This window comes from Bifidobacterium canis, from assembly GCF_009727065.1.
Taxonomy (GTDB): Bacteria; Actinomycetota; Actinomycetes; order Actinomycetales; family Bifidobacteriaceae; genus Bifidobacterium; species Bifidobacterium canis.
This window is the reverse complement of the sequence record NZ_WNLP01000011.1, coordinates 1-57,671: the sequence shown is the minus strand read 5'-3', so window position 1 is coordinate 57,671 and position 57,671 is coordinate 1. Positions and strand designations below refer to the sequence as shown.

General features: G+C 56.3%; 54 protein-coding genes and 1 pseudogene (1 of these 55 running past the window's edge). 16 read left to right on the top strand and 39 right to left on the bottom strand.

The window, feature by feature from the left end; all coding sequences use genetic code 11:
- The 8 genes from GSD1FS_RS08840 to GSD1FS_RS08805 form a co-directional block, all read left to right on the top strand.
- Positions 1-28: the final stretch of an ATP-binding protein gene (locus tag GSD1FS_RS08840; RefSeq protein ID WP_155589274.1), read on the top strand. The gene continues 1,415 nt to the left of window position 1, outside the view; the window shows 28 of its 1,443 coding nt (coding positions 1,416-1,443); its start codon lies beyond the left edge, outside the window; its stop codon occupies positions 26-28.
- Positions 29-112: 84 nt separating this feature from the next.
- Complete coding sequence (locus GSD1FS_RS10210; RefSeq protein WP_155589273.1) at positions 113-1,720, top strand: Z1 domain-containing protein; 1,608 nt, start codon at positions 113-115, stop codon at positions 1,718-1,720.
- Complete coding sequence (locus GSD1FS_RS10205) at positions 1,717-2,511, top strand: Z1 domain-containing protein (protein WP_196425076.1); 795 nt, start codon at positions 1,717-1,719, stop codon at positions 2,509-2,511. The genes GSD1FS_RS10210 and GSD1FS_RS10205 overlap by 4 nt, the downstream gene beginning before the upstream one ends.
- 131 nt (positions 2,512-2,642) lie before the next feature.
- Positions 2,643-2,843 (top strand): hypothetical protein, encoded by a 201-nt coding sequence (locus tag GSD1FS_RS08825; RefSeq protein WP_155589271.1) that lies wholly within the window; start codon positions 2,643-2,645, stop codon positions 2,841-2,843.
- The gene (locus GSD1FS_RS10200; protein ID WP_155589270.1) at positions 2,843-3,445 is read left to right on the top strand and encodes a PD-(D/E)XK motif protein; all 603 of its coding nucleotides are present in this window, start codon (positions 2,843-2,845) and stop codon (positions 3,443-3,445) included. The genes GSD1FS_RS08825 and GSD1FS_RS10200 overlap by 1 nt, the downstream gene beginning before the upstream one ends.
- Positions 3,446-3,563: 118 nt before the next feature.
- Positions 3,564-3,839 (top strand): PD-(D/E)XK motif protein, encoded by a 276-nt coding sequence (locus GSD1FS_RS10195; RefSeq protein WP_343030268.1) that lies wholly within the window; start codon positions 3,564-3,566, stop codon positions 3,837-3,839.
- Complete coding sequence (locus GSD1FS_RS08810) at positions 3,839-4,423, top strand: hypothetical protein (protein WP_155589268.1); 585 nt, start codon at positions 3,839-3,841, stop codon at positions 4,421-4,423. The genes GSD1FS_RS10195 and GSD1FS_RS08810 overlap by 1 nt, the downstream gene beginning before the upstream one ends.
- 94 nt (positions 4,424-4,517) lie before the next feature.
- Positions 4,518-5,276 (top strand): AIPR family protein, encoded by a 759-nt coding sequence (locus GSD1FS_RS08805; protein ID WP_155589267.1) that lies wholly within the window; start codon positions 4,518-4,520, stop codon positions 5,274-5,276.
- Between the two features lie 898 nt (positions 5,277-6,174).
- Here GSD1FS_RS08805 and GSD1FS_RS08800 read toward each other — a convergent pair.
- From GSD1FS_RS08800 to GSD1FS_RS10190, 3 genes and pseudogenes are all read right to left on the bottom strand, one after another.
- The gene (locus GSD1FS_RS08800; RefSeq protein ID WP_155589266.1) at positions 6,175-7,656 is read right to left on the bottom strand and encodes an MvaI/BcnI family restriction endonuclease; all 1,482 of its coding nucleotides are present in this window, start codon (positions 7,654-7,656) and stop codon (positions 6,175-6,177) included.
- Positions 7,625-8,709, bottom strand: a pseudogene (gene dcm / locus GSD1FS_RS08795) (DNA (cytosine-5-)-methyltransferase). Before dcm ends, GSD1FS_RS08800 begins: the two are co-directional and overlap by 32 nt.
- Positions 8,625-8,990, bottom strand: a complete 366-nt coding sequence (locus GSD1FS_RS10190) for a helix-turn-helix domain-containing protein (RefSeq protein WP_281349851.1) — start codon at positions 8,988-8,990, stop codon at positions 8,625-8,627. The pseudogene dcm and the gene GSD1FS_RS10190 overlap by 85 nt, the downstream one beginning before the upstream one ends.
- A 111-nt stretch (positions 8,991-9,101) precedes the next feature.
- Between GSD1FS_RS10190 and GSD1FS_RS08790 the strand changes: the two genes are divergently transcribed.
- Positions 9,102-9,620, top strand: a complete 519-nt coding sequence (locus GSD1FS_RS08790; protein WP_155589265.1) for a hypothetical protein — start codon at positions 9,102-9,104, stop codon at positions 9,618-9,620.
- A gap of 107 nt (positions 9,621-9,727) precedes the next feature.
- On the opposite strand, the gene GSD1FS_RS08785 is transcribed toward GSD1FS_RS08790, so the two are convergent.
- Positions 9,728-10,186: a (deoxy)nucleoside triphosphate pyrophosphohydrolase gene (locus GSD1FS_RS08785; protein ID WP_155589264.1), complete on the bottom strand. Its 459-nt coding sequence runs from the start codon at positions 10,184-10,186 to the stop codon at positions 9,728-9,730.
- A 124-nt stretch (positions 10,187-10,310) separates the two neighbouring features.
- On the opposite strand from GSD1FS_RS08785, the gene GSD1FS_RS08780 reads away from it, so the two are divergent.
- Together GSD1FS_RS08780 and GSD1FS_RS08775 are read left to right on the top strand one after the other, a co-directional pair.
- Positions 10,311-10,712: a hypothetical protein gene (locus GSD1FS_RS08780; RefSeq protein ID WP_246166177.1), complete on the top strand. Its 402-nt coding sequence runs from the start codon at positions 10,311-10,313 to the stop codon at positions 10,710-10,712.
- A 288-nt stretch (positions 10,713-11,000) separates the two neighbouring features.
- On the top strand, positions 11,001-11,534 hold the full coding sequence (locus GSD1FS_RS08775) for a ClbS/DfsB family four-helix bundle protein (RefSeq protein WP_155589263.1): 534 nt from the start codon (positions 11,001-11,003) through the stop codon (positions 11,532-11,534).
- A 24-nt stretch (positions 11,535-11,558) separates the two neighbouring features.
- Here GSD1FS_RS08775 and recQ read toward each other — a convergent pair whose 3' ends face one another.
- The 8 genes from recQ to GSD1FS_RS08735 form a co-directional block, all read right to left on the bottom strand.
- Positions 11,559-13,517 (bottom strand): DNA helicase RecQ, encoded by a 1,959-nt coding sequence (gene recQ / locus GSD1FS_RS08770; RefSeq protein ID WP_155589262.1) that lies wholly within the window; start codon positions 13,515-13,517, stop codon positions 11,559-11,561.
- Between the two features lie 150 nt (positions 13,518-13,667).
- Positions 13,668-14,849, bottom strand: a complete 1,182-nt coding sequence (locus tag GSD1FS_RS08765) for a cystathionine gamma-synthase (RefSeq protein ID WP_155589261.1) — start codon at positions 14,847-14,849, stop codon at positions 13,668-13,670.
- A gap of 93 nt (positions 14,850-14,942) precedes the next feature.
- Complete coding sequence (locus GSD1FS_RS08760) at positions 14,943-15,962, bottom strand: pyridoxal-phosphate dependent enzyme (RefSeq protein WP_155589260.1); 1,020 nt, start codon at positions 15,960-15,962, stop codon at positions 14,943-14,945.
- 408 nt (positions 15,963-16,370) lie between these two features.
- Complete coding sequence (locus GSD1FS_RS08755; RefSeq protein WP_155589259.1) at positions 16,371-17,171, bottom strand: ABC transporter ATP-binding protein; 801 nt, start codon at positions 17,169-17,171, stop codon at positions 16,371-16,373.
- Positions 17,158-17,976 carry an ABC transporter ATP-binding protein gene (locus tag GSD1FS_RS08750; protein ID WP_155589258.1) on the bottom strand — a complete coding sequence of 273 codons (819 nt, stop codon included), beginning with the start codon at positions 17,974-17,976 and terminating at the stop codon, positions 17,158-17,160. Before GSD1FS_RS08750 ends, GSD1FS_RS08755 begins: the two co-directional genes overlap by 14 nt.
- Positions 17,977-18,804 carry an ABC transporter permease gene (locus GSD1FS_RS08745; RefSeq protein WP_155589281.1) on the bottom strand — a complete coding sequence of 276 codons (828 nt, stop codon included), beginning with the start codon at positions 18,802-18,804 and terminating at the stop codon, positions 17,977-17,979.
- Between the two features lie 127 nt (positions 18,805-18,931).
- Positions 18,932-19,894 carry an ABC transporter permease gene (locus GSD1FS_RS08740; RefSeq protein ID WP_155589257.1) on the bottom strand — a complete coding sequence of 321 codons (963 nt, stop codon included), beginning with the start codon at positions 19,892-19,894 and terminating at the stop codon, positions 18,932-18,934.
- Between the two features lie 18 nt (positions 19,895-19,912).
- On the bottom strand, positions 19,913-21,568 hold the full coding sequence (locus GSD1FS_RS08735) for an ABC transporter substrate-binding protein (protein WP_155589256.1): 1,656 nt from the start codon (positions 21,566-21,568) through the stop codon (positions 19,913-19,915).
- Between the two features lie 297 nt (positions 21,569-21,865).
- Here GSD1FS_RS08735 and GSD1FS_RS08730 point away from each other — a divergent pair, with 297 nt between their 5' ends.
- Positions 21,866-22,624, top strand: a complete 759-nt coding sequence (locus GSD1FS_RS08730) for a type III pantothenate kinase (protein ID WP_155589255.1) — start codon at positions 21,866-21,868, stop codon at positions 22,622-22,624.
- 45 nt (positions 22,625-22,669) lie between these two features.
- On the opposite strand, the gene GSD1FS_RS08725 is transcribed toward GSD1FS_RS08730, so the two are convergent.
- Positions 22,670-23,290, bottom strand: a complete 621-nt coding sequence (locus GSD1FS_RS08725) for a pseudouridine synthase (protein ID WP_425481787.1) — start codon at positions 23,288-23,290, stop codon at positions 22,670-22,672.
- A 163-nt stretch (positions 23,291-23,453) separates the two neighbouring features.
- A complete protein-coding gene (gene glmS, locus GSD1FS_RS08720) occupies positions 23,454-25,346 on the bottom strand; it encodes a glutamine--fructose-6-phosphate transaminase (isomerizing) (protein WP_155589254.1) in 1,893 nt (630 codons plus the stop codon).
- A gap of 316 nt (positions 25,347-25,662) precedes the next feature.
- Here glmS and GSD1FS_RS08715 point away from each other — a divergent pair, with 316 nt between their 5' ends.
- Positions 25,663-26,358: a response regulator transcription factor gene (locus GSD1FS_RS08715; protein WP_155589253.1), complete on the top strand. Its 696-nt coding sequence runs from the start codon at positions 25,663-25,665 to the stop codon at positions 26,356-26,358.
- Between the two features lie 332 nt (positions 26,359-26,690).
- On the opposite strand, the gene GSD1FS_RS08710 is transcribed toward GSD1FS_RS08715, so the two are convergent.
- The 10 genes from GSD1FS_RS08710 to GSD1FS_RS10185 form a co-directional block, all read right to left on the bottom strand.
- Positions 26,691-27,488 carry an amino acid ABC transporter ATP-binding protein gene (locus GSD1FS_RS08710; RefSeq protein ID WP_155589252.1) on the bottom strand — a complete coding sequence of 266 codons (798 nt, stop codon included), beginning with the start codon at positions 27,486-27,488 and terminating at the stop codon, positions 26,691-26,693.
- A gap of 18 nt (positions 27,489-27,506) precedes the next feature.
- Positions 27,507-28,493: an amino acid ABC transporter permease gene (locus GSD1FS_RS08705; protein ID WP_155589251.1), complete on the bottom strand. Its 987-nt coding sequence runs from the start codon at positions 28,491-28,493 to the stop codon at positions 27,507-27,509.
- A 130-nt stretch (positions 28,494-28,623) separates the two neighbouring features.
- Positions 28,624-29,559: an ABC transporter substrate-binding protein gene (locus GSD1FS_RS08700; RefSeq protein WP_155589250.1), complete on the bottom strand. Its 936-nt coding sequence runs from the start codon at positions 29,557-29,559 to the stop codon at positions 28,624-28,626.
- 276 nt (positions 29,560-29,835) lie between these two features.
- Entirely contained in the window at positions 29,836-30,756 is a 921-nt protein-coding gene (locus GSD1FS_RS08695) for an ABC transporter substrate-binding protein (protein WP_155589249.1), read from the bottom strand.
- 264 nt (positions 30,757-31,020) lie between these two features.
- Complete coding sequence (smpB, locus tag GSD1FS_RS08690) at positions 31,021-31,512, bottom strand: SsrA-binding protein SmpB (protein WP_155589248.1); 492 nt, start codon at positions 31,510-31,512, stop codon at positions 31,021-31,023.
- Positions 31,513-31,646: 134 nt separating this feature from the next.
- The gene (locus tag GSD1FS_RS08685) at positions 31,647-33,050 is read right to left on the bottom strand and encodes a CHAP domain-containing protein (RefSeq protein ID WP_155589247.1); all 1,404 of its coding nucleotides are present in this window, start codon (positions 33,048-33,050) and stop codon (positions 31,647-31,649) included.
- 167 nt (positions 33,051-33,217) lie between these two features.
- Positions 33,218-34,141, bottom strand: coding sequence for a permease-like cell division protein FtsX (gene ftsX / locus GSD1FS_RS08680; protein ID WP_155589246.1), 924 nt, complete (start codon positions 34,139-34,141; stop codon positions 33,218-33,220).
- Positions 34,141-35,502: a cell division ATP-binding protein FtsE gene (gene ftsE, locus GSD1FS_RS08675; protein WP_155589245.1), complete on the bottom strand. Its 1,362-nt coding sequence runs from the start codon at positions 35,500-35,502 to the stop codon at positions 34,141-34,143. Before ftsE ends, ftsX begins: the two co-directional genes overlap by 1 nt.
- Positions 35,503-35,548: 46 nt before the next feature.
- Positions 35,549-36,682, bottom strand: a complete 1,134-nt coding sequence (prfB, locus tag GSD1FS_RS08670; RefSeq protein ID WP_155589244.1) for a peptide chain release factor 2 — start codon at positions 36,680-36,682, stop codon at positions 35,549-35,551.
- A 146-nt stretch (positions 36,683-36,828) separates the two neighbouring features.
- Positions 36,829-36,963, bottom strand: a complete 135-nt coding sequence (locus GSD1FS_RS10185; RefSeq protein ID WP_281349850.1) for a hypothetical protein — start codon at positions 36,961-36,963, stop codon at positions 36,829-36,831.
- Positions 36,964-37,144: 181 nt separating this feature from the next.
- On the opposite strand from GSD1FS_RS10185, the gene dapD reads away from it, so the two are divergent.
- Positions 37,145-38,128 carry a 2,3,4,5-tetrahydropyridine-2,6-dicarboxylate N-succinyltransferase gene (dapD, locus tag GSD1FS_RS08665; RefSeq protein ID WP_155589243.1) on the top strand — a complete coding sequence of 328 codons (984 nt, stop codon included), beginning with the start codon at positions 37,145-37,147 and terminating at the stop codon, positions 38,126-38,128.
- A gap of 136 nt (positions 38,129-38,264) precedes the next feature.
- Positions 38,265-38,744: a 23S rRNA (pseudouridine(1915)-N(3))-methyltransferase RlmH gene (gene rlmH / locus GSD1FS_RS08660; RefSeq protein ID WP_155589242.1), complete on the top strand. Its 480-nt coding sequence runs from the start codon at positions 38,265-38,267 to the stop codon at positions 38,742-38,744.
- 12 nt (positions 38,745-38,756) lie between these two features.
- Here the strand turns inward: rlmH and GSD1FS_RS08655 are convergent, their stop codons facing one another.
- The 3 genes from GSD1FS_RS08655 to GSD1FS_RS08645 form a co-directional block, all read right to left on the bottom strand.
- Complete coding sequence (locus GSD1FS_RS08655) at positions 38,757-40,049, bottom strand: citrate synthase (RefSeq protein WP_155589241.1); 1,293 nt, start codon at positions 40,047-40,049, stop codon at positions 38,757-38,759.
- A gap of 185 nt (positions 40,050-40,234) precedes the next feature.
- A complete protein-coding gene (gene map, locus GSD1FS_RS08650) occupies positions 40,235-41,038 on the bottom strand; it encodes a type I methionyl aminopeptidase (RefSeq protein ID WP_155589240.1) in 804 nt (267 codons plus the stop codon).
- Between the two features lie 185 nt (positions 41,039-41,223).
- Complete coding sequence (locus tag GSD1FS_RS08645) at positions 41,224-41,841, bottom strand: HdeD family acid-resistance protein (protein WP_155589239.1); 618 nt, start codon at positions 41,839-41,841, stop codon at positions 41,224-41,226.
- 270 nt (positions 41,842-42,111) lie between these two features.
- Between GSD1FS_RS08645 and GSD1FS_RS08640 the strand changes: the two genes are divergently transcribed.
- The gene (locus tag GSD1FS_RS08640; protein WP_155589238.1) at positions 42,112-44,193 is read left to right on the top strand and encodes a M13 family metallopeptidase; all 2,082 of its coding nucleotides are present in this window, start codon (positions 42,112-42,114) and stop codon (positions 44,191-44,193) included.
- 220 nt (positions 44,194-44,413) lie between these two features.
- On the opposite strand, the gene GSD1FS_RS08635 is transcribed toward GSD1FS_RS08640, so the two are convergent.
- The 12 genes from GSD1FS_RS08635 to rpmE form a co-directional block, all read right to left on the bottom strand.
- Positions 44,414-45,019, bottom strand: coding sequence for a single-stranded DNA-binding protein (locus tag GSD1FS_RS08635; RefSeq protein WP_155589237.1), 606 nt, complete (start codon positions 45,017-45,019; stop codon positions 44,414-44,416).
- A 574-nt stretch (positions 45,020-45,593) separates the two neighbouring features.
- Positions 45,594-47,405, bottom strand: a complete 1,812-nt coding sequence (locus GSD1FS_RS08630) for a proline--tRNA ligase (RefSeq protein ID WP_155589236.1) — start codon at positions 47,403-47,405, stop codon at positions 45,594-45,596.
- Between the two features lie 370 nt (positions 47,406-47,775).
- The gene (locus tag GSD1FS_RS08625) at positions 47,776-48,204 is read right to left on the bottom strand and encodes a permease (protein WP_155589235.1); all 429 of its coding nucleotides are present in this window, start codon (positions 48,202-48,204) and stop codon (positions 47,776-47,778) included.
- Positions 48,205-48,361: 157 nt separating this feature from the next.
- Positions 48,362-49,792, bottom strand: coding sequence for a PIF1 family DEAD/DEAH box helicase (locus GSD1FS_RS08620; RefSeq protein WP_155589234.1), 1,431 nt, complete (start codon positions 49,790-49,792; stop codon positions 48,362-48,364).
- A 4-nt stretch (positions 49,793-49,796) separates the two neighbouring features.
- Positions 49,797-50,645 carry a Cof-type HAD-IIB family hydrolase gene (locus GSD1FS_RS08615; protein WP_155589233.1) on the bottom strand — a complete coding sequence of 283 codons (849 nt, stop codon included), beginning with the start codon at positions 50,643-50,645 and terminating at the stop codon, positions 49,797-49,799.
- A 56-nt stretch (positions 50,646-50,701) separates the two neighbouring features.
- Positions 50,702-51,355, bottom strand: coding sequence for an oligoribonuclease (gene orn, locus GSD1FS_RS08610; protein WP_155589232.1), 654 nt, complete (start codon positions 51,353-51,355; stop codon positions 50,702-50,704).
- A gap of 321 nt (positions 51,356-51,676) precedes the next feature.
- Entirely contained in the window at positions 51,677-53,218 is a 1,542-nt protein-coding gene (gene guaB, locus GSD1FS_RS08605) for an IMP dehydrogenase (RefSeq protein ID WP_155589231.1), read from the bottom strand.
- 72 nt (positions 53,219-53,290) lie between these two features.
- A complete protein-coding gene (locus tag GSD1FS_RS08600) occupies positions 53,291-54,442 on the bottom strand; it encodes an MraY family glycosyltransferase (RefSeq protein ID WP_155589230.1) in 1,152 nt (383 codons plus the stop codon).
- Positions 54,439-55,113 (bottom strand): L-threonylcarbamoyladenylate synthase, encoded by a 675-nt coding sequence (locus GSD1FS_RS08595; protein ID WP_155589229.1) that lies wholly within the window; start codon positions 55,111-55,113, stop codon positions 54,439-54,441. Before GSD1FS_RS08595 ends, GSD1FS_RS08600 begins: the two co-directional genes overlap by 4 nt.
- An 88-nt stretch (positions 55,114-55,201) precedes the next feature.
- Entirely contained in the window at positions 55,202-56,116 is a 915-nt protein-coding gene (gene prmC / locus GSD1FS_RS08590; protein ID WP_155589228.1) for a peptide chain release factor N(5)-glutamine methyltransferase, read from the bottom strand.
- Between the two features lie 37 nt (positions 56,117-56,153).
- A complete protein-coding gene (prfA, locus tag GSD1FS_RS08585) occupies positions 56,154-57,248 on the bottom strand; it encodes a peptide chain release factor 1 (RefSeq protein ID WP_343030267.1) in 1,095 nt (364 codons plus the stop codon).
- Between the two features lie 177 nt (positions 57,249-57,425).
- Positions 57,426-57,638 carry a 50S ribosomal protein L31 gene (rpmE, locus tag GSD1FS_RS08580; RefSeq protein ID WP_155589227.1) on the bottom strand — a complete coding sequence of 71 codons (213 nt, stop codon included), beginning with the start codon at positions 57,636-57,638 and terminating at the stop codon, positions 57,426-57,428.
- Positions 57,639-57,671 lie beyond the last annotated feature (33 nt).

The following is a 57,671-nucleotide window of genomic DNA, read 5'->3' as shown; positions in this document are numbered from 1 at the left end:
CATACTGAGAGAGGTAGCACATGACTGACGATTCTTTGACGCCAGAGATCAAAGACATTGAACGAAAATCACAAATTTCTGGGATAATAAAGACGATATTCCCGATGAGCTCATGCTCTCGTCCATTGAGCAATTCGCTAAGTTTCAAGGCATCGCTCTTGAACCTAAGCAAATGCAACGTATTTTCCGTGATGTTCGGAAGCAACTGAATATTCAGATTGAAGACGGAGTCATCATACGTAATGAGGAAGTTACCTGGCATGACTGGCTTCCCGAAATGGAAGGAATGCCTACTCCTCAAACCGACGCATACTTCCGATACTTGTTTAATGATCAAAAATCCCAATATTCAGATCTGGATAAAGACACTAACGACATCTTGAATCTGCTATCTGATCCGCGTAAAGAATCAGCACCTATTTCGCGTAAAGGTTTGTTGCTTGGTGATGTGCAGTCAGGGAAAACAAGAACTTACATGGCTTTGATGAACAAAACCATCGACCTAGGCTACAAACTCATCATCGTGCTTACCAGCGATAACGAGAAACTTCGCAAACAGACCCAAGACCGTATTGATACAGATTGCATTGGAGCACAACAAGGTGTGCCGACTGGCATAGGGAAATATCTGGGCGGAGCGATTCGTCCGCATTGTTTAACAAACATCGATGAAGATTTCGTTTCTCCCTCACAGCATGCTTTTTCAAATATCCAACGGCCGAATTGGAAAGGTGTCCCGTTTATTGCTGTTATGAAAAAGAACAGCAGTGTGTTGAGAAAGTTCATCGAATGGCTCGATAATGATGATTTAGCTCGGGATATTCCCGTGCTCGTCATCGATGATGAGAGCGACTATGCATCAGTCAATTCCAGTAAAATTGGAGAAGACCCGACAACGATCAACTCCTTGCTGCGCAAGCTGTGCAGCATCAGCAAAAGAACATCATACGTCGCCGTCACCGCCACTCCTTTCGCTAATATTTTTATTGACGATGAGGAATCTGAGGATCTCTTCCCCGAAGATTTCATTTACGTGCTTCGCACACCAGCTGAATACATTGGGGTTCTAAAAATCTTCGGCAACCGAAACGAAGAAGACGTTTCAGAAAACGATTCACCGGAAGGGCTCCCTTCTAGCACACCTGTTCGCTTGCTGGATCAGAGCAAACTTGAACAATGGCTGCCGTTGGTTCATAAAAAGAATTTCCAGATAGATGCTTGCCACAGTGATGCACCTACCATTCCACACACAACAGAAGATGATGATTCGAGTGATTTACTGGATCCTCAAGTGCGTCATGCCATTAATTGTTTCCTCATAGCATGTGTACTTCGCCCAGATTCAGCGAACAAACGCCAATCCATGCTCATTCATATGTCCCGTTTCCAAGATGTTCAACAACAGATTGCCGATCGAGTGTATGCCTATGTTGGTTCACTGAATAATGCTCTGCGTTTCCATTCACATTCAGATGATCCACGTATTCAGTCGCTTCATAGCTCTTTCGAATCTGAATACAGAAACTATGCAGCAGCACATGATCAAACATGGGATACTGTGCTGCAAAACCTTGAGAGACTCATGCGCAGCAATCGTGTTGTTGTGCGTTTGGAGAATTCAACATCAGATGATTGGAACAAGCTCCACAATGCCGACGAAGAGACAGCCCCTAATGAATGCACCATTATATCGGAGGCAATCAGCTCTCGCGTGGTATGACATTGGATGGATTGATCTGCAGTGTCTTTTACCGGCAGGTCAGCGCTGCCGATACGTTACTCCAGATGGGACGCTGGTTTGGCTATCGCCCAGATTATGTAGAACTTCAACGAGTGTGGCTTCTTCCGCAAACCATCGCAGATTTCAAATATGCTGGTTCAATTATTGAAGACATCAAGCAAACTGCTCGCAGCATGAAAGCCCACCATAGCACTCCTAAACAATTTGGAATCTCAATCCGTAAGAATCCCAACAATGGTGTTCGCATTACGAATCCGACGAAGATGCGTAATGCAGAAGAGGGTATAGACTCTGAATTCGAATTCGATCTTGAAAATAACATCATTGAATCAGTTCGTCTTAGCACTTCCTCCGAGCGAAGCCATACAAACGATAATGCTCTTAAAACACTCGTAAAAGTGCTCTGCACCGATACCGATATTGCTCGCAGCACAGACCCCAAGGGGGACACTGTCGTCTTTGAGGGGGTTCCGTCGCATGCAGTCACTTCATTCCTAAAGTCATACCGTTCTGGTTATAATGACGTCTATTTCGGCCCAACGCTTCTGCGCTACCGCGATAAAGAACCGGTCGAACTCTCCACAACGATGGCTGAGCAATTCGCCATTACACAGGAGCGCGAGCATCCAGATATTACGTGGGATGTGGCTTTCATCAACGGAAAGGGCGATGTGATTGATGAGCCCTTCCACTGGAGAGGGATACAACGTGCCTATAAGGAGGATTCTGGAACAAAACTTATCAGGTCAGCGGCAACAAACTCCGTTTAGGCTCGAAAAGCGATATCGTCAAAGTTGCTCAAGCTGTTACTGGCGAACCCATCAAACGAGAAATCCGAAATGAGCGTGATTTCTATGACACAAAGCTATTCGGCAACCACCCGGTTCTGATGCTTTATCGTGTGACACTCACCAATAAAGCAGAACACAAAACAGCACCAATGGCCAATCCGCATGGCCTATTGGCCGCCAAAATCGTTGTACCATCAGATACTCCTGGCAGTGCAACCGGTAAAGGCAAAGCTAAATACTATCTCAACACTGTTGCATCGAGGCAGCAGTATGAAAAGCTCCGCGAAGAGGATGCAGCGGGAGAAGACTGATGAATAGACTTGATAGTGGGTTCATTCTTTCCACATGGCGTGACCAGATAAAGAACAGCAATCATTCCAATACTGAGCTGGACACTTCGTTAGTGCTCCCGATTGTTCTCGGTTGCACGAATGGGAAGCCCTACATCATGGTGCTTTCTGAAGAGAAGCCCCGTGCAATTGCCAGCATGCGCGCAATAACGATCACTCTCAATGATCGACGTCCATCGGTCATCGGTGAGAATTGGGCTTTGGTTTTCACTTTGGAAGACTGGGCACTTCGACATGTATTCGCCGAACTGTGCTTGACTTTTGCAACGCGAATCCGCGAAGTGGACAACCAAACTGCTGCACTTGATCAGGTATACGATTCTATGAATCAGTGGAAACGACTACTTCAGCCACTCCCCGAGGAACAAACAGATCAGATATTATTAGGAGTTGCTGCAGAACTCACTGCCGCAATCATCATTTCGCATAAGACTAATACTTTGATAGATACTGTGATTGATTGCTGGACAGGGCCATCTGGAGCTCCTCAGGATTTCATCTTCCCAAGTCAAGAATATGCATGGGAAGTAAAGCAATCCACCAGAAATGCAAGACCATCATGATCTCTTCTCCTGAGCAACTTGATGCCAGTACCTACCCCATCAGGTTGGTGACTGTGGAACTTGAGCGTAACACTGAGAGCACGGATGATGGAATCACAGTTAATGAGCTCATGCAAAAATATGCGACCAAGCTGAAGATCCTAATGCCGTGCAGGATAAATTGGAAGACGGTATTTTCAAAGCTGGTCTACGTCTCTACTCGGAAGCTACTCAAAAGGCTCGTTTCATACCACACAATATTTCTGTATATGACGTGCATGACGATTTCCCGCGCATAGAGGCCAGCGTCCTTCCCGATGGTATTGTTTCACTGACTTACAGCATTCAACGCGATGCTATCGAGCCATATAGAATATATGAGGAAGAAGAGCCTTTGAATACTTGGGAGCAATAATGGAATCTCTCGAAGATTATCGTCATGACCTCATCGAGCAAGTGAAGAACTACGGTCAAGAGGAAGAGCTCTTCGATCAAGATGCTTTCTTTGACGTGGCTTGTAACATTCTCCGAGATAATGAAGTGATTGCTGAATTCATGCCTTCCCCTTATCGACATGGTGAGGGAACTAGTCACTTCATGACAGTCGATGGCTATGATTTCTCGTCTTACGATCAGGATGAATCTATTGTCATCATTGGTTGCGACGGAGGATATTCACTACGACAGAATCAAGAGATGCCGACCATTCAAACGAGTGAATACAAAAAGAACCTTACGGGCATGCGTAATTTCGTACTTGCCTCGCTCAAAGGTACTGTTCTCTCCCAGATGGAGGAAAGTTCCGAAGCATACGGCCTTGCTCAGTTTATTCATGAAATAAAGACAACATTCGTCGATTCCGCCTGTACTTCATCACCGATAGAAAGTTTACCGGACGCGATGCCACAGTGCAGCCTGTGCAGGATATTTATTCTCCGACAAAAAGGAGAAGGGAATCAGCATCGAAGCACATCTATGGGATTTAGCACGTTTACGTGATACAGCTGAGATTTCAGGAGGCGGAGAAAACCTCGTTGTTCAGCTGGGAGACGCCGGTATTCCCGCTGTCCAAGCTCCTGTAGTTGATACAAACATGAAAACATACCTGCTGTTCCTAACTGGAGATGTGCTCGCAAAACTTTACAAGGATTACGGTGCCAAACTTATGGAGGCCAATGTCCGTTCATTCCTCTCTATGCGAGGAAAGGTCAATAAAGGCATTCGGAAGACGATTCTTGATAACCCAGATCGTTTCGTCGCCTATAACAATGGATTGACTGCAACCGCATCTTCCATTGAGCTGAACACCCAAGGCAATATTGTTTCCATTGCAGATTTGCAAATCGTCAACGGTGGCCAAACTACGGCTTCCATTTACTACACGGGAAATACAACTCCAGAAGCAGAGCTTCGCAAAGTCATTGTTCCTGTCAAACTTGTTGTCGTCGATTCAGCAGAATCCAAGATGCTGATTCCAGAGATCTCGCGTTTCACCAATAGTCAGAACAAAGTTGCCGAGGCAGATTTCTCTGCGAATAGTGAGTATCAAGTCAAACTTGAACAAGTCTCACGGACGGTACTTACTCCGGTTGAAGCTGGAAAGAGACAGACCCGTTGGTATTACGAGCGAGTACGTGGACAATACGACAGTGAGAAAACCGTCTTCAAGGTGCACTGCGTAAAGCATTTGAAGAAGTCAATCCAACCCGTCAACGCATTAAAATGGTGGATGCCACCAAGTATCTCATGTGTTGGCAAGGCTTCCCTGAGATTGCAAGCCTCGGCGCGCAGAAATGCTTTGCCAAATTCGCCGAAGAAACTAACGACGAAAAATCATTCAACAAGTAGATAAAGAGTACTTCAAGAGACTCGTCTGCAAACGTATCATCTTTGATGCGACCCATAAGAGCATCAAGAAGATGGATTGGTATCGCGGTGCATACCAGATGAATATTGCGGAATATGCAGTCGCAAAGTATTCCTACGACTTATACCGCGCTAACCTACAATGCGATTTTCAGAAGTCTGGAACATGCAAAGCGTCAGTCCACAAATGCTGGGCTGTCTCATGCATGCAGCGCAGCAGGCCAGTGATGTTATAAACGACGAGCATAGACGAGTTGCCAATTGTTCGGAATGGGCAAAGCGAACTGAATGCTGGGAGCAACTGAAAAGTATCCAAGCTGCTTGGATGCAGATCCGATTGAAACAACTACAGCTATTTCCTCTTCCAGCAGCCGAACAACTAGACGTGCTCCATTGCCAGAACAGAGTAAAGCGATTAACTTCACGCAGGATGCAGTGCCTCACGCTCAGGATGCCACACCATCGGTCATGAGTCCACAGCGCCAGCCGTCAATGAGTAAGCGACGCACTGGAGAAAGTACCTCTTCTATGCAAACCGCTCAAACGAAAGTATCCTCTCCCGCTTCTGCTGCCGCTGCACCAGAATCTGCTCAGCTGAGCTTAGAAGACAGACGCACATATTTGACAAGCATCCCACCGGCAAATTGGGCAACTTTTATGCGTTGGTGCCAGCATCGACCAAACCCAGACAGCAAAAGCTTAGCCATACTGGCAAAGATCGACCATCAAATCGAGCTGACTGACGATGACGTAGAGAGCCTATGGAATCTGCGTCTTAAGTCAATTCGACGTGGCTTCCCTGCCAGTATTCTTAGTCCACGCTAATAAATTCTCTGTCTGGCTAGGTTTCCCGATATCGAGACCTCAGCCAGACAGAGTTGTCACTATGCCCCTACAGTGACTTTCCTGACAGATTCATAAATTGCATCCAGGTTCCCGAGAGCAATCCGGAATTGGCTCCTTGATTTCGGCTGCCAACTACCATCTTCTCGCTTCGTGATATGGAATGCTGGATCGAAAATGATCTTTCCCTCTTGGAACGCGTTAAGGAACATGCCAAAATCGGTGTCCTTCCCGAGCAGCACATCCGTGCCATATTCAACACAGTAATCATCTTTGCTGCCCAGTAGACGATACGGAACGTATGCTGCTCTATCATGCTTCCTCTGCCAATGTCCGAGCAACTTTGGGAATGACCATCCGGCAACGATTGCACCAGTTATGCGATCGACCAATGAAATCGAGCCACCCATGCTGTATGAATCACCATCCATGCCAAACACTCGTAATTCCATTGCAACAGTTGGATCATCTTGACCGATGTCATTGAAATCTTTAGTCGTAAAATCATAACGTTCAATGCCACGACCAGCATATTGTTCATTGACATGCCCGTATGTTTCAACAAATGCAGCTTGCCCCATATCCGTGATTGTCCCGAAGTCAGGTTGAGGCGTGAATAATGTGATTCGATGACTGTTGCTTGGCTTTTGGAAGTCATCAACCTTATAAGCCTTCAGTTCCCAAATATCAAAGTCGGGCCCCGGAATGGCATTCTCACCCACGCCCAACTCGGCTTCCAACGTTAGGCCCGGGGCGTTTGGACTCCTATACGGATCTTCTCTGGTGCCATCATTACGCAGACGCCAAGGAATAATCGGATATCCCACGATACGGCTCAAAGCAGTATTCAGCACACTAAATTCATCAATCTCTACTGAAGGCACTTCGGCATTGGTATTCCGTTCAGGCTCTTTCGTCGAGGCGGGAAGAGGAACGGAGAACAGTGAGCCAGGCGTAAAACTATCTAACGCTACAACTTCTTGCGAAGCTGGAGCATTCTTCCCTGTCGTGATAGCAGCAATATGCGAATCTGGGTCATCCGGATTGCCTATTACTCCAAGAAAAAGGACTCGCCCTTCATCATGTCCATGATGTTTAATATTGAATAACTCACTTGGAGCAGCTTTGCACTTTGCGACCATGCCACTCAAGCGAACCTCTGGATATTGGGGATAGTAACTAAAGGCTGCTTGAGGAGCTAAATATTCATCTCCGTCTTCGGCAATCCATGTCCATCTCAGAGGGATACGTACCAGCTCTCTCTTTCTCTTTGAACTACTCACCTTAGGCTTATTTGATGAGCCTGGAGCGTAGATAGGTTCACCTAACGGTAGGAAAGCCAACTGGTTAATACGAGAAGCAACATACACTTGGTCCTTCGAATTATTATTTCGCATTAAATACTTTGCCCACACCGCATGGGCACCGACATTTTCGAACATCTGTAAAACACCATCCAGCGTTATGGTGTCGTACCAAGGTAGTGCTTCTTCAGTTTCCAAAGCGTCGTGCATGTTGCTCATATTCGTCCAGTCTAATAGTCTTAACTCTCAGCGTTGGCAATAGCCTGTTTTTTGTCTTCTCAATGCGCGCTGCGGTCACGGTTCGTTTATTTGCATCGCTCTTTTTCTCATCTTTGATCGATATGATGTATGGTTTCATCAAGCGCGCTACTTCAGCAATGACTGGCACACAAACGCTATTACCGAATTGGCGATATGCTTGGGTGTCCGACACAGGTATCCGCAAATCATCCGGGTATCCCATCAATCGCGCACACTCACGCGGCGTCAAGCGCCGAGGCCGTTTCCCCTCCCCCTGATCAATGAGAATCTCAGAGCCGTCTTTGTGGTATCGCGCGGAAAGTGTACGCGAAACCATATCTGGATTCACAAGGCCAAAACCGAAACCATGCCCCATTGCCTCATGCTTAGCTTTGTAATCCTGAAGATACTGCCACAAACGTGGTGTCAGCGTGTATTTCTCGCGGACGGTATTGGATTCATGGTCAAAGTACTTACCTTGATCCCATGGTAAAACTGGTTCTGTTCCATCTGTCTTGTGAAGGATATCGCGCAGTTTCGGAGCATGCTCTGGATAACGCAAATCATCCCACGAGAAATTGGTGGGCGAACGAAAACCGACAATATAAATTCGTTCACGATGCTGAGGGACAAAATGCTGGGCATCAATGACCTTGTAGTGCACCTCGTAGCCAAGCTCATTTTGCAACGTATCGAGAATCACCTGGAAAGTACGCCCATGATCGTGGGACTGCAAGTTCTTCACATTCTCAAGTAAAAAGCTGCTGGCCGTTTAGCGGCGATGATGCGCGCAACATCGAAGAACAGAGTTCCTTGAGTTTTATCTCTAAATCCAGTGTCACGACCGAGACTACGCTTTTTCGATACGCCGGCCAAGCTGAACGGCTGGCATGGAAAACCAGCAAGCACTACATCGCAATCAGGAATATCATCTGTATCGACCTGAGTTATATCGCCATCAACTTCATCGGCAAACCCATAGTTTGTGCGGTATGTGCACACGGAGTATTTATTCCACTCGCTGGCGTACACCGCATGACCACCAACTTGCGCAAATCCGCGTCGAATACCACCAATACCAGCAAAAGATCAATCACCGAAAAGTCTGTGCCATTTTCGTGCGTTGTCCCGTAGTACAGCTCTTTCAGTGCGGGGATGTATCCCGGCTTGCACTCAACTTTCCCAGTTTCCCAACGCTCAACAGTCAATGTTTGCACAGCCAATGCGTCTGCCAGCTGTTTGCGTGTCATAGATTGGCGCAACGTTTTAATAAGCCCTAAAGCTGTATCCTCGTTCTTTTGTTCGATACTCACGGGACTAGTATATATCAAAATGTTACCTTTTTGACCCAGATTATTTTGCAAAAGTGCAGCAAAATCCAACATTCATCGAACATTTGTTCTATAAACATGTTATAGTAATTTATGCCACAATATTATTACAAGAAAGGAACTAATGTACCTAATTACTCCCTCCATGCAACAAAAATGTTGCAATGTTTTGACAATGTCAACAATGTCTTGGAGACCTTTGACCTGCAAAAGGACGGCTACACCACGGAGGAGTGGACGGCATACATCGCGCACATACCAAATTTCCCATGGGAGTGGAAGGATATCACACAGTATCTTTCCGGAGAGGACTGTGAAAACTTTTTAAACGTGGCCCTGCGAGAAGGGGTGCCCGTACGCAACGGCATCCTAATCGACAACTATTCAGCCGTACTAGTCTGCCGAATATCAGTGCTCGCCGCTGGTACCCCGACTAAGCGCTGTGAGGCAGATATAATTTCAGCAAAAGAAATAGATAAGTTCCATCCCGGCTGGGAGGAATTACGAGAAAACACTGAAAAGAAGAAGAACGAATATCTTCAAGCGACACTCACAGACTTACAAGAGACTCTTGAACTTCAGTTTAAAAAGATCCAGTTAAAAAGGAACTAAAAGAGCACTGGAATAGTTTGCTGAAATGGTCTAACTAAATATTGATTATGTTATGTGGCCGTTCTCGGATGAACGTCTGAGAACGGCCACATAATCAATTTGTCACTTCAGATCATTTGCAATATCGTTCTACTCACACTTTTCTTTCTTATGTGTAAAACCATATGGGAGATACGTTCAACAGCTTCGTGATCCACCGGAGCCCAGTTCAACGTAGGCATCTGGCTTGGTTCAACCCATGCGATTTGCTCATGCTCAGTCAGAGTCGGCTCGCCCGAGACGAGATGGCACAGGAACGTCGTGAGCTCCACCATGCCGAAATCATAGGTGTAGCGGCTCGTGCACACCGGCGAATCAACATTGACTTCGCACAGCAGCTCCTCTTCGATTTCGCGTTGCAGTGCTTGACGAGGAGTTTCGCCCGCTTCGATTTTGCCTCCGGGGAACTCCCAATATCCAGCCAACGATTTGCCGTGCCCACGTTGACCGCACAGAACCGTGCCATCCCGAACAATCGCCGCACCCACCACTCGAATGAGTTTGGGCGTCTGAACATCTGAATCCATGTTGTTCCACTTCTCCTTGGAAAACAGCTGGACCCAGGATACAACACGGTTCCTTGACGACACGATCCCAAAGAATCTCTGCATACACGATGCGATTGCCAGGCACGTGACCTACTCTGTGAACATGCCCACCAACATAACGCCCGCAGTGATGCATGACTCAATAGAAGAGATTGATCCGCAACTCATCAGAACGACCCTTGAAGAGGGAGCGGCAACCAATAACATCGTATTGTTCGACGTACTCTACGATCTCATGGAGCACAAACTCTACCCGGGCAAAGATTCACTCACCGACGATGAACACACCGAGGTCGCATGGGCACTCGAAGATGGAGCGTATTCGGTCTCGCGAATCCCCCGCAGCTCCCCTTTGTTCAATGCGATGCTAGGTCAATATAACGGTGACGAGCGAGCGCTGGTTCAGACATTTCCATGTGCCATCATCGATGACTGCGCCGGAGATCTGTATGCTCTTGCCAGCAGCGCATTCTTAGAGCAAAAGGTAGCTCACATCCTTCAATAATTCATATGTAATATTTACGACTTCGAGAGCCTTGCTTTCTCCCATGCTCAGTTTCAAGAGCACGACTGGAAAGTCATACAGACACTTTCCAGCAAATCGCCAGATTAGTTGGGAATCCCTGCGCGAGCACCTATACTAAGCAAAATTAAGAGTGAGTACCCAGTACTCTCGGCCTGAAAGAGGTTGCGATATGAGCCGCAATACTCTAGTTACATTCCGCGATCCGCCGGCACTGTCGCCGGCAGACAACTCCTGCGCAGTAGCAGCTCAACGAACGTGAGGTGGATCATGGAAACGTATGAATCCGGAACTGAGCTCGCCGACGAGATCAGGCAGCATGGAAAAGCGTTCATCAGCGAGTTCCAAAACATCCCGGAGCAGTATTGGGACGAGCTGCAGCCGGAGGCGGATAACCGCACACCTCGGCAGATGCTCGCCTATGAGCTCGGCTGGATGAGTCTGCTGCTCGACTGGGAGCACAATGAGCAGGAAGGTCACTTGGTGCACACACCTGCCGACGGCTACTCATGGCTGCATCTCAGCAATTTGTACGAGATGTTTGATGAAACGTGGCAGGACTCCACTCCTCAGCAGATGATCGACTCATTCAATAATCTGATCAGTCAGATTCAGTGGATGATCAACGAGTTCTCACAAGACGAACTCTTCGGGAAGAACCAGCGCAAATGGGCTGAATCCACGCCGGCCGCCGGCCCGCTATGGCAGTGGATCAGCTTGCACACTGTGGATTCATTCGTCATTTTCGGCGACAAAATCCGCCGCTGGAAGCAAGCCATGGCCCAGCACGGCATGCCTGCCTGACCCATGCCACAGGTCGGGGAACTTTCACGCGGAGGCATTGTCGAAGATGCGAATGACCTCCAGGAAACGCTTGCCGTACCGCTCGAGTTTGCTTGTGCCAACGCCGTTGACTGCCAGAAACTCCGCGTCGGTGTGCGGGTGATTGTGTGCCATGTCTCGCAGCGCACGATCCGAGAACACAATGTATGGAGGTTTCGAGATCTCGCGTGCGATCTGCAGTCGCAGCGCGCGCAGATGCTCGAAAAGCTCCTCGTCCGCACTGTTGCTCGCGCCAGTTCCCGTGCCGAGTCCGGCGAGCGCACGCTCCCCCGCCGTAAGTCCCGAAGATTGCGTGCCACGCGACTTCGATTTGCGTTCGCTTTTCTTGATCTCGTAGTGGAACGCGGGCGACACGGTTTCGCCGGCGCGAGGGCCGAACTGCAGTAGCGGAAGCCGCCCCTCACCTATGAACAGGAAACCGTCGGCCACCATCTGGTTGAGCACGTCGCGGATTTTCGCCTCGTTCACGTCGTGCAGTTTTCCGTAGGTGGGCACTAGGTTGAGCCCACGGTCAAGTAGATCCTTCGCCTTTGATCCGCGCAGCACCGCAACGACCTTGCCCATGCCATAGTGTTGGCCGAGGTCGTGCACGCACATGCTGATCGAGCGTGCAATGCCAGACACGTCAACCGTTTCGAACGTGCTTTCACAGTTCACGCAACCGCCCGCACAGTGACCGTTCTCGGAAGTGCGCGCACCATCGTCCTCGCCGAAGTAGCGCGTCATATATTTGTGCAGACATTCGGTGGTGCGGCAGTAGCCGATCATGCCGTCGAGCAGACGTCGTTTCGACTGGCGCACTATCTCCTGCTCATCCGCGGAAAGTCGCTCGTTCTGCCCGCCCATGTCGAGCAGACGGCGGCGGGTCACGATGTCCGACTCGTTCCACAGCAGCGTGCAGCGGCTCGGCTCGCCGTCTCGCCCGGCGCGCCCGGCCTCCTGGTAATACGCTTCTATGCTTTCGGGCATGTTGTGGTGGATCACGTACCGCACGTTCGACTTGTCGATGCCCATGCCGAACGCGTTCGTCGCCACGACCACCGGCGTCACGTCGGTCACGAAGTCGCGTTGCGCATGTTCGCGCACATCCGCAGGCATGCCGCCGTGGTAGGCGACGGCCACCGGCGTGCCGTCCGTCTGCTCGCCATTCGCTTTGCGCAGTTGCGGCACGAGAATGTTGAGTGTTTGTGCCAATGACTCCGTTTCCTTGCGCGTCGCGCAGTAGACGATGCCGGATTCGTCGGCGTGCTCAGCGACGTAGCGAGCGATCCAGTTCGCTTTCTCGCGCGTCGTGAGTTTGAGCATGTCAAAGTAGAGATTATCGCGGTCGAAGCCGGTCACCACGATCTTCGGATCGCGCAATCCCAGCAATTTCACAATGTCCCGGCGCACGCGCTCGGTGGCGGTCGCTGTGAATGCGGCGACTGTCGGGCGGTCCGGCAGCGCGTCGATGAACTCGCCTATGCCAAGGTATGACGAGCGGAAATCCTGCCCCCACTGCGACACACAGTGTGCTTCGTCCACTGCGAACAGCGCAATGTCGGCGTGCGCGGCGAAGTTCATAAAACGTTGTGTTTGCAAGCGTTCCGGCGCAACATACAGTAATTTGATCTCACCTGCGTCCGCCTGCGCGAACACCTGCTGCTGTTCTTCGGGAGATTGCGTAGTGTTGATGAATGCGGCTGGGATGCCGATTTCGTTTGCGCCGTCCACCTGATCTCGCATCAGTGAGATCAGCGGTGAGATCACAATGGTGATGCCATGCAGCATGACCGCGGGAATCTGGTAGCAGATCGATTTGCCCGAGCCGGTGGGCATCACGCCGAGCACGTCTCGTCCGTTCAGAATCGCCTCGATCAGCTCCTGCTGACCGGGGCGGAAGCTCTCGTAGCCAAAGTATTGGCGCAGAGTCTGCGTTGCGGAACGTTCGGCGTGCTCAGTCATAGTGTTCCAGTCTAATCAGCGCCGTCAATTTGTATAGTCCCGCGTTTTCCACACACTCTGCGCACTCTGCTGGTTTATCCACAATCCGTGACGCATACGCCCGGTTATCCACAGTGCCCGCGCTAACTTGCGCGGATACTGTAGAGACAACTATGCGGAGAGGTCGTCGAGGGCTTGGGCGAGGTCGACGATGAGGTCGTCGGCGTTCTCGATGCCGATCGACAGACGCACCAGATTGGCCGGCACCTCAAGGGTGGTTCCCGACACGGAGGCGTGCGTCATGGCTGCCGGCACCTCGATGAGCGATTCGACGCCACCCAACGATTCCGCTAACGTGAATAGTCGCGTGGACGAGGCGAAACGGTTCGCAGCCTCCGGACCTCCGGCAAGCTGCACGGAAACCATGCCGCCGAAGCCGCCGTGCATCTGGCGCGCTGCGACCTCGTGACCCGGATGCGATTCGAGACCTGGGTACCAGACGCGTTCCACCTCTGGGCGCGTCTCAAGCCATTCGGCGATTTTCAGGGCGTTGGCGCTGTGGCGGCGCACACGCAGGTCGAGGGTTTTCAGGCCGCGAATGTCGAGCCAGGAGTCGAACGGCGATGGCACTGCACCCGCCGAATTCTGCAGGAAGGCCACCTGATCAGCCACTTGCGAATCGTTGGTGAGCACGGCTCCGCCAACCACGTCGGAATGCCCGCCAATGTATTTGGTGGTCGAATAGACCACGGCATCAGCCCCGTCGACCAACGGATGCTGCAGCACCGGCGAAGCGAACGTGTTGTCTACCACCACTTTCGTGCCGTGCTCGTGCGCGAGCTGCGCGGTGAGTGCGATGTCGGTGATGCCGAGCAGCGGGTTCGATGGCGTTTCCACCCAGATGTATTTGTATGATTTCGCGGCGAGCGCCGTGTTCACCGCCGAAGGATCGGTGGTGTCGACCACATCGAGACCCACGCCCCACGGCACGAACACCTTCGACAGCAGACGGTAGGTTCCGCCGTACACGTCGTTACCGATGAGAATGTTATCTCCCGGCTTCATCGTGGAGCGCAGCAGCACGTCGATGGCTGCGAGCCCTGAGGAGAAGCTCATCGCATAGTCGGCGCCTTCCACCGCCGCGAGCTGCTCGTCGAACGACGTGCGTGTCGGGTTGACGGATCGGCTGTAGTCGTAGCCGCCGCGCAGTCCACCCACGCCGTCTTGCTTGAACGTGGAGGTCATGTAGATCGGCGTGGAGACCGCGCCGGTCAGTGCGTCCGGCTCCTGCCCCGCATGGATCGCGCGGGTTGCAATGGCGTCTTCGATGTAGTGCTTGTCTGCCTTGGTCATGATGTTCCTATCTCAAAGAAAACTGCTAATTACAGTTGTTTACGCTTACTTACGGTTACTGGGTTAATTGATGCGAGACTGAAAACGGTGCGTTCACTCACTGACGAGCACGCTGTCTACAAGCGATGGCTTGCTGGTGGCTGCAACGACGTCCGCATACCCGTGTTCGATCATCCAATCGTCGTTGAAGATCTTTTCGAGGTATCCGCGGCCGGAGTCCGGCAGCAGCACCACGACGGTCTGTGACTCGTCGAGGTCGTGCTCGCGCGCATATTTGATGGCCGCCGCGACAGCCATGCCGCTTGACCCGCCGACGAGCAGCCCCTCTTCTGCTGCAAGTCGGCGTGTCATCAGGAACGCCTCGTGGTCATCGATTTGCTCGATGGCGTCGGCGATATGCTGATCGTAAGCGGCTGGATAGAAATCTTCCCCCACACCTTCGATGTCGTACCCGTGCACGTTGCTCGGGTACGAGTAGATGGATCCTTCCGGATCCGCGCCGATCACGGTGACTTCGCCGTTCGACGCTTCCTTCAAATAACGTCCTGTTCCCGAGATCGTGCCGCCGGTGCCGATGCCCGCCACGAAATGCGTCACTTTGTGGTCGGTGGCTTCCCAGATCTCCGGTCCCGTGGTCTCGTAATGGCTGCGCGGACCGTTCGGATTGCTGTATTGGTTCGGTTTGAACGCGCCCGGAATCTCTTGCGCGAGGCGGTCCGAAACGCGGTAGTACGAACGCGGGTCGTCCGGTTCGACGTCTGTCGGCGTCACGACCACTTCGGCTCCATAGGCTCGCAATACCGCGCGCTTCGTTTCGCTCACCTTGTCTGGCAGCACGAACACCGTGCGGTAGCCGCGCTGTTGTGCGACGAGCGCGAGTCCTACGCCGGTGTTGCCCGACGTTGGCTCGACGATCACACCGCCTGGCTTGAGTTTGCCTTCGCGTTCCGCCGCGTCGATGATGCGTTCCGCGATGCGGTCTTTCGAGGAACCGCCCGGATTGAAGTATTCGACTTTGACTGCGATGGTGGCTCGCACGCCGTCGGTGACCGAGTGCAGTGCGACGAGCGGGGTGTTGCCGATGAGTTCCGAAACCGTGTTGTGAATGGTCATTGTCGTTTCCTTAAGCTGCTTTGCGTTTTTGAATGGTTGCTTTGTGGATTCAAATACGCCTCAAGCTCGCTTTGACGACGACCGGAGAATATTTTCTCGCATATCACTTGGATACAGTGACACTGTTGTCACACAGAATTACTTACAGCTAGATTACTTATAGCTAGTGTTCCAAGGATGTTCCGAGAAGAACTGTGCCGAATGGCAGATCTCAAGTTATACGTCAGCCCCGCGCGCCTGTGGCGTCCGGTCAGCGACAACAACATGAGAAATTGATCATGTCTGCACAATACCCACACAACCCGGACAAAACAATGCCGACGCGCGCATATGTCCACATTGTGAGCAGGCGAATATGTGACACATTCACAGAGCATTACTCAAGAAACCGCACAATACCAACGATTTTCACATGCTCGCGACTGCGATGAGTTCTTTTGTGTAATGTTCCTGCGGAGTATTGAGCACCTGCGCTGTGGTTCCTTGCTCGACGATGCGGCCATGGTGTATCACAACGATGCGGTCGGCGATGTTCTGCACGACGCCGAGGTCGTGCGAGACGATCACGATCGCCATCTGCGGATTGCGCTCGCGGCTCGCGGCGAGCGCGTCGAGTATCTGCACGCGCGCCGCCACGTCGATGGCGCTCATCGGCTCGTCGGCGAGCAGGATGCGCGGGTTTTTGACGATGGCGCGCGCGATCGCGACGCGCTGCGCCTGCCCGCCCGACATATCCATCGGGTATCGGTCGACGAACTCGGCGGGCGGCAGTCCCACGAGTTCCAGCGCGTCTGCCACGCGCGCGCCGATCTGTTCGTCGTCACGTGCACGTGCGGAATCCTGTTTCGGCAGCAGTCGCAACGGTTCGGCGACCGATCTGCCGGCTGTCCAGCGCGGGTCGAGTGATTCGAACGGGTTCTGGTAGACGATGCCGGATTGTTCGCGCAGCAGTTTCAGCTGCGCGCGTCCGGCGTTCCCCTCGATGCTCGCGCCTGAGAACAGCACGTCGCCCGCGCTCGGCGTTTCCAAACCGAGCAGTATGCGCGTCAACGTGGTTTTGCCGGAACCCGACTCGCCGATGACGGCGAGGCACTCCCCCGCGCACACATGCACGTTTACGTCGAACAGCACCTGCTGCCGCGTGCGCTTGGTGCCGAAGCTCTTGCTTATATTGGCGCCTTCGAGAATCACGTTGTCATGCTCGCTCATTGTGCGCTCCTTCGGTGTGCGCAGCACTGCGCGTATCGGTGTGCAGACTCAGTGTTTGCGCTGCGTGCACCAGCGTCTTCGTGTAGTCGTGCTGCGGCGCATCCAGCAGCTGTGCCGTGCGACCTCGTTCAATTATCTCGCCGTCGCCGAGCACGTAGCAGTATTGCGTGGCGTGCGCGAGCACCGAGAAATCGTGTGTGATGAACAACATCGACGCGTGCGCTTCGTCAACGAGCGAGACGAGCAGGTCGATTATCTGGCGTTGCGTGATCGAATCCAGCGCGGTGGTCGGTTCGTCGGCGATGATGAGACGCGGTGATGTGATGAGTGCTGTGGCGATGCCTACGCGCTGCTGCTGCCCGCCGGAGAGCTGGTGCGGGAAGCGGCCCAACAATTCTGCGGGCAGGCCGACTTTCCGTGCCATCGCTTCCACGCGGGCGGCGCGGTCGTCGGAGGGCAGATCGTAATGCAGTTTCAGCGGCAGTTCGATTTGTTCGCGCACTCTGAGCAGCGGGTTGAGCGACGTGGCTGGGTTCTGGAAGACCATGCCCATCGCCGCGCCGCGCAGATTTGCGAGCTCGTTGTCGCTCATGCCCACGACTTGCGTGCCGTTGACGCTGATCGTGCCGCTCAGACTCGCCTGCTGTGGCAGAAGTCCCATGATGGCGCGCGCGATCATCGATTTGCCGGAGCCGGACGAGCCGATCAGTCCGACGCGCTGGCCGTCGCGAATCTCCATCGAGATATTGTGCACGATCGGTTTGCTTGCTATGGAGATATTGACGTTGCTGAGTGTGACGCTCATCTACTGCGCCTTTCTCAATCGTGGATTACTCAACGGGTCGGCGGCGTCGTGCAACGCGTCACCGAACAGGTTCAGCGCGACGACGACCACGGTGACGATGAGGCCCGGCCAAATGACCGTCATCGGGTAGATCGAGATGAATTTGACCGATGATGTGAGTGAGACGCCCCAGCTCGGCACACCGGACGGCACGCCGACGCCCAAATACGTGAGACCGGCTTCGGCGAGCACTGCGGTGCCCGCGCACAGCGAGCATTGCACGATGACGACCGGGCGAATATTGGTGAGCACGTGCGTGAAGAACACGCGCGTGGCGGAGGCTCCGTTCGACAGCGCGGACTGCACATACATGCTGCGCGCCGCGAGCAGAGCCTGCGGGCGGGCGACGCGTGCGAGGTTCAGGCCGTAACCGAATCCGCAGGCGATCACGATGCCCAGAATCGATGCGCCGAGCGGCACGGCGAGCATCAGGGCGATCAGTACGGTCGGAATCGAGATCAGCGCGTCTATGGCGACGACGGAACCGTGCGCGAGCGCCGTGTTTCTCGACACCATGAGCGCCACGAGCAGCAGGCCGAACGCCAATGCGAAGATGACGGTGAGCAGCACGATGAGCAGGTTCGTGCGTGAGCCGGCCATCAGCCAGCTGAACACGTCCGCGCCCGTGCCGTCGGTGCCGAGCCAATGCGTGCGCGACGGCTTTGCCCACACGTTGTAGCCGTCGGTGGCCCACAGCGATTGCGGTGTCCAGAACAACGAGACGATCGATACCAGCACCCAGATGCCGAGCACGATCATCGAGAATCGGCCTGTGCCATGATGCCACATCGTTGACACGATGATGCCCGCGCGATGCAGTGTGCGCCGCCAGCCGTGAAGCTGCTCGGGGCGCTTGGACTGCCTAGGCTGTTTGGACTGTTTGGATTGCTTGGATTGCGTGTTGTGAGGGGTTGCGTCAGTCATTGCTCTCCTCCCCCAAACGTGGATCGAGTGCCCGATGCGCCAAGTCGACCAGCAGGCCGATGACGAGGAAGAACGCGGCGAGCATGAACAGTTCGCTTTGCACGGCGATCAGGTCGCGATGGCCAAGGTCGCTGACGAGCCCGGTGCCGATGCCGGGCAGTGCGAACAGGTTTTCGATGACCATGACGCCGGTGATCATTTCGGCGAAGGTCAAGCCAACCACCGACACGAGTTGCGGCATGGCGAGCCGCAAACCCACGTGCCACAATGCCTTGCGTCGCGTCATGCCGCAGGCCATCGCCATCTCCACGTAACCGCTGGATGAGATGGTCTGCAATGAGGCGCGCGTGTAGCGCATGATCGTCGCGCCCACGATGATGCCCACCGTCAGGGCAGGCAATATGAGGCTCATCAATGCCTTGCCCGGGTTCGCCCAGCCGGTGCTGGGGAATCCTTGCGCGGGGAAAACGGGCAGTATGCCGACGCCTTTGGCGAACAGCAGGATGAGCAGCAGGCCACCCCACAGTGCCGGAATCGCACCGCCGATGATCGCGATGCTCTGGTAGATCGACTGCACCACACGGTTGGTGGTGCGCACCGAGAGGTAGCCGAGTGGAATGCCGATCAGCAGCGCCACCGCCATGCCCATCACAATCAGCGGGAACGTGATGGCGGCACGCGAACCGACGACGGTCGCGACGGGCTGCCCTGTGAGCATCGACTCGCCGAAATCACCGTGGAACAAGCCGCCGATCCAGTCGAAATACTGCGAAACCAGCGGCTTGTTGAGTCCCATCTGCTCGCGCAGGGCGGCGACACGCTCCGGCGTGGCGTTCGTGCCCGCCATCACGGCGGCGATGTCGCCGGGCAGAATGCGCAGCATCACGAACACGATGATCGAGATGACGATCAACGCCACCACGAACATCGCCAAACGACGAAGCATGTATTTCATAGCCTGCCCCTTCGCGCGCTACTTGGCCGGCGTGTAGGTCAGCTGGGCGAGCGGCATCACGGTCTGGTTCATGTTGAACGGGAATCCTTCCACACCCTTCGCGGTGGCGGAGGTCACGCGGTAGTTGAACAGCCAGTCGGCGGCCGCGTCCTCACTCACGATCTTCGCGGCGGCTTTCAAGTCTTCGTCAGCCTGCGTCTCATCGGTGGACGAGAGCGCTTTGCTGGCGAGATCCTGCACCTCTTTGTTATCGTAGCCGTAGTAGTAGTCCGGGTTCGTCCACTGCGAGAAGTCGTGGCTCTCGTTGTGGTCGACCATCGAGAGGTCGTAGTCTTTGTCGGTATACACGTCTTGCAGCCAGGTGGAGAACTCGACGACGTTCACCTTGAGGTCGATGTTCGCCTCCTTGAGCTGCGAGCGCAGCTGGTCGCCGAGCTCGGTGCCATACGTGTTCGGGTAGGTCAGCGTGAGCTTCAGCGGATTGCTCGCCGAATAGCCGGCCTCGCTGAGCAGTTTCTTGGCTTTGGCCAGATCGTGCGGGTACAGGTTCGTCAGATCCTCGTAGCCCGGGTCGAGGGACGGGATCGGGCCGCCGAGCGCCTTGTCTGCCCCGCCACGCGAAGCGATCAGCTGCTCATGGTCGATGGCGTAGCGAATCGCCTGGCGCACGCGCTTGTCGGCCGTCGCCTTGCCGCTCGCGTTGTTCATCGCGAGCACGTATTTGTCGGTTCCGTCGCCCGCCTTCACCGTGTAGTCGTCGCCCAGCGACTTCGCGAGCGTCGCATTCACCGGCGCGAGCACCTGCACGTCACCGGATTTGAGCGCGTTCACCGCGGCATCATCGTCGGCGAAGTAGCGCAGCGTCACGTTCTTCGTCTTCGCTTTGTTCGCGCCCCAATAATTCTCGTCGGCCACGAGTTCGATCGAATTGTTCGGCGTGAACTTCGCGAGCTTGTATGGTCCGGAGCCCACCGCCTGCGTTTTCGCCACGTATTTCGCGTCTTTGTCGAACACGAGTCCGGCGCGACCGCTCAGCGACCACAGCAGTTGCGAATACGGCTTCGAAAGCGTGATCACCACCGTGTCATCGTCCGGTGCGGTCACCGACTTGAAGTTACGCAACGTGTCGTAGTCGTGGTATTTCTTCTCTTCGAGCTGTTCGATCGACCACACCACGTCTTGCGCGTTGAGTTCGTCGCCGTTCGAGAAGTGCATGTTCTTGTTGAGATGGAAGGTGTAGGTGAGGCCGTCTTTGCTCACGTCCCAGCTCTTGGCGAGTCCGGGCGTCACTTTGTTCTCCGAGTTGCGGCTCACGAGCCCCTCATACACGTTGCCGATCAACGCTTGGTCGAGCGCGGTGCCCGCCGTGTTGCGGATGTCGAGGTTCGTCGGCGCGAGTTTGAGACCGATCGTCACCGTGTCTGCCTGCTCTCCAGCGGACTGTTGCGCGGACCGTGACGCACGGGTGTGGTTGACGATCGCGAATACTGCGGCTGCGACGATGATGACGGCGATGATCGCGATCACCCAGGTTCTCCATGGGGAACGCGGTTTCTCGCTTTTCGCGTGCGCCTGCAGCGAGGAGTCGGTGCTCGCTGAAGTGTTCGGAGTGTTCTCGCTCGCAGACGAATGCTCGTTCTGCGGCGTTGGTGAACCGTTGTTCTGTTGTGTCATTCTTTCTTTCCTCTTAGTTCTCACCGCGACTTGCTTCGTTGCGAGCGTATGTGCTGCGCGGCGTCGCGGATTGCCGGTTGACCGCCCTTGACGGGTCGGCCACCGCGACGATATTATACGGCGTCACCACGAAGTTTTACGCGTCGCTTTTCTCTCCGTGCGACCCATATATATACAGCTCGTTTTCAACTGTTTTCGCGGCCAATATATACAGGTCATTTGGAGAGGCAGCGGACGCGCGGAGCGGGTTGGCACAGGATTTGCTAGGTTAGAACATACGCACAGCAAGGAGCGAAGATGATTCTGGCAGTCGACATTGGAAACACGAACATCGTCATCGGGTTGATGGAGGGCGACGAACCGACCGACGTGTATCGCATCACCACGAAATCGAACCACACGTCCGACGAATATGGGTTGATGTTGCTGCAATTCCTGCAGCTGAGCAATTTCACGCCGGACGACGTGGATGACGTGATCATTTCATCGGTGGTGCCGAAAGTGATGCACTCGTTCATCTCTTCGGTGATCAAATTCCTCGGGCTTGAGCCGATCATCATAGGCCCGGGCATCAAAACCGGCATGAACATTCGCATCGATGACCCGCGCACGCTCGGCGCGGACCTGCTTGCAGACTGCGCCGGCGCATACACCACGTACGGCGGCCCTGTGCTCGTCATCGACATGGGCACCGCCACTACTTACAACTATGTTGACGAACGCGGCACCATAGTCAGCGGTTTGATCACCACCGGCATCGGCACCGCGGCCGCCGCGCTGACGTCTTCGACGGCGCAGCTGCCGGAGGTGCAGATCATGCGACCGAAATCGATTCTCGCAACGAACACGAGGGACGCAATACAAGCTGGACTGTATTACGATTCGCTGGGTGGCATCGAACGCACGATCACCCAGTTCAGAAACGAGCTCGGCACCGATTTCAAAGTGGTGGCCACGGGTGGCATGTCGAAGATATTCGAGACTCCGCTTATCGACATCGTGGATCCGCACCTCATTTTCAAGGGCATGATGTCGATTTATTCGAAGAATATTTGAAAGTAATAGTTGAGATTACGCGCCGTCGCGCGCGCCACTGGCACGCTACGCGAGTGGCACGCGCGACGTGAACACGCGAAGTTCGCCGGTGAAGGGGTCGGTGAAACGCAGTGTGCGCGCCACCAGTTGCAGTGGTTGCGAGAAATCGTCGTATGCGCGCGGCGTGATGTTCGGGTAGAAATCGTCACCGATTATCGGCATGCCGATTGAATTCATATGCACGCGCAACTGATGCGTTTTGCCGGTGAGCGGCGTGAGTGTAAATCTGCCGATTGGCTCGTCGAACTGCTCGCTCATACCGACGTGCAGACCGTCGAGTTCTATGCGCGTTTGCGCGTTCACGGTTCCCGGGATTTCCTGCGCGCGCAACACTCCGCGGGTTTTGATGATATGCGAGCGGCGCAGCAGCGGAAACGGGCGCGGCCGCGCGAGCTGTTCGATCGTGCCGGTACGCGGCCGCTTCACTGGGCGGATCGGTGCCAGACACTCGTATGTTTTGACCGCGAGTTTGTTTTGGAACAACATCTGGTAGGCACCGCGCGACGCCGGATCACGCACGAAAACGACGATGCCTGCTGTCGGGCGGTCGAGCCTGTGTGCGGGAACGATATTGCGATCGTCATATTGTTCCCGCAGGCGAATGAGCGCAGTCTGCCTGTACCACATGCACGTGGCATGGTCGACAGGAAACGCGGTTTGTCTACAACGATGATGCGTTCGTCTTCGTAGATCACCGGCAGATCGAATGGGATCTCGGGTTCGCTGGTCACCCAGCGATGCGCGCCGGTCGTATTCGCAGACTGCATATGTGTTCAGTGAATCCGCGAGGTCACTCGACGGTCACCGACTTCGCCAGATTGCGCGGCTTGTCGACGTCGTAGCCCTTCTGCTTGGCCATGTCCATGGCAAACAGTTGCAGTGGCACGATATCGACGAGCGGGCTCATCAGCGTCGGGCATTCCGGACGCCAGAAGATCACGTCGGCATAACGCTCCACATCTTTGTCGTCTTCCTCGGCAACGGCGATGATGTATGCGCCGCGGGCCTTGACCTCTTCGATGCCGGAGATCACCTTGGCGTGCAGCACATTGCGGCCGCGAGCCGGTGGCACGATGAACACCACGGGCTCACCTTCGTCAACCAACGCGATAGGCCCGTGCTTGAGCTCACCAGCCGCGAAGCCTTCGGTGAACGTGTAGGCGATCTCCTTGAGCTTCAACGCACCCTCAAGCGCCACCGGGTAGCCGACGTGACGGCCGAGGAACAGGAACGACTGCGCGTCCTCAAGCTGGGCTGCCGCCTGCTTGATGCGTTCCGGCTGCGTGTCGAGCACCCATTGGATTTTCGCCGGCATCGCTTTGAGCGAGTCGAGGGTCTGGCGAATCTCGTCGCGGAACACCGTGCCCTTGAGCTGTGCCAGGTACAGGCCGAGCACATAGGCTGCGGTGATCTGCGCCACGAACGCCTTCGTCGAAGCGACGGCCACTTCAGGGCCTGCATGCGTGTAGAGCACCGCATCGGATTCACGAGGAATCGACGCTCCCTGCGTGTTGCAGATGGCCAGCACCTTCGAACCCTGTTCACGGGCGTGACGCAACGCCATCAGCGTGTCCATCGTTTCGCCGGACTGTGAGATCGCCACAACCAGCGTGCGCGGAGTCAGAATCGGGTCACGATAGCGGAATTCGTGCGCGAGCTCCACTTCGACCGGAATGCGCACCCAATGTTCGATCGCGTATTTGGCCACCAAACCGGCGTAGCTCGCCGTGCCGCAGCCGATGACGATGATCTTGTCGATCATCTTGAAATCATGCTCGTCGATGCGCACCTCGTCAAGGTTGATGTTGCCGTTGTCGTCGAGACGGCCGATCAGCGTGCGCTGCACGGCGGCCGGCTCCTCGTGGATCTCCTTGTCCATGAACGAATCCCAACCGCCCTTTTCAGCGGCGGACGCGTCCCAATCCACCGTGTAGACCACCGGGTCGGGAACGATGTTGCCATCGAAATCGGTGACGGTCACGCCGTCCGCACTGATCATCACGGCCTGATCCTGATCGATCTCCATGGCGGTCTTCGTGTATGCCACGAATGCGGCCACATCGGAGCCGAGGTAGTTCTCGCCCTCGCCCAAACCGACGACGAGCGGTGAATCGTGGCGTGCGCCGACGACGATGCCCGGCTGACGGCAGTCGATGGCCAGAATGGTGAATGCGCCTTCAAGCATGCGTCCCAAGCGACGCATTGCCTCGAACAGGTCGGGCTGGCCGGTTTCGGCGATCACGTTGTCGACGATTTTGCCGAGCAGCTTGGCTGCGACTTCGGTGTCGGTGCTCGACACGAAGCGGTAGCCTTCGGCCTGCAGGTCGAGGCGCAGCTGGGAGGCGTTCTCGATGATGCCGTTGTGAATGATCGCCACCTTGCCGTCTTGGCTCGAATGCGGGTGGGCGTTCACATCGTTCGGCACGCCGTTCGTTGCCCAACGCGTGTGGCCGATCGCCACGGTCGCGTCCGGCAACGGATGTTCTTCGATGTTCTCGATGAGATTGGAGAGGCGGCCTGCCTTCTTGCGAACCTCGACGTGATCCATGCCGGGGCTCGCCAGGGCGACGCCAGCGGAATCATAGCCGCGATATTCCAAACGCTCGAGGCCCTGAATGCATACTTCCAAGGGTTTTCTAGAGGGGGTAACAATGCTTCCTGCGTATCCAACAATTCCACACATGCACACAAGCATAACGGACAACGGCGCAATTGGCTATGGTTGGCTTCGTTGTTCGCGAATTCCCCACGTCTCGCCCTCGGCGTGGCGCTCACGAAAAACGATCGTTCGGTATCGCCATAAAAACGTACCTCTTCACCACACATCAGTGGCGCGTTTCATCTCGATATCCGCAACGAAAAATTCCACATTCCCCGACAATTCGTCACAATATGATTTTTCCATCCTATTCTCGAAACTTTTCGACTAGAATGAATAAAAAATTCGCAGTTTTGGATTTTTCACATAGTTTCGTCGCACCTTAACAAGGAGAATTACCATGGAGCAAGTCGAGCCGGTTTTCAAAGGCAACGGCGATCCGTGGAACATAGCCTTGGTAGACAACGATTCGATTGTGCTCGACTACTTGGCCTCATATTTGGGTTCCCTCCCCCAGTTCAACATCTGCTGGTCGATGCAGGGTGGGCATGATGCCGTCAACGCATATCACCGCAGCATCATCAGCGCCACCAATGCTCCCGACCTGATCATCACAGACCTTTCGATGCGAGGCATGTCGGGGTTCGAGCTCAGCGCCACCATTCGTTTCGAAGACGATCACACGCCGATTCTCGGTTTCACGTCGTATATGACGCAGCCGTATGAGGTCGATGCCGTCAAAAATGGCATGCAGGGACTCCTGCTCAAAGGCGAAATCGTTCCGCTGGTTTCAGCCATGCAGCAACTGCTCATGGGAGAACCAATCCATCGCTCGAACGGCGACCAATACGAAACGCCGCAGAAGGCGTATCTGAGATTGCACAGGCAAGGCAAACCGGCGGTCATCAACATGTCTCCGAACGAACAACGCGTTATGGAACTATGCGCGCAGGGGTTGTCGACCCGCGCGATCGCGCACATCACCGGAGACAGCGAATCGACGGTGAAAACCTACATCAGCCGAGCCATGAAAAAGCTCAACGCCAGTTCGCGGGCTGAAGCCGTCGCCAAGTGGTCGCAGAAAACTAAATTCTGAATATCAGATAATACAAAAATATTTTCTAGAGACACGCCGAAATTTTTGTAGTCCACTAGACTACAGACGCTGGCGTAAGCGGTTTCACACACCATACAATTGGAATGGCGAGAGAGAAGGCAACATTTACCTAGTTGACGCGAACGTCTCTAGGGTCAGGGGCATTGTGCGAAGGGGTGCAATGCCCCGCATATTTTGCTGGTGGGGATATAAAACTCCGTTACGCTCACATATGCGGATTCGCAAAATCGCTATTTTCCAACGAAAATGCCATCACGCTATGCGACGCTACAAGAGTTTTATATCCCCACCAGCACAATAAGAGATATGGGTCAGAGCACGTGCTGCAGGAAGTCCTTGAAACGGGCTTCTTTCGGATGGTCGATGATGTCTGGCGTGCCACGCTCGACGACCACTCCACCGTCCATAAACACGATCTGGTCGGCCACTTCCTTGGCGAAACCGATCTCGTGGGTGACGACGATCATCGTCATGCCCTCATCGGCCAACGAACGCATGACGTTCAGCACTTCGCCCACGAGTTCGGGGTCGAGCGCCGATGTTGGCTCGTCGAACAACATGATCTCCGGTTTCATCGCCAAAGCGCGGGCGATCGCCACTCGCTGCTGCTGGCCACCGGAGAGCTGCGCCGGGTAGTAGTCGAGACGATCGCCAAGACCGACGCGCTGCAGTTCCTTGATGGCCAGCTCGCGAGCCTGAGCCTTCGGCATGTGCTGCACGTGCACCGGCGCTTCCATCACGTTCTCAAGCGCCGTCATGTGCGGAAACAGGTTGAACTTCTGGAACACCATGCCGAGTTTGGCGCGTTGGCGTGCGATTTCCTTGTCGTTCAGCGTCTGCAACTGGCCGTCCGGCAGTTTCTTGTAGCCGATCATTTCGCCGTCGACGTCGATTTCGCCACCCGTCAGCGTCTCCAATTGGTTGATCAGACGCAGGAACGTCGATTTGCCGGAACCCGATGGTCCCAGAATCACGGTGACCGTGCCCGGCTCCACCGTCATATCAATGCCCTTGAGCACATGCAGATCGCCAAAGGCCTTGTGCACCTGCTTCGCCTGCACGGCGGGAACTTGTTTCGCGCCGTTGGCGTCTTTCGTAGCCTCGCTCATACAATCTCCTTCAACGTGCTAGGCTGTGTAGCCCATGAATTCGGCTTGGTTCGTTTTGTTGACGTCGTCTTTCGGCTCACCGTCGGTTTTGCCCGGCAGCGGCGGCTGCTTGCCCTTCGGGCCGACTGGGCGAGCCTGGAAGCCCTTGCCGAAGTGCTTCTCGAGCATCGACTGCAACACCATGAGAATAGAGGTGATGAGCAGGTACCAGATGCTGGCAACCAGCAGCAGCGGAATCGGCTTGTAGATGCGGTTGGCGATCGCGTTCGTCGCATACTGCAAGTCGAGCGTGAACGGCACGGCCAGCACCAACGACGTGGTTTTGAGCATGCCGATCGTCTCGTTGCCGGTCGGCGGGATGATGATGCGCATGGCCTGTGGCAGAACCACACGGCGCATGATCATCGAACGCTTCATGCCCAACGCCTTGGCAGCCTCTTCCTGACCCGGGTCGACGGCATCGAGGCCGGCGCGCACGATTTCAGCCAGGTATGCGGCTTCGTTCAACGCCAAGCCGATCCACGCGGCGTTGAATGCGGTGATGATCGTCTGCGAATCGATGCTCCAGAATTCAATGGAAGTCAGTGGAATGCCGATCGACAGCTTCGGGATCAGCACTGCGAACAGACCCCAGAACACCAGCTGCGTGTATACAGGCGTGCCGCGGAAGAACCAGATGTAGAACCAGCTGACACCGCGCAGCACCGGATTCACCGATTTGCGCATGACGGCGAGCAGCACTGCCAGCACAATGGCGACGGCCATCGAGATCACCGTGAGCAGCAACGTGTAGCCCACACCTTCGAGCACGCGCTCGTTGAACAGGTATTTCCACACGATGTTCCACTCGAAGCGTGGATTCGTGATGAGTCCTTTGATGATCATCGCGGCGAAGATCGCGACGATGACCGCTGCGACGATCTGCCCCGGGCGCTTCACCGGCTTGGCTTTGATGCGATTGGGAATCGGCAGCTTCTCGCTGTCGTGGTCAACGTGATGTGGCATCGTCTGCCTTTCTCTATCTCTTCGTCTTGTTCACAAGTGTTGCAAGATATGTGTATTGTATCGGCGTCACGCCGAAACACTCGTGCCGGCCGTGTCGAAAAACGCTACGGCCGGCACGACGTGTGAAACGTCAGTCGAGGTCTTTTGGATTGATCTCCGCCTTGTCGAGTGCACCAGATTCCACACCCCAGGTCTTGAGGATCTTCATGTAGGTGCCATCGTCCATCAGGTGCTGCATTGCGGCCTGCACCGCCTTGGCCATTTCGGTGTCGCCCTTCTTGATGGCGATGCCTTCCTTGACGGTGCCCTCAACCTCACCGAGTTCTTCAAGCTGGCCGTCGGTCTGGGATATCGCGTAACCGCCGACCGGCGAATCGGCGTAGAACACGTCGGCCTTGCCGGTGACGACGTTCGTCGCGGCGTCGGTCTGCTGCTTGCTCGGCATCACTTCGACGGCCGCCTTGTTGTCGGCCTTGCACTGTTCCTTGATCTTGTTGGCATCTTCCTCCTGCACGGTGCCCACCTGAACTGCGATCTTCGATCCGCACAGATTCTTGACGTCGACCTTGTTCGGGTTGCCCTTCTTCACAACCCACATCGAACCGGCCTTGTAATAGCTCACGAAATCGACGGCCTTCTCACGTTCCTCGGTGATCGTCATGGCAGTGATGCCGAGGTCATACTTGCTGCCGACCGATGGCACGATCGAGTCGAAGCTCGCCGACACGAATTCGGTTTGCACGCCGAGCACCTTGCCGAGCGCCTTCGCCAAATCAACGTCGTAGCCTTGCGGGGTCTTGCCGTCTTCTGCCAGGAATTCGGCTGGGGCATACGACATCTCCATGCCGACGGTCAGCTTGCCGCTGTCTGCGACGCTCTTGGGGAGCATTGCGGCGATGGTGTCGTCTTTCTTCACCGAATCGACGATCGACGTGGCGTTCTTCGCGTCTTTCTGCGCGCTTTGCGATTCGTCGGTGGTGCCGCATGCGGCCGGTGCGATCAGCACCGCCGCGCCGAGTGCGCAGGCGGCGATCTTCTTCAACAAAGTTTGTGCCTGACCAAACATTGTTCTTCCTCTCACTTCACATTCTCAGTATTCTCGTGTGTGCGAGAACTCGACGCCGCACTATGCGTTGCGTCGTTCCCAAACACCTACACTGTATACTTATGCCTAGATATGAATTATTATGCAGTCCGTACTTGCGTCACACATATGCAAATCACCATAATTTGCCTATTTTTAAGTACCCTGCCCAATAATTCACAGCACACATACGTGCGAAAGTGCGGGAACGACGCCGTTCAAAAGATAGAGTCCAGCTCTGTATTCAGAAGAAAGCGCTCACGCAGTCGGATTGATCTGAGACTGTTCGATCGCACCCGAAGACACACCCCAGTTGTCGAGAATCTTCTTGTATGTGCCGTCGTCCATCAGTTTCTGCACCGACTTCTGCACGGCCTGCGCCATCTTCTCGTCGCCTTTCTTGACGATGATGCCCTCTTCGGTCACGCCTTCATCAGCACCAAGTGCCTCGAGCGTGCCGTCCGTCTGCGAAATCGCATAACCGGCGACCGGCGAGTCGGCATAGAACACCGACGCCTTGCCAGTGGCGACGTTCGTCGTCACATCGGTCTGCAATGAGGAAGACAGCACGTCGACCTCGGCTTTGCCGTCTGCCTTGCACTGCTCGTTGATCTTGGTGAGCTCCTCTTCCTGCGTCGTGCCGATCTGCACGGCCACCTTCACGCCGCACAGGTTCTTCGTGTCAACCTTGTCGGGGTTGCCCTTCTTAGTCACCCACGTCGAGCCCGCTTTGTAGTAGGTCACGAAGTCAACGGCTTTCTGGCGTTCCGGTGTCACCGTGAACGACGAGATGCCAATGTCGTATTTGCTGCCAATCGAAGGAATGATCATATCGAATTTCGAAACCGCCGTCTCCGGTTCCAGTCCCATCACCTTGGCGATCGCCTTCGTCAGGTCGATGTCGTAGCCGACCGGAGTCTTGCCGTCTTCGCCGATGAATTCAGCCGGAGCGTATGAGGTGTCGGTGCCGACGACGAGTTTGCCGTCTTTCTTCACGTAATCGGGAACGAGCGCGGCGATGCTCTCATCGGTCGTGATGCTCGACACGTCGAATGTTTTCGCCGTGCTGCTCGCTGTGTTCGGCGTCGAGTCGCTGTCGTCGCTGGTGCCGCACGCCGCCATGCTCGCGCACAATGCGAGACTGGCAAACGCCGCAACCGTCTTCCACATGTTCTTCATTGCTCTCTCCCTGTTCCGCCGGCAGTGTGCGTATTGAAATGTTGTTGCCGGAAACATCAGACAGAGTAAAAACCGCATGTTATCAGCGCGTTTCACACAGACTATATTTGAGTAATATTGTACGGTTCAAGAAAACGTGCTGTGCGAGCAAAACTAAGGTATGCACTGTGTTTGCACTGTGCCGAAATTTGTGCCGAAAAGTTTGTGCCGGTGTCCGCATTGCAGACACCGGCACAGCAAACGCAGTACCAAGCATGTATTCGATTACCCGCGCGCGTGCATGTTTCTGTATCGCATCACGCGCTGCGCCTCACGCTTGTCTTGTTCCTCGCGCAACGCCTGGCGCTTGTCGTATTCCTTCTTGCCACGTGCCAGCGCAATGCTCAGTTTGGCGCGACCGTCTTCGTTGAAATACAACTTCAACGGAACGATCGTATAGCCCTTCGCCTGAATCTGCCTGCGCAGCTTCTCGATCTGTTGTGCGTGCAACAGCAGTTTGCGCTTGCGTTTCGGCGCATGGTTGTTCCACGTGCCGTTCAAATATTCCGGAATATTCGCTCCCTCGAGCCACACTTCACCGCGCTTGTCGATGCTGATGAAGGATTCTGCGAGCGACGCGCGACCCTCGCGCAATGATTTGACTTCGGTGCCGGTCAGCGCAATGCCGGCTTCGTAGGTGTCTTCGATCTCGTAATCATGCCGTGCGCGCCTGTTCTGCGCAATCATCTTCTCGTTACTGTCAGTCTTCTTCGCCATGTTCTCCTCCTCTCGAAACTATCGCCGTTGAAACAGACTTGTTTCACTATAGACGTTCGGCTCGCGATAAACAAACGCCGACGTTTTTGCAAACGTCGGCGTTGTGAACACATTCGTGGGTTCTGGTTTGGTGCTCAGTGCACGTACCAGAAGCGGCTCGCGTTGTAGAGCGTGCGGTAGGTGATCGTATACAGACCAGCCACGTTCGATTCGGAGATCAGCACGCTGTCGCCATTGACCTGTTCGACCACGGCGACGTGACCCCACGGAATGGATGCGCCTTCCTGACCCGGCAGGAACGACAATGCCGCTCCGACCTGTGGGGAATGGTCGACGCGCAAGCCATAGCTCGGCGCGCTGCTCCACCATTCGCCACCGTTACCGAGATAGGATGGCGTGCCGATGCCCATCTGCTTACGGCGTTCGTAGGCCCACCATGTGCACTGGCCGGCGGCATAGGCGTTGCCATAGTCGCCGTTCGACGTGCCTTGGCCGCCCGAAGATCCACCTGATGGCGTCGATGGCGTTTGCGCCGAACCGCCACTGCTGCCCGTGTTGCTACTGCCGGAACTGCTGCTACCGGTGTTGCTGTTGCTGGTGTTGTTGCCGCTTGGACGCGTGGTGCCCTGCGGCACCTGCTGCTGCACTTGGGAGGCGGCGGCCTGCTGTTCAGCCTGATAGCGCTGGTTGGCGGAATCGATCTGAGACTGCAGCATCACCGTTTGCGCTGCCTGGGCAGCGGCCTGATCGGTCAGTTCGCTCTTCTGGCTTTCCAGCTCGGTGCGGACGCTTTCGCCCTGCGAGCGCAGTTTCTCGAGATTCGCCGTTTTCTGCTGCGCCTGCGTGGCTGCGGTTTGCGCTGCAGCGGACTTCTCGTCGGCTTCGGCCTTGCGCTCCTCGATGCGCTTTTCGATTGCCTTCAAGCGGTCGGCACGATTCATTGACGTGCTTAGATCGGTCGCGGCTTCGGAGGCGGCGTTCGCCTCGTTGCGCGACAATGCGTCGCGAGATTGCATCGACTGGATGAACTGCTTCGTGTCGGTGGAACCGGTCATCACGCTCATCACGTCGGAGGTGTCGGAACCATGCATCGAATCACGAGCCATCTGCGCTACTGCAGCATGGGCATCGTCATAGTCTTCGCCGGTCTGCTTGATCTTCTCTTCAAGATCGGTTTTGTCTTTTTGCGCGGCCTGCAAACGTTCGGCGGCGCTTTCCGCCTCGCTCTTTGCAGCTGCCGCAGCCTCGTTCGCGGATTCCGCGGCTTTCTGAGCGGCCGGAATCTGGTTGCTCGTCAAGTCGTTGAGCTCAAGAATCTTGTCTGCCAAGTCGCTTTTGACGCCTGCGAGCTGCTGACGGAGCGCGGCTTCCTGCTGTTGGCTCTGCTGATGGCTGTTCTGGGCGTCCACCAGATCGCTGTACGCATCCGCATATGCCACCGGTGTGCTTACCGACATCGGTACGGCCAGAGCCGTGATGCACAGTGCAGTTGCCAACGAAGACGCCACAACTGGCACGCTTCTCTTTCTGCTAGTCATCAAGTCCCTTTCTACGACGCTGGTTCACCACACTAGCATCTCAAACTCAAAAGTGGGGCGCAAACCTCGTCTCTTCAACGTGTGTACACAATCTGCACAATTGCACCCGCCACAAATTCGCCAGATACTGCGCGAAAGTCAGTGGCTGCGCGCAATCGTGAACTTGCTCACGCTTTCAGATATCGGCGTAACGAGAACGACGATGCGATGATCGACAGCAGCACGGCGCCGACGATCAGAATCGGCGACGTGAGCCACACCGTCGTCTGGTTCACATACGGAATCCATGTCACCGACTTCGCCAGCCAATCGGTTATAAACACTTTGACCAGCAATGCCAGAGCACCGCACGACAACAACGAGCCGGCAAGGGAGGCGACCACACCTTCGAGAATGAACGGCAGTCGAATCGTCCAATTCGACGCGCCCACGAGACGCATGATCTCCGTCTCCTCGCTTCGGGAGGCCGCCGACATGCGTATCGTCGTGCTGGTCAGCATGATCGCGACGATCACCATGATCGCCGCCAATCCGCCCGTCGCCACCGCCGCACGGTTCAGAATCGCAAACACGGGTTCGAATATCTGCCGTTGGTCGACGACCTCTTCCACGCCTTCCCTACCGGAGAGCACTTCGGAAACCACGCGGTAGTTCTCGGGGTTCTTGAGTTTGAGCCACAGGGAATCCTGCATGTCGGCGGCGGTCAATGTGCGGCCTTGGTATTCGCCGTTCGGGTATTGCTTCACGAACGAATCGTTGTAGAACTGTTCGCGGCTCATGAACGTGACCTGTGACACGTCGTTCGGCAGTTCCTGCTGAATCACCTTCTGCAGTTCGTTGATCTGCGCGGTCGTGGCGGCCTTGCCGGTCGAGCAGTTCGCGGATTGGCTCGTACCGTCAGGGCACAGCCACACGACCACCTCAACCTTGTCGTACCAGTCACCCTTCGCCTTCGTGATCTGCGCCTGCGTGAGCAGCGAAGCGCCAATGAACAGGAACGAGATGAACGTGACGAGCATCACCGAAAGCAGCATCGGCACATTGCGGCGCAGGCTCGTCCAGGTTTCAGAAAGAATAAAACGGAAACGCATCAGTTCTTCTCCTCGCTACGCTTGCTGTGACGCGAATGCTCGCCCTGCGGCGGAACCGGAGGCATTGGTGGCACTGGCGGCATCGCCTGCGTGGATTCCACGTTGGCTTGTTGCGTAGCCTGCTCATCGGTTTTCGTCGATTTGCTCCCGCCGTTCGTCAGCGCCACATTGCCCCATGTGCCCGACTGCTTCGAATCCGATTCGGCAGTTTCGGCAGTGTTCTCAGGCTGCTTTTCAGCCTGCTGTGCGGTTGCCTCGCCTTCACCGGCACTCTCATCGGATTGCTTGGACTGCTTGGACTGTTCGGAGGGAATGATGCCCTCTTGTTCGGCCAGTTCTTCGAGTGAGAGTCCCCCGCCCCATGTGAGCGTCTGCTCGACCGGAGCGAACGCCTCACCATATCGGCCTGTTTTGCCGGCGTGCATCGACTGCGCCAAGCGAGCGATGCCTTCGTTGCTCTGCTCGGATTGCAGGATGGCGTTCACCGAGTCGACCATGACTGCAGCGGTGTCGGCACGATCACTGCCATCTTGCGCACCGTCAAGGTTCTGCGGTTCCTGCTGCATGGCAACAGCGGTTTCGCTCTGCACGACGATGCGGTCGGTGCCGCGTTCGTCGCCGTTGATTGCGGCGTGGGCCATTGCAGCCACCTGCTCGTCGGGGAAATACATCGAGGAATCGTAGGAACCGTTCTTCTCGTCGCGCACGATCTTGCCCTTGTTGAGCTCGACCACACGTTTGCGCATCGAATTGACGATCTCTTCGTTATGCGTGGCCATCACGATCGTGGTGCCGGTGCGGCTGATCGCATCGAGCACCTCCATGATGCCGAGCGATGTGGTCGGATCGAGGTTGCCGGTGGGCTCGTCTGCCAGCAGCAGCTGCGGATGGTTCACATACGCGCGTGCGATCGTCACGCGCTGCTGCTCGCCACCGGAGAGCTCACGCGGGTAGTTCTTTTCTTTACCCGTTAAACCGACGGTTTTCAGCACCTTTGGAACAAGCGATTTGATGGTGGAGCGCGACGTGCCGATCACCTCGAGGGCGAACGCGACGTTCTGCCACACCGTTTTGTTGTTGAGCAGCTTGTAGTCTTGGAAGATCATGCCGATCGAACGGCGATACTGCGGCACTTGACGGTTCGGCAGGCGGCGCAGATCGTACCCGCCTACACGGATCTCGCCGCTCGTGGCCTCCTCTTCGCGCAGCAACAAGCGCAGCAGCGATGTTTTGCCGGAGCCGGAGGCGCCCACGAGAAACACGAATTCGCCTCGGTTGATCTGCAAGTCGATGTCTTGCAATGCCGGTCGAGTGGCATTCGGGTAGATCTTACTGACATGTTCCATCGAGATCAGCGCCATCGGCTTCTCCCTTCCGCTTCAATAGGTGGTTTCCGGCTAGATCGGCTTACTCGTCGCTCTCTTCGGCGGCTGCTTCGAGACGCTGCTCGTGGCGCCAGCGAATGCCCGCCTGAATGAACTCGTCGATGTCGCCGTCGAACACGGCCTGCGTCTGAGAGGTTTCGTAGCCAGTGCGCAGATCCTTGACCATCTGGTACGGGTGCAGCACGTAGGAGCGCATCTGGTCTCCCCAGCTGGCCTTGATGTCGCCGGCGAGCTCCTTCTTCTTCTTGGCTTCCTCTTCATGGCGAAGCACCAGCAGTCGGGACTGCAGCACTGCCATGGCTGCGGCACGGTTCTGAATCTGCGAGCGCTCGTCTTGCATCGTCACGACGATGCCGGTCGGAATATGCGTCAGGCGAACTGCCGAATAGGTGGTGTTCACGCCCTGACCGCCAGGACCGGAGCTCATGTAGGTGTCGACGCGAATCTCGTTGTCGGGCACGTCGATGTGATCGGTCGCTTCAACGAGCGGCACCACTTCAACCGCTGCGAAGCTGGTCTGGCGGCGACCCTGGTTGTCGAACGGTGAAATGCGCACCAGGCGGTGCGTACCGCCTTCAACCGACATGCGGCCGTAGGCATATGGCGCATCCACTTGGAAGGTGGCCGACTTGATACCCGCCTCTTCCGCATATGAGGTGTCCATCACCTTGGTCTTGTAGCCGTTGCGTTCCGCCCAGCGCAGATACATGCGCAGCAGCATCTGCGCGAAGTCGGCGGCGTCGACGCCACCGGCACCGGAACGAATCGTGACGACGGCGGAACGATCATCGTATTCGCCGTCCATCAGTGTCTCGATCTCCATTTGGTCGAGATCCTTTTGAATCTTCTCGATTTCGCTCTGAGCCTCGTGCAGCGTGTCTGCATCGTTCTCTTCCTGACCGAGTTCGACGAGCGTGGCCACATCGTCGAGTCGGTTCTGTGCACTCGAGAGGTGCTTGAGCTGCGACTGCACGTTCGACAGCTGCGACATTACTTTCTGCGCGTGCTCGGAGTCATCCCAGAGTCCCGGAGCCGAAGCCTGCTTTTCGAGATCCGCCTCCTGCGCATGCAGTCGATCGGTGTCGAGCGCGAGCGCAATGGCCTCGTATTTCGAACGGGCGTCGGCGATAGCCTGTGAGTAATCAAATTCTGCCATGATCTTTTCTTGTTTTCCTCGCCAATCGGCGATAGTTCACGAACTGATATATAACGGTCTTCACATAACGATAGTGCTACAGGCAAACGTTGCCAGTAGGGAGCACGGCACCGGAATATGGCTGCGTGCCGCGGGCAGCGTGCGCGTCAAAGCCCGGCAAAAATCAGTGGCACGGCGAAGCCCACCAGCATTGCGCAGACAACGACGATCGCCACAATGCGGGTGGCATTGCTGTCGCGCTTGGTCTCGCGATCCTGCGTGTTGTCGTTTTGCTTCTTCACGAGTCCCATAGTGTAGCAGATGCAGTGTAGCGGTTTTGCTGAATGTTTGCTTGGAATGCGCAGCCTCTTTTGAGCAGTGTGCTTGAGCAATCACATGCTGGCCATATATTCGTTTCGGCTGACGAGCGTTGTACAGTGAGCGAGAACAACGTTCTTGGTTCCATATATTCAAGGAGTGGCAATGACACAATCACGTAGTGCGTGGGGTTGGGGTCTGGCGAGCATCGATGCCGCAGGCAACGTGCTCGACGTCTGGTACCCGAAACTGACGCTGGGGCAAGCCCCCGAGCAGCGTCCGAACCATGAGTTCGGCGCTCTGGTACATGAGGGCGAGGATCTGCGTGGCGTGCGCCGCCTGCCGGTGTTCACCGAATCGTTCCTCGACAATCCGATCGTGGACGCCGCCGACGCCTATCTGCGTTTGCACCTGATGAGCATGCGTCTGGCCAAGCCGAACACGCTCAATCTCGATGGCATTTTCGCGGCACTCAACAATGTGGTGTGGACGAATTATGGCCCATTCGCAGTCGATGATTTCGCTCAGCGTCGCCTCGATGTGATGCAAGGCAACGCCTCGAGCGGCATGCCTGGACTGCACGCCGAGGTCAACGTGCTCTCGATCGACAAGTTCCCGCGCATGCTTGACTACGTGGTGCCTACCGGCGTGCGCATCGGCGACGGCGACCGCGTGCGTCTGGGCGCATACCTGAGTGAGGGCACAACCGTCATGCACGCCGGCTTCGTCAACTTCAACGCCGGCACGCTCGGCACCTGCATGATCGAGGGGCGCGTTTCGCAAGGCGTTGTGGTCGGCGATGGTTCCGACGTCGGCGGCGGCGCATCGATTATGGGCACGTTGTCTGGCGGCGGCAAGCTGCGCAATTCCATCGGCGAGCACTCGCTGCTGGGCGCGAACGCAGGCATCGGCATCTCGCTGGGCGACAACTGCGTGGTCGAAGCCGGTCTCTATGTGACCGCCGGCACGAAGATCGAGGTCTGGGACAAGGCGAAGGCAGCTGCCGGCGAACCGCTCGATGTGGTCAAGGGCGCGGATTTGAGCGGCAAAGACAACATCATGTTCATCCGCAATTCACTCACCGGCGCGGTGCAGGCGCGCCCGCGCAAGGTCGGCATCGCGCTCAATGACGCGCTGCATAAGAACTGAAACTGAATACTAGATACTGCGCGACCGAGTAATTGATAATACACTCTGATATTGTTCGTCGCGCAGAACTGCTGAAAGCGGTGTGCACGGCATTCATCTCAAGAATGTTGTGCACACCGCTTTTTAGAATGTCGGTATGAACATCGACATCATCTGCGTAGGCAAAGTCAAGGAACGCTACCTGCAAGACGCGATCAAAGAATACGCCAAACGACTCTCGCGTTTCTGCAAACTCAACATCATTGAAGTGGCCGACGAGAAGACACCCGAGAATGCTTCCGAAGCGGTGAATGCGCAGATCAAGGAAAAGGAAGGCGAACGCATCGCCAAGCACATCAAAACCAACGCGTTCGTGATCGCCCTGGCCATTGAAGGCAAGATGCTCACGTCGGAGCAGTTGGCCGCGCATCTGGAAGATTGGGGTCTGCACGGCGTGAGCCATATCCAGCTCATCATCGGCGGGTCGCTTGGGCTGGATCCGGCGATTCTCAAGCGCGCGAACATGCTACTGAGTTTTTCGAAGATGACGTTCCCGCATCAGCTCATGCGCGTCATTCTGCTTGAGCAGATCTACCGCGCGTTCAAAATCAACGCGCACGAGCCATATCATAAATAATTACTAATTATTTCAACGCTCATCCATCGGCACGTAGTCGCGTTCCACGACGCCGGTATACACCTGACGTGGGCGACCGATCTTTGTGCGCGGATCGGCGAGCATCTCGCGGTATTGCGCGATCCAGCCGGGAATGCGCCCCAGCGCGAACAACGGAGTGAACATCGAGGGGCCGAAGCCGATGGCACGGTAGATCAGGCCGGTGTAGAAGTCGACGTTCGGGTACAGGTGTCGTGACACGAAGTAGTCGTCGTGCAACGCGATGTCTTCGAGTTGCAACGCCACGTCGAACAGCTCCTCGTCGCCCGGCAGCAGTGTGAGGCGGTCGCTGCGTTCGATGATCTTCTCCAAATAGTGCTTGGCGATGGCGGCACGCGGGTCGTACGACTTGTAGACGCGGTGGCCGAGTCCGGAGATTCGCCCGTTTTCACTCTTGGTGTTCTCCACGAATTCCTTGACGCTCATGCCGGAATCGCGAATCGTCATCAGCTGGCGGAGCACGGCTTCGTTCGCGCCGCCGTGCAGTGGGCCGGAAAGCGCGTTGATGCCAGCGGCAACGGCGGAATACAGGTTGGCGTGTGCGGAGCCGGCGATGCGCACCACCGAGGTCGAGCAGTTCTGCTCGTGGTCGGCGTGGATGATCAGCAAGCGGCCGAGTGCGTGCACATACAACGGGTCAGATTCGAAACGCTCGTATGGCACGGCGAAGCACATGCGCAGAAAATCGTCGACGTATCCGCGCGCATAGTCCGGGTAGAGCATCGGTTCATCACGGCGACGGCGCAGAATGTAGCTGACGATGGTGCGCGCTTTGGCCATGATGATCGTGGCGGCCTCGTCGAGTTGGTCGGGGTCGTTGATGTCGGTGGTGTCGGGGTTGAAGGTGGCGAGCGCGTTGATGGCCGACGCCATGACGCTCATCGGCTGCGCCTCACGAGGGAAGGAACCCATGAACGTGCGGAAGTCCTCCCCCACCATCGTGTGATGGTTGATGCTGTCTACGAACTGGTCGTATTCCGCTTTGGTCGGCAGCTCACCATTGCGTAGCAACCATGAGACCTCAAGGAAATCGGATTGTTCGCATAGTTGCTCGATCGGGTAGCCGCGGTAGCGCAGAATGGAATGCTCGCCGTCGATGTAGGTGATCTTCGACTCGCATTGCGCAGTGGTGAGGAATCCGGGGTCGAGCGACACCCAGTTGTTGTTGCGCAGCGACGACATCACGATGCCGTCTGGCCCTGCCGTCGCCTGAACAACCGGCAATTCGAACTTGTCGGATTCCACATGAAGATGCGCCAGAGCCATTCCGTCTCCTTCTGCCTTGTCAAGACACTCGTTGTCGCAAGTATTGCGGAACACTATAGGCCATACGAGTTGCGGGTCATGTTACCGTCTCAAATTCACTCGAGCGCACTCAGCTTCGCGCACACGAAAGCCCCGCAAGATTTGAGTCTTGCGGGGCTTAAAACTATTCGAACTTAATTGAAAGTTCAGGCGTACAGCTTGGAGAGCGGGTCGCCTTCGCGGGCGGTGAGCACGACCGGACCATTCTCGGTGATTGCGATCGTGTGCTCGCTGTGCGCGCCACGCGAACCGTCTTCGGAACGAAGCGTCCAGCCGTCCTTCGGATCCTGGTAGATCTCGTCGGTACCCTTCATGAACCATGGTTCAATGGCGATGACCAGGCCTGGGCGCAGCTTGTAGCCGTGGTGTGCCTTGCCGTCGTTGGCCACATGCGGGTCGCCGTGCATGATGTGGCCCACGCCGTGGCCGCCGAATTCGAGGTTGACCGGGTAGCCGTATTCGCGTGCCACGTCGCCGATCGCATGCGAGATGTCACCGAGGCGATTGCCTGGAATAGCTTCCGCGATGCCGGCGGCGAGCGCCTCCTCAGTGGACTTGATGATGCGCAGATCGCTTGGGTCCTTGTCTTTGCCGACCACGAAGCTGATGGCCGAGTCACCGACCCAGCCGTTCACGTTGATGGCGAGGTCGAGGCTCACCAGATCTCCGTCTTTAAGCGAGTAATCATACGGAACACCGTGCAGCACGGCGTCGTTGACGGAAATGCAGATGTAGTGTGCGAACGGACCGGTGCCGAAGTCCGGAGCGTAGTCGACGTAGCAGGAGCTTGCGCCCTTCTTGTCTGCAATGCGCTTGTGCACGATTTCGTCGATTTCGAGCAGATTGGTGCCGACTTTCGTGTATTCCTTGAGTTCGTTGAGAATGCTGCCGACGAAATGGCCCGCAGGCTTCATCTCTTCGATCTCTTGGGGAGTTTTCAGTTCGATCATTGTGTTCTCTTTTCCTGCAAGCTTTTGCCAGACTGATTTCAGACTAATCTGCACGCTCAACATTGTAGGTATGCGAGCATATATATCGCGCGATATACAGCGAAACCCGACGCCATGCGACGTCGGGTTTCAAAGAACCGTTGAAATAATCAGTAATCAGCTATATCTCAATCAGTTATATTCAGTCAGTTCTGCGCGTTCTTGGTGCGGCCGAACTGGAATGCGCGGATGATCGCGAAGATGCCCATGACGATCATGGCGCAGCCGCCGAAGATGATCAGCCACATGGTGGAAGCCATTGGCATGCACAGCAGCACGAAGCCGGCGATGATGGAGATGATGGCGTATGCGATGGCCCAACCGGAGCTTGGCAGGTTCCAGGATTCGGCGAGCGCCATAACGCCTTCCATGATCCAGCCGATGCCCACGACGAGCGTGAACATGACGGCGAGCACCGCGGTGGAGAGGTTGATGTTCTTGAGCACGACGATGCCGCCGACGAGCAGGATGATGCCCACGAGCACGTCGAGAATACGCCAGCCAGCCGGCAGACCAAGTTCAACGAGAGCGCTGACGATGCGGATGACGCCGGAAATCAGGAAGTAAATGGCGAGCACGACTGCGGCCACCTTCAGCGTGGCACCCGGCCACACAAGCAGGCAGATGCCCAACACGAGTGCGGCGACGCCGATGACGGCATACGCGACGCGAATCGCGCTCTTCGCACGGGTCGGCAGAATGTTTTCAATCAGGCGGAACGGGCTCTGACCGTTCTGCTGGTAATCAATGTTCGGATCTGACATGTTCTTCTCCTTTACTCTGCTATTTGTGCCGCTCTTTCCATGCGCGCAAACGCGCATCGGCTTGGCACAAGTCGCAATACTAACATGCGTTTACTCTTGCAAGTCTTGTCCAAGAACCTCCCATCTGTGCTGTATTTCGCGCACTTTTTCCAACTGGCGAAGATTTTGACAAAGCACTGAAAATATGCCCTCGGCTCTGAGCCACTGAACAGTGCCGCGATATGCGCGACAATACTTTGTGTTGTCAGTCAACATCTATAGTGTGAAGTTATGAGTACCACTTTGAAATCGGGCATCGATCCGGCATCGTTCTCCGCCGTGACCGGCCCTCAGGATGATTTGTTCCGTTACGTCAACGGTCCGTGGATCGACACGTACCGACTCCCCGACGACCGTTCCAGCTATGGCTCGTTCAATCGGCTGGCGGAGAACGCGGAGGAGCAGATTCGAGATATTCTCGAAACCGATTCCGATGAAGCCGCGAAATCCAAGGCTCTCTACCATTCCTTCCTTGACACCGACGCCATTGAGAAGGCTGGCATTGAGCCGATTCGTGCGGATCTGACGGCGATCGACAACGCGCAGAGCAAAGACGAGCTCATCGACGCGCTCGGTCGCCTGAGCCCGTTCGGAGGCCCGGATCTGTTTGATTTCAGCGTGTTCGGTGATGTGAACAATCCGGAGACGAACATTCTCTACCTCGATCAGGGTGGCTTGGGTCTGCCCGACGAGGCATATTACCGCGAGGATCACCACGCCCCGGTTCGTGAGGCGTATGTGCAGATGGTCGCCAAGCAGCTGCGCAACGCCGGTTACGCGGACGACGAGGAGCAGGCGCAGGAGCTCGCCGAACGCTTCCTTGACGTGGAGACGCGCATCGCCGCCCATCATTGGGACAACGTGACGACCCGCGACCCGCAGAAGACGAACAACCCGACCACGTTCGCCGAATTGAAGGCGATGTTCAAGCATTTCGATATCGAACGCTGGATCGACGCCGTGCAGAACAGCTACAACACTTCCGTCGCTTCGCAGACACTGCCTGTGGATATGCGTGCCGCGTTCGATAACATCATCGTCGACGAGCCGAGCTTCGTCACCGGACTCGACGGGTTCTGGGGCGCCGCCGACCTCGACGACCTCAAACTGTGGGCGCGAGTGCACCTGATCATCGAGAACGCGAGCATGCTGAGCTCGGTGTTCGACAAGACGAACTTCTCGTTCTACGGCGAGACGTTGTCGGGCACAAAGAAGCAGCGCGACCGTTGGAAGCGCGGCGTGTCGCTCGTCAACGGCATCTGCGGCGAAGACGTGGGCCGCATCTACGTGAAGCTGCATTTCCCCGAATCGTCGAAGAAGCGCATGCAGGAGCTGGTGAACAATCTGATCGAGGCCTACCACATCTCGATCGTCAACAGCGACTGGCTCGGTGAGGACACGAAGAAGAAGGCACTCGACAAGCTCAACGCGTTCGTGCCATACATCGGCTACCCGGATGATTGGCGCGACTACACGGCGCTCGACCTGCGCGCTGACGCTCCGCTGATGGACAACATGCGTGCCGCCGCTGTGTATGAGTTCGGCTATCAGGTGTCGAAGAGCGGCAAGCCGGTGAACAAGGGTGAATGGCTGATGAACCCGCAGACGGTGAATGCCTATTATGAGCCGACGCGCAACATCATCGTGTTCCCTGCCGCCATTCTGCAGCCTCCGTTCTTCAACCCGGAGGCCGAGGACGCCGTGAACTACGGTGGCATCGGCGCGGTGATCGGCCACGAGATCGGGCACGGCTTCGACGACCAGGGCTCGCAGTTCGATGGCAACGGCAAGCTCTCCGACTGGTGGACGGCCGAGGATCGCAAGCATTTCAAGGAACTGACCCAGGTGCTGATCGACCAATACAACTCGTTTGTTCCAGTGCAGCTGCGCGAGAAGTATGCCGATGAGCCGGATAAGATGCCGCATGTGAACGGCGCGCTGACGATTGGCGAGAACATCGGCGATCTGAGTGGCGTGAACATCGCATTGAAGGCGTATGCGTTCGCGCTGGACGAGCAGCATGGACTGCCCGTCGACGCTTCCGCCGCCGGTATCGAAGGCGCGCTTGACCTTTCCCCGGAGATTGACGGATTCAGTGGTTTGCAGCGCTTCTTCCTCGGCTATGCGCAGATCTGGCGCACGAAGACGCGTGACGAGTTGGCCGAGCAGTATCTGCAGATCGACCCGCACTCCCCCGCCGAGAACCGCACGAACGGCATTGTGCGCAATGTGGATCTGTTCTACAAGGCGTTCGGCGTGACCGACGACGACCGCATGTGGTTGAAACCGGAAGAGCGCGTGCGCATCTGGTGACCCACACGGCTGTGTGCATAAGGGCGGCTTTTCATCCACCGCGTTTGGTGGATGAAAAGCCGCCCTTATGCACACAAAATAAGGTCGCTTAAGGTGGGAGTGAGACTCGCATGGCGAGCGGGGAGAAGATGGAGAGAAGACCCGATCACCTTGCTTTGCCTCACGCCAGTAGTGGCATACGCTCTCCTTTCACTTCGGCAATCCGCTAGATGGTAAGTCGTTAGATCTCTTCGTATGCCGGTTCGGCAGGCGCATCGTCCATCTCGTCGCACGCATCGATATCGCGTGCCTCCCGTGGACCGAGTTCACCGTTGCCACCCGCATACTGTGCATTATTCTGTTCGGGCATGGCTGCCGCTTGCGGCATGGATCCCTTGAACGGGTCAGCATGCGGTGCTTCGTTCTGCGGCGGGGTTTGCGGCTCTTCTGCTTGCACCTGCGGCATCACCAATGCACCGTCTCTGTTCGTTTTGACGGAAGATGTGACCGCATAGTTGAGATCTGGTCCGGCATTGCTCGCTTCGATTACCATGCGGGAGTGATCCGCGCCATCGTCGCTGCGCCATTGCTCAGTGCCGAGCAATCCAACCACGATCACCGCATCGCCTTTGTGGAATGAACGCATGATGTTCATCGCCAAGCCGCGAAAGGCTTTGACGGTGATCCATGTGGTCGGCAGCTGCTGCCATACGCCATTGCGGTCCTGATACCGCCGTGTGCACCCCAGTCTGAACACGCAGGCCGGCCTGCTCCCGTTCCTGCCGAATTGCTGCGGATCCGCACCCAGATTACCTGTGATGGTCACTTGCCCTTGTTGTAACGCCATTGTTCCAATCCTTCGCTCGTTCGTAACGTTGCTACTATCTTTGCGAATGCGGAACCGTTTGCCAAGCGCGATCGACTTGTGTGGATAACTTCGCGTTTTCACTGTGGATTGTGCATAACCACCCTGTTATCCACAATCCAAAAGCGCCCCAATGCTCGAAACGCACGCTTCATCCCCAAGGAACGCACCCACATATGGTTAAATTTTGCTGGCGGGGATATGAAACCGCTAAAGGTCTGGGCGGCCGATTTTGAAAAATGGCGGAAAACAGCCATTTTCCTGATTCGCATACATACGCGCAATCACGTTTTACATCCCCACCAGCAAATGAGGAAGGCGGGTGTTCGAGAAAACCGTGTAATCGGTTCCCGAACACCCACCTTCCTTATTGTCATTTCCGCGGTGATAGTCGCAGTATCGTCAACGAAAACGTCCGCTCATTGTCTGTTCTGCGGGCAACTAGCAAGGCCGCACGATAAAGCGCGCTTTATCGCCAGTTTCGCGACTATTCCCGCAGAATTGGCAACAAACAGGTTCCTTTGTTGTCAATTCTGCGGTCAGTCGCGGCAACCGTCTACTTGAGCGCGGTGTTCACGCGGTCGGTGATCACCTGTGCCACCGAGTCAACGCTCACGGCCTCGCTGTTGGAACCGTCACGGTCACGCACTTCAATCGTGCCATTGTTCACGGTGTCACGGCCTACAACCGCCACGATCGGCACGCCAATCAGTTCGGCATCCTTGAACTTGACGCCGGGCGACACCTTCTTGCGATCGTCGTAGATCACTTCGATGCCGTTGGCGCTCAGCTCGTCGACCAGCTTCTCGGCGGCGTCGAACGCAACCTCGTCCTTGCCGGTGGCCAGAACATGCACCTGTGCTGGGGCGATGTTCATAGGCCATGCCAAGCCCTTGTCATCGTGATGCGTTTCGGCGATGCATGCGAGCACGCGGCTCACACCGATGCCGTAGCAGCCCATCCACACCGGCACGGTCTTGCCGTTCTGATTGAGCACCTTGAGCCCAAGCGCCTCGGAATACTTCAAGCCGAGCTGGAACACCTGACCGATCTCCACGCCGCGTTCGAAGCTCAGCGGACCGGAACCATCCGGGCTCATGTCGCCGGAACGAACCTCAACCGCTTCCACAACGCCGTCGGCCTCGAAGTCGCGACCATAGACGAGATCGTAGTAGTCCTGTTCGAATTCGTCGGCACCGGTGAACCATGCGGAACCGCGAGCCACATGCGCGTCGATGAAGTAGCGCAGTGCTTCGTCGTTAGTCTTGCGGGCCTGCGGGCCGACCGCCATCGGGCCGATGTAACCGCGCACGAGTTCGGGATGCGCCTTCAAATCGTCTTCCGTCGCCTCTTCCAGCTCGGACGGGGCGAACTGCGCTTCGAGTCGCTTCATGTCAACATTGCGGTCACCCGGCACGCCGACCACGATCAGTTCACGCCACGGCTCGTCATGCTCGTCGTCTTCGGCATGCTTGACCGCGATGACCACGTTCTTCAGGATGTCGCTGGCCTGCCAGTCGCGGCCGTCTTCACGCGGATAGTTCGCGTTCGCGAACGTCACCATGTTGTCAATCGTTATTGCGTCGTTCGTCTCGCGCTTGCTGGCGGCAGGCGTTGCCGAGAAGTCGATGTCTTCAGGCTTCGGGGTGTTCAGAGCCTCCACGTTCCAAGCCTTGCCGGAAGGAGCGAGCGCGAACGTGTCCTCACCAATCGCCATCGGTGCAAGGAACTCCTCGGATGCGGAGCCGCCCATCGGGCCGGACATCGCGAACACCGGCACGTATTTCAGATCGAGGCGCTGGAAGATGCGCTCGTACGCGCCGCGCTCGTCCATGTATGCCTTGCGCATGCCCTCTTCGTCGATCGTGAACGAATAGGCATCCTTCATAATGAACTCACGGCCGCGAATCAGACCGGCGCGCGGGCGGAACTCGTCACGGTACTTCGTCTGGATCTGGTACAGCGTCACCGGCAGGTCTTTGTATGACGAATACATGTCTTTGACGAGCAGCGTGAACATCTCCTCGTGCGTCGGCGCGAGCAGATAATCCGCCTCGTGACGGTCCTTCAAGCGGAAGATGTTGTCGCCGTACTCTTCCCAGCGGTGCGTCGCCTCATACGGTTCGCGCGGCAGCAGTGCGGGGAAATGCACTTCCTGCGCGCCGATGCCGTTGATCTCCTCGCGGATGATCTCCTCGATCTTGTTGAGCACGCTCAAACCGAGCGGCAGCCAAGTCCAGATGCCAGGCGCGGCCTTGCGAATATAGCCGGCGCGCTGGAGCAGTTTCGCGGAGTCGACGTCGGCATCCGCGGGGTCTTCGCGCAATGTGCGCAGAAACAGGGTAGACATTCGAAGTGCTTTGGTCATACGTTCCAAAGTACGCGCCAAAGGGGACGAGTGCATATCGTCTCATCCGCGCAGACGACATGGCCATGTTGCGCGAGTCGATTGGTCATATTGCCGAACTCGCATAGACAACATGACCATATCTGCGAGCGAAAACGGTCGTGTCGTCTAACGCAAATAGACCATATGTTCAATCAGCCTATGTACAACGGTCATGTTGTCTAACTTGAGTAGACAACATGACCGTCAGCGCCGCGCACAGTGGTCAAGTTGTCTGATTTACATAGACAACTTGACCATACAAATAGGTGACAAAGTAAGCGATACGAAAAGTGGCATATGCCAGTTGACATATGCCACCACAACTGAACAGTATTCAGATTATTTGAATTCAGTGAGACTCTGAATCTACGCGATCGTCGATGTCATCTTCGAGCATCTCGCGGTTCGTGGAACCGAACGGGTAAATGAAGATCATCAGCATGAACGCGCAGCCGAACAAATACAGAATGTCACACAGATCGATCACGCCGAGGTTGACCGCATGGTTCGGAATGATCAAGCCGACGATCATCAGCACCATGCCCGCCACCGGCAGATACTGCCACACCCAAGCGTTCGGCGCGTTGTCTTCGCTCTTGCGACGCGCCGATTCGATGTAGAACGGCACGATGAACATGAGTCCGCCGATGATCGTGAGCAAATCAGACAATTTGAGCGAACCGAACAGATGCACTGGAGTGGAGGTGTAGCACAGGAATGCAATGAACAGCACAAGCGCGCCGATTCCGGAAATGATGTACATGGTGGAGCGCTTCATGGCAGTCCCTTTCGCTCAGCAATATCTCTAATATCTCTGTGATATCTGTAATAACTATTTGTTTATTGTAATCATGCGCTTGCTGTGCGCGTCGCTGTTCACTCTGCACGATGGTGCGCTCTGGTGAAATAGTGCGGAAAATCAGCGCTTCCAATATTCAGAACGCGGGCGAGTCACCGTCAGGAAGAAATTCGTCGAGTCCCGCCTGCGCTTCGCTCTCCCCCGGTTTCTTCGGCGCGAACGATTCCGCACCGTGCTCGGTCAGCTGCATGCTCGCCCGCTGCGACCCCTCACGCAGACTGTCGTCGAGCAGCAACGCGTCACGGCTCACGTTGAACATGCGGTTGTTCACGCCATTCAAATAGAGCCCGCCGAGACTTTCCACGCGAGAGAGCGCCACATAGCCCATGCCCGGGGCGAACGTGCGACTCAGATCCATGACGGCGCTGTCGAGCGTCATGCCCTGCGACTTGTGAATCGTGATCGCCCATGCGCAGCGCAACGGCACCTGCGAGACGGCGGCAAGCACATCATCGCCGTCCATCATCTCCCAGTCACTTTGCGTCATCGTCACCGTATTGCCGTTTTCGAATTCGACGATCGGCCATCCTCCGCGCGACTCACGCAAAAAGCCTTTGACCACGCCGAGCGAGCCGTTCACGTAGCGGCCTTCGGAATCGTTGCGCACGGCCATCACCGCCGCGCCCTCTTTCAATGCGAGGCGTTCCGGTGCGAGCATGTTGCGCTGCAAGCGTTCGGTCAAGTGCATCGGTCCCATCGCCTCGGCGTAGAATTCGTGTTCATCGCCGTCGATTGTGGCCAAGCGCTGCTCGTTGAGCAGATCCGCCTGCTTGTTCTGCGGGAACAGCGCAACCGTTTGACGCCCCTCTTCGAGCGGAATGCGGTAGCGCGTGATCAAAATATCTTTGTCTACCTGCGAAACGGTGGCGTTGCGAATGTCGGTGAGCACGCGCAGCAATTGCCCGTCATCCTGCCTGTGCTGCTCGTCGAGATAGCAGATCACCGGGTCGAGCTCGTCCCAAGCGAACGATTCTGTGACGAATCCTTCCGGGTTACGCCCCGCTTTCGCGTATTTTTCACGCATCGCTTTGTATTCGGGCGTCGGCGGCACGAAATCGTGGTTGCGGCGAGCGTTCGACACCGGCGGTAGTTGGAAGAAATCGCCGGAAAGCACCACCTGCAGCCCGCCGAACGGTCGTGAGTCTTTGCGCACGATTCTGCACACCTGATCCACCATGTCGAACAACCATGCGTGCATCATTGAGATCTCGTCGATCACGAGCACGTCGGTGGCCAGTATTTTCTTGCGTCTGCGCGTGCGAATCGTTTTGATGAGCGATTCGGTGAGCGAATCCGCCACGCCGATGCCGCTCCATGCGTGGATCGTCTGCCCGTTCACATGCGTCGCCGCAATGCCGGTGGTCGCGGTCACCGCCACCGATGCGCCCTCCGCACGTTCCGCTTGAATGAACTCGTTGAGCACATACGTTTTGCCCGCACCGGGCGCACCAGTGAGGAACGCGCTGGCTCCGGCGAGCAGAATATCAAGAACTTCGGCTTGTTTCATAACGTCAGCCGATCAACCGGTCGATCACGCGCAGAACGCCCTCGTCGGTGTTCGCCGGCGCGATGTATGCGGCGGCTTCACGCACCTGTGGATGCGCGTTGGCCATCGCGAACGAGAACTTCGCGTGCGCGAACATCGGCGCATCGTTGAGATAGTCGCCGAACACCGCGGTTTCGCTGGCGCTCACGCCGAGCGCGCGCTGCAGTGTCGCCACACCGTCGCCTTTGTTGACGCTGGCGTTCATGATGTCGACCCAATGCTTCCCCGACGGCACGTATTCGTATGGCGCGACGATGCTCGGCAGCAGCTTCTTGGCCATAGCTTCCGCATCTCCGAAATCGAGGATGGCGAGTTTGAGGAACTTCTCGTCGGCGTAGTTGAGCACATCATGCAGATCGTTCACCTGCTCGATTTTCGCATAGTATTTGCTGCATTCCGCGATGAATGGCTCGTCCGTGCGCTGCACGTATGCTGCGCTGAGTCCGCAGATCACGAGACCGAGATCGTAGTTCCCGCTCGCCGCTGCGGTATCGATGATGCCGATCACGTGTTCGATGAGATCACGGCCCACGGTATGCGTTTCTATGACTTGGCCGTCAAGCGCAACGATATTGCCGTTTTCCGCGATGAATGACATCGGCTGCAGACTCCGCGCGAACATCGTGCGCAACGTCTGGTATTGCCTGCCGCTTGCTGGCACGAACGTGATGCCACGCTGGTCGAGCTTGTCGAGCATCGGCCAGAATCCGGCGGGGATCTGGCTGTCTGCGTCGAGAAGCGTCCCATCCATGTCTGCGACGATGAGCTTGATGTTCTGTGGCGTTTCGATCGACGTCCACTCGGCCTGTGCCATGTGTTCCCTTACTTGATAGTGTTTACTAGAGTTTGCGCGAACATGAAAATCGTGGATTATTCCGCTTCGTTCATGACGCTCGTCGCGACGATTTCGCCGGCGATGCGCTGTGCTTCGTCGGCGCTCGGCCCCGGTTCCGGTGCCATGACAGCCGCACGGTAGTAGCGCAGTTCGTCGAGGGATTCGACGATATCGGCCCACGCACGGTGGCCGCCGTTCTTCGGTGGACGGTTCGCGTAGACGTTCGGATACCAACGGCGTGCGAGTTCCTTGATGGTGCTCACGTCGATGACGCGGTAGTGCAGGTGCTCCATGAGGTTCGGCATGAAGTGGTCGAGGAACTTCTTGTCGGAGCCGACTGAATTGCCGGCGAGCAGCGGCTTGACGCCTTCGGGAATGAACTGCTTGACGTAGCTGATCACCTGCTGCTCGGCTTCCTTGACGTCGAGGCCGTTCTCCCACTCGTTGATGAGCCCTGAGCGCGTGTGCATGGCGCGCACGAAGTCGTTCATGTGTGCGACGGCTGCGTCGGATGGCTTGATGACCAGATCGATGCCCTTGTCGAGCACGTTCAGCTCGAAGTCGGTGGGTACCACCGAAACTTCGCACAATTCGTCGTGGAAAATATCAAGACCCGTCATCTCGCAGTCGATCCAGATCATCCTGGATTCCTTCGGCGAATAGGTCAAAGCATCGTTCGCGTCTACCATACGTTCCTCGTTTCTTGGGTTTTCGGTTTTCGTCACGCGGCTCGCGCGTCGAACATTCGAGCCTACCTCACCACGTTGCGTCTTTCCAAGTTCTATCCCGACCGCAAAACAACGCGTGTCTATGCTCTCATTTTGCTGGTGGGGATATAAAACACACGAAGCACTGAGTACTCAAAATTCTTTTTGTTGGAAAATAGCCGTTTTTCTGCCTCGGCTACATGAGTGCCGACACGTTTCATATCTCCGCCAGCAAAATAAGAAAATTGGAATAGGAAAGGGCTGCATACGTTTTCGCGTATACAGCCCTTGGCTTGGTTCGACTCAGCGGCCGGAGTAGTTCGGCGCTTCGGTGGTCATCACGATGTCGTGCGGGTGGGATTCACGCAAACCGGCATCGGTGATGCGGATGAAGCGGCCCTTCTCGCTCATTTCGGAGATGTTGTGTGCACCGATGTAGAACATCGACTGGTGCAGGCCGCCGATCATCTGGTAAAGCACTGCACTCAGTGGTCCGCGGTATGGCACTTCACCTTCGACGCCTTCCGGCACGATCTTGTCGGTGCTCGTGACGTCGGACTGGAAGTAGCGGTCCTTCGAATAGCTCTTCTTGCCACGTGGCGCCATCGCGCCCATCGAGCCCATGCCACGGTAGAGCTTGTATTGCTTGCCGTGCAGCAGCACCTTCTCGCCCGGAGCCTCTTCGGTGCCGGCGAGCACGCCGCCGAGCATCACGGAGCTTGCACCGGCGACGAGCGCCTTGGCGATGTCACCGGAATAGTGGATGCCGCCGTCGGCGATGCACGGAATGCCAGCCGCGCGGCAGGCCTGTGCCGCCTCGTAGACTGCGGTGAGCTGCGGGACGCCGACGCCGGCGACCACGCGCGTGGTGCAGATGGAGCCTGGGCCCACACCGACCTTGACGGCATCGACGCCGGCATCGATCATGGCCTGTGCGCCCTGACGGGTGGCGATGTTGCCGCCAATAATGTCAACGCCGTTGAAGGCAGGATCGTTCTTGATGCGACGAATCATGTCGAGCGCGATCTTCGCCTCGCCGTTGGCTGTGTCGACGACGAGCACATCGACGCCTGCTTCCATCAGTGCGGAGGCGCGCTGCCATGCGTCACCGAGGTAGCCAATGCCGGCCGCGACGCGCAGGCGGCCCTGATCGTCTTTCGTGGCGTCCGGGTATTGCTCGGTCTTCACGAAGTCCTTGACGGTGATGAGGCCGGTCAGATGACCTTCCGCGTCGACGAGCGGCAGCTTCTCGATCTTGTTGGCCGCCAACAGGTCGTGGGCGTCTTTCTTCGAGATGTTCGACGGACCGGTGACGAGGTTCTCCTTCGTCATCACGTCTTTGACGCGCAGATGGTCGTAGTCGTCGGATGGGATGAAGCGCATGTCGCGGTTGGTGATAATGCCGACGAGCTTGTTGTCGTGATCCACAACCGGCAGGCCGGAGATGTGGAACTTGCCGCACAGCTTGTCGAGGTCGGCAAGCGTGACATCTGGATTCACCGTCAAAGGATCGGTGATCATGCCGGATTCGCTGCGCTTAACGACGTCGACCTGAGCGGCCTGATCGTCGATGGAGAGATTACGGTGCAGCACGCCGATGCCGCCGTTGCGAGCCATGGCGATGGCCATGTCTGCTTCGGTCACGGTGTCCATGGCGGCGGAGATCGCCGGGACCTTCATCGTGATGTTGCGCGTGAGATGAGTGGTGGTGTCTACTTCCGACGGAATGACGTCGGTTTCGTTCGGCAGCAACAGCACATCGTCATATGCGAGGCCGAGCTGGGCGAAAATAGGAGGAAGAGGGGTGTATGGGGACTCTGCATTCATATCAGGAATTGTAGCCATAACCACACTATAGGGACGCACGTTGACGAAATCTACATATAACGTGTGTTCGACTGATTTTAGCGAGTTGGCTCAGGGCGTAGAAGGCCGCAGATGCTTTGGTCCGTTGTTGCATGGCAGATCTTCGTCGGCGCCTTTGCCGCGCATACGCTTGAAATACGGGTAGAGCGTCGCCACCGTGAGCAAGGCGGCGAGTATGACGAACACCGTGAACACGGTGACGAACCTGAAGAACAGCAGGAACATCGACGAGAAGGCGATGAGCGCCGCCCAACCCCACAGAATCAGCACCGCTCCCTGCACCGTGTGCCCGATGCGCAGCATGCGATGATGCAAATGCATGCGGTCGGGGTGCATGGGCGACTGGCCTTTGCGCAAGCGTCTCGTGATGGCCATCAGCATGTCGAGCACCGGAAGGAAGAGCACGAGGATCGGCAGCAGGATCGGCATGAATGCCGGCACGTAGGCAGACGTGTTGATCGTGGCGGGATCGAGTCGGCCGGTGAGAATAATCGAAGCACAGGTGATCAAATACCCGAGCAGCATCGAACCCGAATCGCCCATGAACAGTTTCGCCGGATGCCAGTTGTGCAACAGGAAGCCCATGCAGATGCCCACCATCGCCACGTCGATGAGCGTCGCCATCGACGCATAGGAGACCTGCTGGCGCGACAGCACATATGAGTAGATGCCGAAGGCAACGCCGCCGATCGCCACGATGCCCGCGGCCAGACCGTCGAGGCCGTCGACGAAGTTGACCGCATTGATCGACACGACGATCAGCAACGCGGTTATCGCGATCGAAATGGTGGGAGAAGCAGTGATCAAACCGCCGATCGGCAGTGAGATGATCTGCAATCCTCCCCATGCCACAAACACCGAGATGAGCAACTGCCCTGCGAGTTTGAGCATCCAATCGAGATCCCACACGTCATCGGCTATGCCCAGCAAGCAGATCATCACGGCGCCTGCCATCACCACCCATGCCTGATGGTTCTGTTGGAATTCGCCTTGCAGGAAGTTGAGCCTCGACGCGAAGAACATTGCGGTGATGAATCCGAACAGCATGCCCAAGCCGCCCATGCGGGGCGTCGGAATCTTGTGCACGTCGCGCGCACGCACTTCGCCGACCGCGCCGATCTGAATGGCAAGGTGACGAATAAGCGGCGTATATAAATACGTGGCGCACATGGCGACGAACGCGATGAATATATAGACTCTCATCTCGCAAGTCCCCCATCATGCGGCGGATTCACCGAGTCACGCAGTGCAGCGCGCAGCTGCGTTGCAGGAATCTTGCCTTCGCGCAGAATCACAATGCCGTCAGGCGCATCGGGATCCGCGGCGACCACCGTGCTTGCCGTGTGATTTTCCGTAGGGCCCGCGTCGAGATACAAGTCAACGTCATCGCCGAACGCAGCCACCGCTTCGTCCACGGTTTGCGCGCTCTCGTTACCCGAGCGGTTGGCGCTCGACGCGGCAACCGGCCCGATCGCGCGCAGAATGCGCAGGCTCGCGTCGGAGTCCGGTACGCGAATCGCCTGCGTGCGCGTGCCGTCATCGGCCACGCGCAATGTCTGCAACGCACAGTCTTCGTCTGCCACCGCGATCGGCGAGAACGCGCCTGGCAGGAAACGCTGCGCCAGAACATCGAGCGGCGTGGGAAGCGTCAGCCCAAGCGAGGGCAGATCGTTCACGCTGGAAACGATGATTTGCAATGCTTTGCTGCGCGCGCGTTTCTTTGCTTCGTAGATGCGCGCGATCGCGTTCGGATTGTGTGGGTCACAGGCGATGCCATACACGGTGTCTGTGGGAAGCACGATCACTCCGCCGTGCTCGATGATTCGCTTCGCGTCGACCAAAGACTGCTCATCGACGCTGCGCACATCGGCCATGTTTCCCTCCCGCTCGCTCGGACTCCGCTATTCTACTATGCTTCCCTGTGTTTCTCTGCCCGATATTCGAATAATTCGTATCTATACATCACTTCACTGCGAACAAGTAGCGCGGCCGATACGTCAGATCCATGCCGGTCTGCGCGCTTGAGAAACCGGTCGCGGTCGCAAACGCGCAGGTCTGGCTGCCTTGCGAAATGTCATGCTCCATAATGAACACGCCACCCGGTCGCAGCAGTGAATAGGCGCGGCGAATAATTTGCTCGGGAATCTGCATGCCGTCCGCCGACCCGCCGTACAGCGCGAGGGACGGGTCGAAATCACGCACTTCGGGCTGCTGCGGCACCTGCGACAGCGGCACATACGGCGGGTTGCTCACCACGACGTCAACGGTGCCATCCAACTGCGCGAGCGTGAGCGCCGACGTCGCGTCGCCCATTTCGAAGTGATAGTTCACGCTGATATCTGGGTAATCTCGTGAGATTTCACTGATATTGCGGCGCGTCCACACCGCCGCCTGCGGGCTGAGTTCAACGCCCCACACCTGCGCGCCGCGTATCTCGCATGCGAGCGAGAGTCCAAGCGCGCCGCTTCCCGCACACAAGTCGACGATGCGCGGCGAATACATGCCCTGCGAAGTCACCCAGTCGATCGCTTCTTGCGCGATGATCTCGGTTTCCTGACGCGGAATGAACACGCCGGGGCCAACTTTCAGGTCAATATAGCGGAACGTGGTGTGACCGACGATGTATTGCAACGGCTCGCGCGCATGGCGGCGGCACAGTCTTTCTTTGAACAGCTGAACGGGGTCGTCATCTTCGCCGTGATAATACGTTTCGATGAGCTCGGATGTGTCGGTTCCCATCAGATTGGCTTTTTCTACGTCGGAAAGCGAGCATCCGAGCGTGTCTGCCAATATCAGTTTCGTATCGTGACTCGCTGTGTCGATTCCTGCTTCCTGCAGATAGTCGGTGCAACGGTGAATCAGTTGATCTGTTCTCATATCACTTTCTGGTCGGGGTATTCGCCACTGTGAGCGATTACTCTGCCTGCTGGTTTGCCAGACGCTGTGCTTCGTCTGCTTGAATGTCACTGTCGATAACGGCTTGCAAATCTCCGTCGAGCACGGCGTCGAGATTGTAGGCCTTGTAGTTCGTGCGATGGTCGACGATGCGGTTCTCGGGGAAATTGTAAGTGCGGATTCGCTCGGAACGGTCGAGTGAACGCACCTGCGAGTGGCGCATGTCGGCGGCTTCGGCGGCTTCCTGCTCGTGCTTCATCGCGAGCAGACGGCTCTTGAGCACGCGCAACGCGGCTGCGCGGTTCTGAATCTGCGACTTCTCGTCTTGCATGCTCACCACGATGCCGGTTGGAATGTGCGTCATGCGCACTGCGGAATACGTGGTGTTCACAGACTGCCCGCCTGGGCCGGAGCTCATGAAGATGTCGATTTTCAGATCTTTCGGATCGATTTCGATTTCGTCGTCGTCTTCGTCGGCTTCCGGGAACACGAGCACGCCGGCTGCCGAAGTTTGGATGCGGCCCTGAGATTCGGTGACTGGGATGCGCTGCACGCGGTGCACGCCGCCCTCATATTTGAGCGACGCCCACACACCGTCTTCCGGTGACGGATTGCCTTTGGCTCGTATGGCGAGCTGCACGTCTTTCACGCCGCCGAGCTCGGTGGAGTTCTCACTCTGAATGGTGACGCTCCAACCGCGCTTCTCCGCATAGCGCATATACATGCGCAGCAGATCGCCCGCGAACAGCGCCGCTTCCTCGCCGCCTGCACCGGCTTTGATCTCCATGATCACGTCGCGCGCATCATCTGGATCTCGCGGAATCAGCGCGGTGCGCAGTTTCTCCTCGGCTTCGGGAAGTTCAGCTTCAAGACGCTTCGCTTCCTCTTCGAAATCCGGATCTTCGGCGGCCATCTCTTGAGCGGCTGCGAGATCATCCATGATGTTACGCCAATTACGGTAGGCGCTGACGATGGTGCCAAGCTGAGCTTGCCTGCGGCCGAGTTTGCGCATGGCATCAGGATTCGACCACACCTCCGGCTGCGCCATCTGCTGTTCGATGCTCTCGTATTCCTCCAACGCGGTTTGTGCCGCGGGGAATTGTTCGTCTGCCACGCTTCGCCTTATCTACCTTATAACTATGTTTTCTACAGTTCCAAACTGATTCAGTGTACCGAATCGGGTGGTCTGTGCCAAGAGCTGCTGACACTGCACCACTGTGTGCATGCTGGCAGCGGCTCATAATGAATGACGCCAGCCCCGTATGAGACTGGCGTCATCTGAAGACTATGCTCAGGCGTTCTTCTTGCCGTAGCGCTTCTCGAAGCGTGCCACACGACCGCCCGTGTCGAGAATCTTCTGCTTGCCCGTGTAGAACGGATGGCACTTCGAGCACACATCCACACTCATATGATCGCCCTTATACGTCGAACGAGTCACGAACGTGTTGCCACACGAGCACGTCACAGTCACCTTATGATAATCAGGATGAATACCCTGCTGCATACCAGTCTCCTAAAGATACGGGGGACCCGGATC

Bases quoted from the DNA above. Each gene is read 5' to 3' on its own strand.
- GSD1FS_RS10210 (WP_155589273.1), top strand. From the start codon at position 113: ATGCTCTCGTCCATTGAGCAATTCGCTAAGTTTCAAGGCATCGCTCTT.
- GSD1FS_RS08785 (WP_155589264.1), bottom strand. From the start codon at position 10,186: ATGGATTCAGATGTTCAGACGCCCAAACTCATTCGAGTGGTGGGTGCG.
- GSD1FS_RS08625 (WP_155589235.1), bottom strand. From the start codon at position 48,204: ATGAAGCGCTCCACCATGTACATCATTTCCGGAATCGGCGCGCTTGTG.
- dapD (WP_155589243.1), top strand. From the start codon at position 37,145: ATGACACAATCACGTAGTGCGTGGGGTTGGGGTCTGGCGAGCATCGAT.
- GSD1FS_RS08760 (WP_155589260.1), bottom strand. From the start codon at position 15,962: ATGACCATTCACAACACGGTTTCGGAACTCATCGGCAACACCCCGCTC.
- GSD1FS_RS08715 (WP_155589253.1), top strand. From the start codon at position 25,663: ATGGAGCAAGTCGAGCCGGTTTTCAAAGGCAACGGCGATCCGTGGAAC.
- GSD1FS_RS08630 (WP_155589236.1), bottom strand. From the start codon at position 47,405: ATGACCAAAGCACTTCGAATGTCTACCCTGTTTCTGCGCACATTGCGC.
- prfB (WP_155589244.1), bottom strand. From the start codon at position 36,682: ATGGCAGAATTTGATTACTCACAGGCTATCGCCGACGCCCGTTCGAAA.
- GSD1FS_RS08775 (WP_155589263.1), top strand. From the start codon at position 11,001: ATGGAAACGTATGAATCCGGAACTGAGCTCGCCGACGAGATCAGGCAG.
- GSD1FS_RS08800 (WP_155589266.1), bottom strand. From the start codon at position 7,656: ATGAGCAACATGCACGACGCTTTGGAAACTGAAGAAGCACTACCTTGG.
- GSD1FS_RS08755 (WP_155589259.1), bottom strand. From the start codon at position 17,171: ATGAGCGAGCATGACAACGTGATTCTCGAAGGCGCCAATATAAGCAAG.
- GSD1FS_RS08705 (WP_155589251.1), bottom strand. From the start codon at position 28,493: ATGCCACATCACGTTGACCACGACAGCGAGAAGCTGCCGATTCCCAAT.
- GSD1FS_RS08600 (WP_155589230.1), bottom strand. From the start codon at position 54,442: ATGAGAGTCTATATATTCATCGCGTTCGTCGCCATGTGCGCCACGTAT.
- guaB (WP_155589231.1), bottom strand. From the start codon at position 53,218: ATGGCTACAATTCCTGATATGAATGCAGAGTCCCCATACACCCCTCTT.
- GSD1FS_RS08655 (WP_155589241.1), bottom strand. From the start codon at position 40,049: ATGGCTCTGGCGCATCTTCATGTGGAATCCGACAAGTTCGAATTGCCG.
- GSD1FS_RS10200 (WP_155589270.1), top strand. From the start codon at position 2,843: ATGAATAGACTTGATAGTGGGTTCATTCTTTCCACATGGCGTGACCAG.
- GSD1FS_RS08735 (WP_155589256.1), bottom strand. From the start codon at position 21,568: ATGACACAACAGAACAACGGTTCACCAACGCCGCAGAACGAGCATTCG.
- ftsE (WP_155589245.1), bottom strand. From the start codon at position 35,502: ATGGCGCTGATCTCGATGGAACATGTCAGTAAGATCTACCCGAATGCC.
- GSD1FS_RS08790 (WP_155589265.1), top strand. From the start codon at position 9,102: ATGCCACAATATTATTACAAGAAAGGAACTAATGTACCTAATTACTCC.
- prmC (WP_155589228.1), bottom strand. From the start codon at position 56,116: ATGAGAACAGATCAACTGATTCACCGTTGCACCGACTATCTGCAGGAA.
- GSD1FS_RS08810 (WP_155589268.1), top strand. From the start codon at position 3,839: ATGGAATCTCTCGAAGATTATCGTCATGACCTCATCGAGCAAGTGAAG.
- map (WP_155589240.1), bottom strand. From the start codon at position 41,038: ATGATCGAACTGAAAACTCCCCAAGAGATCGAAGAGATGAAGCCTGCG.
- GSD1FS_RS08745 (WP_155589281.1), bottom strand. From the start codon at position 18,804: ATGTGGCATCATGGCACAGGCCGATTCTCGATGATCGTGCTCGGCATC.
- GSD1FS_RS08805 (WP_155589267.1), top strand. From the start codon at position 4,518: ATGAAAACATACCTGCTGTTCCTAACTGGAGATGTGCTCGCAAAACTT.
- orn (WP_155589232.1), bottom strand. From the start codon at position 51,355: ATGGTAGACGCGAACGATGCTTTGACCTATTCGCCGAAGGAATCCAGG.
- rpmE (WP_155589227.1), bottom strand. From the start codon at position 57,638: ATGCAGCAGGGTATTCATCCTGATTATCATAAGGTGACTGTGACGTGC.
- GSD1FS_RS08615 (WP_155589233.1), bottom strand. From the start codon at position 50,645: ATGGCACAGGCCGAGTGGACGTCGATCGAAACGCCACAGAACATCAAG.
- GSD1FS_RS08620 (WP_155589234.1), bottom strand. From the start codon at position 49,792: ATGAAACAAGCCGAAGTTCTTGATATTCTGCTCGCCGGAGCCAGCGCG.
- GSD1FS_RS08780 (WP_246166177.1), top strand. From the start codon at position 10,311: ATGCCCACCAACATAACGCCCGCAGTGATGCATGACTCAATAGAAGAG.
- GSD1FS_RS08695 (WP_155589249.1), bottom strand. From the start codon at position 30,756: ATGAAGAACATGTGGAAGACGGTTGCGGCGTTTGCCAGTCTCGCATTG.
- GSD1FS_RS08700 (WP_155589250.1), bottom strand. From the start codon at position 29,559: ATGTTTGGTCAGGCACAAACTTTGTTGAAGAAGATCGCCGCCTGCGCA.
- GSD1FS_RS10205 (WP_196425076.1), top strand. From the start codon at position 1,717: ATGACATTGGATGGATTGATCTGCAGTGTCTTTTACCGGCAGGTCAGC.
- GSD1FS_RS08750 (WP_155589258.1), bottom strand. From the start codon at position 17,976: ATGAGCGTCACACTCAGCAACGTCAATATCTCCATAGCAAGCAAACCG.
- rlmH (WP_155589242.1), top strand. From the start codon at position 38,265: ATGAACATCGACATCATCTGCGTAGGCAAAGTCAAGGAACGCTACCTG.
- GSD1FS_RS08635 (WP_155589237.1), bottom strand. From the start codon at position 45,019: ATGGCGTTACAACAAGGGCAAGTGACCATCACAGGTAATCTGGGTGCG.
- GSD1FS_RS08685 (WP_155589247.1), bottom strand. From the start codon at position 33,050: ATGACTAGCAGAAAGAGAAGCGTGCCAGTTGTGGCGTCTTCGTTGGCA.
- GSD1FS_RS08765 (WP_155589261.1), bottom strand. From the start codon at position 14,849: ATGACCAAGGCAGACAAGCACTACATCGAAGACGCCATTGCAACCCGC.
- GSD1FS_RS08640 (WP_155589238.1), top strand. From the start codon at position 42,112: ATGAGTACCACTTTGAAATCGGGCATCGATCCGGCATCGTTCTCCGCC.
- smpB (WP_155589248.1), bottom strand. From the start codon at position 31,512: ATGGCGAAGAAGACTGACAGTAACGAGAAGATGATTGCGCAGAACAGG.
- GSD1FS_RS08645 (WP_155589239.1), bottom strand. From the start codon at position 41,841: ATGTCAGATCCGAACATTGATTACCAGCAGAACGGTCAGAGCCCGTTC.
- glmS (WP_155589254.1), bottom strand. From the start codon at position 25,346: ATGTGTGGAATTGTTGGATACGCAGGAAGCATTGTTACCCCCTCTAGA.
- GSD1FS_RS08740 (WP_155589257.1), bottom strand. From the start codon at position 19,894: ATGAAATACATGCTTCGTCGTTTGGCGATGTTCGTGGTGGCGTTGATC.
- GSD1FS_RS08730 (WP_155589255.1), top strand. From the start codon at position 21,866: ATGATTCTGGCAGTCGACATTGGAAACACGAACATCGTCATCGGGTTG.
- GSD1FS_RS08725 (WP_425481787.1), bottom strand. From the start codon at position 23,290: ATGTGGTACAGGCAGACTGCGCTCATTCGCCTGCGGGAACAATATGAC.
- GSD1FS_RS08710 (WP_155589252.1), bottom strand. From the start codon at position 27,488: ATGAGCGAGGCTACGAAAGACGCCAACGGCGCGAAACAAGTTCCCGCC.
- ftsX (WP_155589246.1), bottom strand. From the start codon at position 34,141: ATGCGTTTCCGTTTTATTCTTTCTGAAACCTGGACGAGCCTGCGCCGC.
- GSD1FS_RS08595 (WP_155589229.1), bottom strand. From the start codon at position 55,113: ATGGCCGATGTGCGCAGCGTCGATGAGCAGTCTTTGGTCGACGCGAAG.
- recQ (WP_155589262.1), bottom strand. From the start codon at position 13,517: ATGACTGAGCACGCCGAACGTTCCGCAACGCAGACTCTGCGCCAATAC.